The 54,820-nt window shown below is 64.1% G+C and carries 56 protein-coding genes (1 of these 56 cut by a window edge); 34 read left to right on the top strand and 22 right to left on the bottom strand.

Annotated elements, in window-relative coordinates:
- The 4 genes from ACKLLE_RS21370 to ACKLLE_RS21355 form a co-directional block, all read right to left on the bottom strand.
- Positions 1 to 640 carry the 5' portion of a collagen-like protein gene (locus ACKLLE_RS21370; RefSeq protein WP_420059010.1) on the bottom strand. 119 nt of this gene lie to the left of the window's left edge, so only the first 640 of its 759 coding nucleotides appear in the window; it begins with the start codon at positions 638 to 640; its stop codon lies off the left edge, out of view.
- Complete coding sequence (locus ACKLLE_RS21365; RefSeq protein WP_009398581.1) at positions 633 to 905, bottom strand: DUF1145 domain-containing protein; 273 nt, start codon at positions 903 to 905, stop codon at positions 633 to 635. The genes ACKLLE_RS21370 and ACKLLE_RS21365 overlap by 8 nt, the downstream gene beginning before the upstream one ends.
- Positions 906 to 964: 59 nt before the next feature.
- Positions 965 to 1,687 (bottom strand): PA1041 family peptidoglycan-binding anchor lipoprotein, encoded by a 723-nt coding sequence (locus tag ACKLLE_RS21360; protein ID WP_064303723.1) that lies wholly within the window; start codon positions 1,685 to 1,687, stop codon positions 965 to 967.
- Positions 1,688 to 1,777: 90 nt separating this feature from the next.
- Positions 1,778 to 2,476 carry a PA1041 family peptidoglycan-binding anchor lipoprotein gene (locus ACKLLE_RS21355; protein WP_420059009.1) on the bottom strand — a complete coding sequence of 233 codons (699 nt, stop codon included), beginning with the start codon at positions 2,474 to 2,476 and terminating at the stop codon, positions 1,778 to 1,780.
- Positions 2,477 to 2,616: 140 nt separating this feature from the next.
- Here ACKLLE_RS21355 and ACKLLE_RS21350 point away from each other — a divergent pair, with 140 nt between their 5' ends.
- The 8 genes from ACKLLE_RS21350 (at position 2,617) to ACKLLE_RS21315 (ending at position 10,404) form a co-directional block, all read left to right on the top strand.
- Positions 2,617 to 3,111, top strand: coding sequence for a DUF6231 family protein (locus ACKLLE_RS21350; protein ID WP_064303722.1), 495 nt, complete (start codon positions 2,617 to 2,619; stop codon positions 3,109 to 3,111).
- A gap of 4 nt (positions 3,112 to 3,115) precedes the next feature.
- A complete protein-coding gene (locus ACKLLE_RS21345) occupies positions 3,116 to 3,592 on the top strand; it encodes a YchJ family protein (protein WP_009398572.1) in 477 nt (158 codons plus the stop codon).
- A gap of 2 nt (positions 3,593 to 3,594) precedes the next feature.
- Positions 3,595 to 4,068: an LEA/WHy family protein gene (locus ACKLLE_RS21340; protein WP_420059008.1), complete on the top strand. Its 474-nt coding sequence runs from the start codon at positions 3,595 to 3,597 to the stop codon at positions 4,066 to 4,068.
- 6 nt (positions 4,069 to 4,074) lie between these two features.
- Positions 4,075 to 4,272, top strand: a complete 198-nt coding sequence (locus tag ACKLLE_RS21335; protein ID WP_064303720.1) for an SEC-C metal-binding domain-containing protein — start codon at positions 4,075 to 4,077, stop codon at positions 4,270 to 4,272.
- 88 nt (positions 4,273 to 4,360) lie between these two features.
- Positions 4,361 to 5,002: a glutathione binding-like protein gene (locus ACKLLE_RS21330; protein ID WP_009394438.1), complete on the top strand. Its 642-nt coding sequence runs from the start codon at positions 4,361 to 4,363 to the stop codon at positions 5,000 to 5,002.
- Positions 5,003 to 5,125: 123 nt separating this feature from the next.
- Positions 5,126 to 7,555, top strand: coding sequence for a penicillin acylase family protein (locus ACKLLE_RS21325; RefSeq protein ID WP_420059007.1), 2,430 nt, complete (start codon positions 5,126 to 5,128; stop codon positions 7,553 to 7,555).
- A 174-nt stretch (positions 7,556 to 7,729) separates the two neighbouring features.
- Positions 7,730 to 8,749, top strand: a complete 1,020-nt coding sequence (locus tag ACKLLE_RS21320; RefSeq protein WP_420059006.1) for a ligase-associated DNA damage response exonuclease — start codon at positions 7,730 to 7,732, stop codon at positions 8,747 to 8,749.
- Positions 8,746 to 10,404 (top strand): ATP-dependent DNA ligase, encoded by a 1,659-nt coding sequence (locus ACKLLE_RS21315; RefSeq protein WP_420059005.1) that lies wholly within the window; start codon positions 8,746 to 8,748, stop codon positions 10,402 to 10,404. Before ACKLLE_RS21320 ends, ACKLLE_RS21315 begins: the two co-directional genes overlap by 4 nt.
- 109 nt (positions 10,405 to 10,513) lie before the next feature.
- Here the strand turns inward: ACKLLE_RS21315 and ACKLLE_RS21310 are convergent, their stop codons facing one another.
- The 8 genes from ACKLLE_RS21310 to ACKLLE_RS21275 form a co-directional block, all read right to left on the bottom strand.
- Complete coding sequence (locus ACKLLE_RS21310) at positions 10,514 to 11,971, bottom strand: MFS transporter (protein ID WP_420059004.1); 1,458 nt, start codon at positions 11,969 to 11,971, stop codon at positions 10,514 to 10,516.
- Positions 11,868 to 12,857, bottom strand: a complete 990-nt coding sequence (locus ACKLLE_RS21305; RefSeq protein WP_420059003.1) for a prephenate dehydrogenase dimerization domain-containing protein — start codon at positions 12,855 to 12,857, stop codon at positions 11,868 to 11,870. Before ACKLLE_RS21305 ends, ACKLLE_RS21310 begins: the two co-directional genes overlap by 104 nt.
- Before the next feature lie 3 nt (positions 12,858 to 12,860).
- Positions 12,861 to 14,870, bottom strand: coding sequence for an aminodeoxychorismate synthase component I (gene pabB, locus ACKLLE_RS21300; RefSeq protein WP_420059002.1), 2,010 nt, complete (start codon positions 14,868 to 14,870; stop codon positions 12,861 to 12,863).
- A complete protein-coding gene (locus tag ACKLLE_RS21295; RefSeq protein ID WP_420059001.1) occupies positions 14,858 to 15,196 on the bottom strand; it encodes a chorismate mutase in 339 nt (112 codons plus the stop codon). Before ACKLLE_RS21295 ends, pabB begins: the two co-directional genes overlap by 13 nt.
- 17 nt (positions 15,197 to 15,213) lie before the next feature.
- Positions 15,214 to 16,482 carry an aminotransferase class I/II-fold pyridoxal phosphate-dependent enzyme gene (locus ACKLLE_RS21290; RefSeq protein WP_420059000.1) on the bottom strand — a complete coding sequence of 423 codons (1,269 nt, stop codon included), beginning with the start codon at positions 16,480 to 16,482 and terminating at the stop codon, positions 15,214 to 15,216.
- Positions 16,479 to 17,324: a N5-glutamine methyltransferase family protein gene (locus ACKLLE_RS21285; protein WP_420058999.1), complete on the bottom strand. Its 846-nt coding sequence runs from the start codon at positions 17,322 to 17,324 to the stop codon at positions 16,479 to 16,481. The genes ACKLLE_RS21290 and ACKLLE_RS21285 overlap by 4 nt, the downstream gene beginning before the upstream one ends.
- Positions 17,321 to 18,751, bottom strand: coding sequence for an NAD(P)/FAD-dependent oxidoreductase (locus ACKLLE_RS21280; protein ID WP_420058998.1), 1,431 nt, complete (start codon positions 18,749 to 18,751; stop codon positions 17,321 to 17,323). The genes ACKLLE_RS21285 and ACKLLE_RS21280 overlap by 4 nt, the downstream gene beginning before the upstream one ends.
- 371 nt (positions 18,752 to 19,122) lie before the next feature.
- A complete protein-coding gene (locus ACKLLE_RS21275) occupies positions 19,123 to 19,785 on the bottom strand; it encodes a LuxR C-terminal-related transcriptional regulator (protein WP_420058997.1) in 663 nt (220 codons plus the stop codon).
- A gap of 337 nt (positions 19,786 to 20,122) precedes the next feature.
- Here ACKLLE_RS21275 and ACKLLE_RS21270 point away from each other — a divergent pair, with 337 nt between their 5' ends.
- The 7 genes from ACKLLE_RS21270 (at position 20,123) to pdeM (ending at position 27,471) form a co-directional block, all read left to right on the top strand.
- Entirely contained in the window at positions 20,123 to 20,905 is a 783-nt protein-coding gene (locus ACKLLE_RS21270) for a transporter substrate-binding domain-containing protein (protein WP_420058996.1), read from the top strand.
- Between the two features lie 64 nt (positions 20,906 to 20,969).
- Positions 20,970 to 21,698, top strand: coding sequence for an ABC transporter permease (locus ACKLLE_RS21265; protein ID WP_009396468.1), 729 nt, complete (start codon positions 20,970 to 20,972; stop codon positions 21,696 to 21,698).
- Positions 21,695 to 22,405, top strand: a complete 711-nt coding sequence (locus tag ACKLLE_RS21260) for an ABC transporter permease (RefSeq protein WP_420058995.1) — start codon at positions 21,695 to 21,697, stop codon at positions 22,403 to 22,405. The genes ACKLLE_RS21265 and ACKLLE_RS21260 overlap by 4 nt, the downstream gene beginning before the upstream one ends.
- Before the next feature lie 12 nt (positions 22,406 to 22,417).
- Positions 22,418 to 23,533 carry a succinylglutamate desuccinylase/aspartoacylase family protein gene (locus ACKLLE_RS21255; protein ID WP_420058994.1) on the top strand — a complete coding sequence of 372 codons (1,116 nt, stop codon included), beginning with the start codon at positions 22,418 to 22,420 and terminating at the stop codon, positions 23,531 to 23,533.
- Positions 23,534 to 23,543: 10 nt separating this feature from the next.
- A complete protein-coding gene (locus tag ACKLLE_RS21250) occupies positions 23,544 to 24,308 on the top strand; it encodes an ABC transporter ATP-binding protein (protein WP_420058993.1) in 765 nt (254 codons plus the stop codon).
- Between the two features lie 54 nt (positions 24,309 to 24,362).
- Entirely contained in the window at positions 24,363 to 26,828 is a 2,466-nt protein-coding gene (locus ACKLLE_RS21245; RefSeq protein ID WP_420058992.1) for a ligase-associated DNA damage response DEXH box helicase, read from the top strand.
- On the top strand, positions 26,812 to 27,471 hold the full coding sequence (pdeM, locus tag ACKLLE_RS21240) for a ligase-associated DNA damage response endonuclease PdeM (protein ID WP_420058991.1): 660 nt from the start codon (positions 26,812 to 26,814) through the stop codon (positions 27,469 to 27,471). The genes ACKLLE_RS21245 and pdeM overlap by 17 nt, the downstream gene beginning before the upstream one ends.
- Positions 27,472 to 27,473: 2 nt before the next feature.
- On the opposite strand, the gene ACKLLE_RS21235 is transcribed toward pdeM, so the two are convergent.
- Together ACKLLE_RS21235 and dcd are read right to left on the bottom strand one after the other, a co-directional pair.
- The gene (locus ACKLLE_RS21235; protein WP_009396477.1) at positions 27,474 to 27,698 is read right to left on the bottom strand and encodes a hypothetical protein; all 225 of its coding nucleotides are present in this window, start codon (positions 27,696 to 27,698) and stop codon (positions 27,474 to 27,476) included.
- Positions 27,699 to 27,783: 85 nt separating this feature from the next.
- The gene (gene dcd / locus ACKLLE_RS21230) at positions 27,784 to 28,350 is read right to left on the bottom strand and encodes a dCTP deaminase (protein WP_009396478.1); all 567 of its coding nucleotides are present in this window, start codon (positions 28,348 to 28,350) and stop codon (positions 27,784 to 27,786) included.
- Positions 28,351 to 28,685: 335 nt separating this feature from the next.
- Between dcd and ACKLLE_RS21225 the strand changes: the two genes are divergently transcribed.
- Positions 28,686 to 28,895: a cold-shock protein gene (locus tag ACKLLE_RS21225; protein ID WP_009396490.1), complete on the top strand. Its 210-nt coding sequence runs from the start codon at positions 28,686 to 28,688 to the stop codon at positions 28,893 to 28,895.
- 155 nt (positions 28,896 to 29,050) lie between these two features.
- Here ACKLLE_RS21225 and apbC read toward each other — a convergent pair whose 3' ends face one another.
- Positions 29,051 to 30,145: an iron-sulfur cluster carrier protein ApbC gene (gene apbC, locus ACKLLE_RS21220; protein ID WP_009396492.1), complete on the bottom strand. Its 1,095-nt coding sequence runs from the start codon at positions 30,143 to 30,145 to the stop codon at positions 29,051 to 29,053.
- A 154-nt stretch (positions 30,146 to 30,299) separates the two neighbouring features.
- On the opposite strand from apbC, the gene metG reads away from it, so the two are divergent.
- From metG to ACKLLE_RS21185, 7 genes are all read left to right on the top strand, one after another.
- The gene (gene metG, locus ACKLLE_RS21215; RefSeq protein WP_420058990.1) at positions 30,300 to 32,342 is read left to right on the top strand and encodes a methionine--tRNA ligase; all 2,043 of its coding nucleotides are present in this window, start codon (positions 30,300 to 30,302) and stop codon (positions 32,340 to 32,342) included.
- Positions 32,343 to 32,401: 59 nt separating this feature from the next.
- Entirely contained in the window at positions 32,402 to 33,064 is a 663-nt protein-coding gene (locus tag ACKLLE_RS21210; RefSeq protein WP_064303664.1) for an Rnf-Nqr domain containing protein, read from the top strand.
- A complete protein-coding gene (locus ACKLLE_RS21205; RefSeq protein WP_420058989.1) occupies positions 33,061 to 34,032 on the top strand; it encodes an RnfABCDGE type electron transport complex subunit D in 972 nt (323 codons plus the stop codon). Before ACKLLE_RS21210 ends, ACKLLE_RS21205 begins: the two co-directional genes overlap by 4 nt.
- Positions 34,029 to 34,637, top strand: coding sequence for an RnfABCDGE type electron transport complex subunit G (locus tag ACKLLE_RS21200; protein WP_420058988.1), 609 nt, complete (start codon positions 34,029 to 34,031; stop codon positions 34,635 to 34,637). The genes ACKLLE_RS21205 and ACKLLE_RS21200 overlap by 4 nt, the downstream gene beginning before the upstream one ends.
- Positions 34,634 to 35,173 carry an Rnf-Nqr domain containing protein gene (locus ACKLLE_RS21195; protein WP_420058987.1) on the top strand — a complete coding sequence of 180 codons (540 nt, stop codon included), beginning with the start codon at positions 34,634 to 34,636 and terminating at the stop codon, positions 35,171 to 35,173. The genes ACKLLE_RS21200 and ACKLLE_RS21195 overlap by 4 nt, the downstream gene beginning before the upstream one ends.
- Positions 35,170 to 35,808 carry an endonuclease III gene (nth, locus tag ACKLLE_RS21190; protein ID WP_064303660.1) on the top strand — a complete coding sequence of 213 codons (639 nt, stop codon included), beginning with the start codon at positions 35,170 to 35,172 and terminating at the stop codon, positions 35,806 to 35,808. The genes ACKLLE_RS21195 and nth overlap by 4 nt, the downstream gene beginning before the upstream one ends.
- 104 nt (positions 35,809 to 35,912) lie before the next feature.
- On the top strand, positions 35,913 to 36,092 hold the full coding sequence (locus ACKLLE_RS21185; RefSeq protein ID WP_009396510.1) for a PA3496 family putative envelope integrity protein: 180 nt from the start codon (positions 35,913 to 35,915) through the stop codon (positions 36,090 to 36,092).
- Positions 36,093 to 36,159: 67 nt separating this feature from the next.
- Here the strand turns inward: ACKLLE_RS21185 and ACKLLE_RS21180 are convergent, their stop codons facing one another.
- Positions 36,160 to 36,786, bottom strand: coding sequence for a response regulator transcription factor (locus ACKLLE_RS21180; protein WP_009396511.1), 627 nt, complete (start codon positions 36,784 to 36,786; stop codon positions 36,160 to 36,162).
- 463 nt (positions 36,787 to 37,249) lie between these two features.
- Here ACKLLE_RS21180 and ACKLLE_RS21175 point away from each other — a divergent pair, with 463 nt between their 5' ends.
- On the top strand, positions 37,250 to 37,768 hold the full coding sequence (locus ACKLLE_RS21175; protein WP_420058986.1) for a hypothetical protein: 519 nt from the start codon (positions 37,250 to 37,252) through the stop codon (positions 37,766 to 37,768).
- Positions 37,769 to 37,798: 30 nt separating this feature from the next.
- Here ACKLLE_RS21175 and ACKLLE_RS21170 read toward each other — a convergent pair whose 3' ends face one another.
- Both ACKLLE_RS21170 and ACKLLE_RS21165 read right to left on the bottom strand, forming a co-directional pair.
- Positions 37,799 to 39,016, bottom strand: coding sequence for an argininosuccinate synthase (locus ACKLLE_RS21170; protein WP_009396513.1), 1,218 nt, complete (start codon positions 39,014 to 39,016; stop codon positions 37,799 to 37,801).
- A gap of 128 nt (positions 39,017 to 39,144) precedes the next feature.
- Entirely contained in the window at positions 39,145 to 40,140 is a 996-nt protein-coding gene (locus ACKLLE_RS21165) for a flagellar protein MotY (RefSeq protein ID WP_420058985.1), read from the bottom strand.
- Between the two features lie 130 nt (positions 40,141 to 40,270).
- Between ACKLLE_RS21165 and pyrC the strand changes: the two genes are divergently transcribed.
- Together pyrC and rnt are read left to right on the top strand one after the other, a co-directional pair.
- A complete protein-coding gene (pyrC, locus tag ACKLLE_RS21160; RefSeq protein ID WP_009395308.1) occupies positions 40,271 to 41,317 on the top strand; it encodes a dihydroorotase in 1,047 nt (348 codons plus the stop codon).
- A complete protein-coding gene (gene rnt, locus ACKLLE_RS21155; RefSeq protein WP_064303657.1) occupies positions 41,314 to 41,988 on the top strand; it encodes a ribonuclease T in 675 nt (224 codons plus the stop codon). Before pyrC ends, rnt begins: the two co-directional genes overlap by 4 nt.
- 63 nt (positions 41,989 to 42,051) lie before the next feature.
- Here the strand turns inward: rnt and ACKLLE_RS21150 are convergent, their stop codons facing one another.
- Positions 42,052 to 42,654, bottom strand: a complete 603-nt coding sequence (locus tag ACKLLE_RS21150; RefSeq protein ID WP_009399747.1) for a peroxiredoxin — start codon at positions 42,652 to 42,654, stop codon at positions 42,052 to 42,054.
- Between the two features lie 230 nt (positions 42,655 to 42,884).
- Between ACKLLE_RS21150 and ACKLLE_RS21145 the strand changes: the two genes are divergently transcribed.
- A complete protein-coding gene (locus tag ACKLLE_RS21145) occupies positions 42,885 to 43,106 on the top strand; it encodes a bacterioferritin-associated ferredoxin (protein WP_009399750.1) in 222 nt (73 codons plus the stop codon).
- A gap of 208 nt (positions 43,107 to 43,314) precedes the next feature.
- Positions 43,315 to 43,785 (top strand): bacterioferritin, encoded by a 471-nt coding sequence (bfr, locus tag ACKLLE_RS21140; RefSeq protein WP_064303656.1) that lies wholly within the window; start codon positions 43,315 to 43,317, stop codon positions 43,783 to 43,785.
- Between the two features lie 190 nt (positions 43,786 to 43,975).
- Here bfr and grxD read toward each other — a convergent pair whose 3' ends face one another.
- Together grxD and ACKLLE_RS21130 are read right to left on the bottom strand one after the other, a co-directional pair.
- On the bottom strand, positions 43,976 to 44,311 hold the full coding sequence (gene grxD, locus ACKLLE_RS21135) for a Grx4 family monothiol glutaredoxin (RefSeq protein WP_009399752.1): 336 nt from the start codon (positions 44,309 to 44,311) through the stop codon (positions 43,976 to 43,978).
- Between the two features lie 92 nt (positions 44,312 to 44,403).
- Positions 44,404 to 46,512 (bottom strand): molybdopterin oxidoreductase family protein, encoded by a 2,109-nt coding sequence (locus ACKLLE_RS21130; RefSeq protein WP_420058984.1) that lies wholly within the window; start codon positions 46,510 to 46,512, stop codon positions 44,404 to 44,406.
- Between the two features lie 393 nt (positions 46,513 to 46,905).
- Between ACKLLE_RS21130 and argF the strand changes: the two genes are divergently transcribed.
- Positions 46,906 to 47,826: an ornithine carbamoyltransferase gene (gene argF, locus ACKLLE_RS21125; RefSeq protein WP_009399755.1), complete on the top strand. Its 921-nt coding sequence runs from the start codon at positions 46,906 to 46,908 to the stop codon at positions 47,824 to 47,826.
- Complete coding sequence (locus tag ACKLLE_RS21120) at positions 47,823 to 48,929, top strand: ABC transporter ATP-binding protein (protein WP_420058983.1); 1,107 nt, start codon at positions 47,823 to 47,825, stop codon at positions 48,927 to 48,929. The genes argF and ACKLLE_RS21120 overlap by 4 nt, the downstream gene beginning before the upstream one ends.
- A 119-nt stretch (positions 48,930 to 49,048) precedes the next feature.
- Here the strand turns inward: ACKLLE_RS21120 and ybaK are convergent, their stop codons facing one another.
- Positions 49,049 to 49,519: a Cys-tRNA(Pro) deacylase gene (gene ybaK, locus ACKLLE_RS21115; RefSeq protein ID WP_009399764.1), complete on the bottom strand. Its 471-nt coding sequence runs from the start codon at positions 49,517 to 49,519 to the stop codon at positions 49,049 to 49,051.
- A 302-nt stretch (positions 49,520 to 49,821) separates the two neighbouring features.
- Here ybaK and ACKLLE_RS21110 point away from each other — a divergent pair, with 302 nt between their 5' ends.
- The 4 genes from ACKLLE_RS21110 (at position 49,822) to glpD (ending at position 54,816) form a co-directional block, all read left to right on the top strand.
- Positions 49,822 to 50,673, top strand: coding sequence for an MIP/aquaporin family protein (locus ACKLLE_RS21110; protein WP_064303653.1), 852 nt, complete (start codon positions 49,822 to 49,824; stop codon positions 50,671 to 50,673).
- Between the two features lie 57 nt (positions 50,674 to 50,730).
- Positions 50,731 to 52,230, top strand: coding sequence for a glycerol kinase GlpK (gene glpK / locus ACKLLE_RS21105; RefSeq protein WP_064303652.1), 1,500 nt, complete (start codon positions 50,731 to 50,733; stop codon positions 52,228 to 52,230).
- Positions 52,231 to 52,354: 124 nt separating this feature from the next.
- Positions 52,355 to 53,110 (top strand): DeoR/GlpR family transcriptional regulator, encoded by a 756-nt coding sequence (locus ACKLLE_RS21100; RefSeq protein ID WP_009399774.1) that lies wholly within the window; start codon positions 52,355 to 52,357, stop codon positions 53,108 to 53,110.
- Positions 53,111 to 53,295: 185 nt separating this feature from the next.
- Positions 53,296 to 54,816, top strand: a complete 1,521-nt coding sequence (gene glpD, locus ACKLLE_RS21095; protein ID WP_420058982.1) for a glycerol-3-phosphate dehydrogenase — start codon at positions 53,296 to 53,298, stop codon at positions 54,814 to 54,816.
- The last annotated feature ends 4 nt before the right edge of the window (positions 54,817 to 54,820 follow it).

The raw sequence follows: 54,820 nt of genomic DNA, 5'->3' as shown, positions 1-54,820 counted from the left end.
CACCCTGCCCGGCTTTGCCCGCTGCACCGGCCTTGCCCGGCGCCCCACCTTCAAGCCGCACCTTGATCTGTTCGACCGGGTAATCCGCCGGCAACGCCAGGCGCACCCGGCCACCGGCCGAGCCGTCGTGGCCGTCGCCACCGTTGTCGCCATTCGCCCCGCGACTGGCCGAACCCCAGGTGCAGCCGCCGGCCTTGCCATTGGCGCCATCCAGCCCGACATACCCCGGCGCTCCGGCGCCGCCCCGGGCGTCGATGGCCAGTACGGGCGCCTGCAACTGCTGCAAGCGCAGGTCGAGGTTGCGCCCCGGCCTGGCGGCGCGCTCATAGGTACCGGCCATGCCGGTGGCGGTAATCAGGCTGCCTTCATCCAGTTGCGCCCGTTGCACCGCGATGCGCAAGGTTTCATCGGCCGGCACCACGGAAATCCGCGCGTCACGCCCCAGGTGCAACTGGTCGACCTTGAGCTCCACCAGGCTGGCCGGCAAAACCAGGGTGGCCGAGTCCGCCACCTCGAGCCGCTCCAGGTGCACCACGCCGGCCTTGCCCGCCAGGCGCAACACCGAGTGGGGCTCGACGTTCAGGGAACCGGCCAGGGCCAGCGGGCTGAACATCGCAGTCAACAGCAACAGCTTACGCATGCGGTACTTCCTTGGGTGCGGGAATGGAGAGGATATGGAAGATGCCCACCAGGAGGATCTGCAAGCGGTCGAACCAACGGTGGCTGCGCTCGCGCAGGCGACCGTTATAGAACAGCACTTCCAGCAGGTGCAAGCCCAGCAGGGCGGCGCCCGCCAGGTTGATCAACTGATGGAAGGGTTTCTCCGCCGGCATCAGCAGATTGGCCAGCACCACCCACCAGAACAGCACGGTCAGGACCTTGAACAGGCCCAGCAGTGTTTTCATCCGTCGTTCTCCTCAAACCGTGGCGGCCCGTGCGCAAACGAACCGCCAGCGTTGCCGGATCAATTCAGATGCAGCTCGACCCGGCGATTCTGCGCACGCCCTTCGTCGGTTTCGTTGTCGGCCACCGGCTCGCTTTCGCCACGGCCCATGCTGGTGACTTTCTGCGGCGCGATGCCCTCGTTGATCAGCCAGGTCGCCACCGCCCCGGCACGCCGTTCGGAGAGCGCCTGGTTGTAGGCATCGGTGCCCTTGCTGTCGGTATGCCCGACCACCCGGATACTCAGGACCTGCGCACCGCTCAATCTTTCCACCAGCCCTTGCAGTTGCTGCCGGGCCGCCGGGGTCAGTTCGGCGGAATCGAAGGCGAACAGCACGTTGCCCTGGTCGCTCAGGGTAATCACCTCGGGCTGCGCCGGTTCAGGCTCGGCGACCTTCTGCGCAGGCGGGTACTGCGGCAACGGGCAGCCGTTGTGGCTGACGGGGGTGTTGGCCGGCGTATCCGGGCAACGGTCGCGGCGGTCGAAGACCCCGTCACCGTCCTGGTCGCCATCCTGGACGAAACAGATCAAGCCACCGGCAATGGCACCGGCCGCCGCGCCACCACCGGCCCAGGCCGAACTTTCGATGGCGCCGAGACCGCCACCGACCAGCCCGCCCAGCAGGCTGCAGATCGGCCAGGTACGTTGATTGAGCGGAGCGCTGCCGTCGCTGTGGGTTGCACAACCTGAAAGCAGGCCGGCTGCCAGTAACACCGGAAGCGCGGCCTTGGTGAGTGCGTTCATGGGGAAATGCCTCCTGTGTTACCGGCCATTACCGGCACACAGGAGTAAAGACCGGCCCGTGGCAGTTCTCAAGCCACGGGCCGCGGGACATCAACGCTGGATCTTGATCTCGGTACGGCGGTTCATGGCCCGGCCTTCCGCGGTTTTGTTATCGGCGACCGGCTGGCTTTCACCTGCGCCGCTGACGCGGCCGAAGTAGCCCCGTGGCACGCCGCTCTCGATCAAATATTCAACGACCGAGTGCGCACGCCTGTCGGACAGCTTCTGGTTGTAAGCGTCGGAGCCGACACTGTCGGTATGTCCGGTCACGGTCAGTTGCACACCCTCTTTCTCTGCCCGCAGGCGTTCGGCGATGGTGTTCAGGCGCGACTTGTCGGCGGCGGTCAGCTTGTCGGAGTCGAAGGCGAAGTGCACATCACGGATGACGATGGTTTCCTCCTTCACCACCACCACTTCCTCGACCACAGGCGGTGCGGGCGGAGCCAGCGGGCAACCGGTGGCATCCACCGGAGTGCCACGCGGCGTGCCCGGGCACTTGTCGCGGCTGTCCGGTACGCCATCGCCGTCTTCATCGCCATCACCATGCACCCAGCAATAGGCAGCCGCCATCGAGCCGCCCACCAGCGCGCCCCAACCCGCCCAACTGCTGCTTTCAATGGCGCCCAACGCGGCACCGCCGACACCCCCGACCGCCGCGCATTTCGGCCAGTCGGTCTTTTGCAGACCTGCACAACCAGTCAGTACGCTGGTTAGCAGAACCAGAGGTAAAGCTGTGCGAACTATGCTCATCTGTTGCTTCTCCATGGGAAATGTGCCTTGCGGTACCGCTGCTCTGGGAGTAAAGACCGCCGATTCCATCTCCGCCAGCAATAAGCCATGACGCGAAAGCCTTTGCCCGCTAGGCTTGGCGGAACAGACGAGGATCTTCGATGACCGAGAGTTTTTCTTCGCGCACGCCACAACAGGCCCTGGCGGCGCTGCTGGATCACTACGCCCCGCATAGCGTGCTGCTGGTGGGTGCGTCCTTCCCTGCACTCGACGCCTTCGCCGCAGCGCATCCGCAAGCCACCATCGATATCGCCAGCCCCGGCCCGCTGCCGGCGGAACTGGCCGGCAAGCGCTACGACCTGGCGTTGCTGGTGGATTGCCTGGAGCACCTGGAGAAACGCGACGGCCTGCAACTGCTGGGCGGCATACGCAATCTCAATGCCAGCCGTATCGCCGTGCTCGCCGACAAGGGCGCCAGCCAATGGCAAGACCGCGACTTCTACTCCCTGGCCTTGCAGGCCAGCGAGCGTTTCCGCCGCGACGAGCAGGTGCTCGACCTGTTCACCTACGACGTGCGCGACTACAAGCAGGTCCCGGACTGGCTCAACGCCAAGTTCTGGGCCAACCCGCAAAATTTCGGCAAGTACTGGTGGTGACACGATGAGCGTTTCGGTTTGTCCCTGCGGCAGCGGCAACCTGCTGGACGCCTGCTGCGGGCATTATCACGCCGGGCATCCGGCTCCCGACGCCCAGGCCCTGATGCGCTCGCGCTACAGCGCCTATGTGCTGGGCCTGGTCGATTACCTGGTGGCGACCACCCTGCCGGTGCAGCAGGCCGGGCTCGACCGCGCAGCCATTGCCGCGTGGAGCGCCCAAAGCACCTGGCTGGGACTGGAGGTTGAATCGGCCGAGGTGTTCGGCGGCCAGCCCGAGCATGCCTTCGTGACCTTCACTGCGCGCTGGCACGACCTGGACGGTGAACACAGCCACCGTGAGCGCTCGGCCTTCGTGCAGAACCAGGGCCGCTGGTATTTCATCGACCCGACCGTGGGCCTCAAGGCCGGGCGCAACGACGCCTGCCCCTGCGCCAGCGGGCAGAAGTTCAAGAAATGCTGTTCGAGCTACGTCGGTAACTGAGCATGGCGACGCTGGCGCGGCTGCTGCTGTTCAGCCTGTTGCTGGGCCTGGGCGGTTGTGCCAGCTGGTTCGACAGCGACTGGCGCGAACCGCAAGTGCACCTGGTCAGGATCGAAACGGTGAAGGCGCGCCTGCTGCAGCAGCACTTCATCCTTCACCTGCGTATCGATAACCCCAACGACAGCACCCTGCAGGTTCGCGGCCTGAGCTATGCCGTACGCCTCAACGACATGCTGCTGGCCGAAGGCGACGACGGCCAGTGGTTGCGGGTCGATGCCCATGGCAGCCGGATCTTCAGGGTCGAGGTGCGCACCAACCTGTGGAAGCACGCCAGGCCGGTGGCGAAGATGCTACGCCAGCACACGCCCCTGCATTACCGCCTCGAGGGCACGCTGCGCACCGGATTATTCTTCGCCCGCGACCTGCACTTGGCGCGCAGTGGTGAGATAATCCCCAGCGATTTTTTCCCGGAGTAACCTGCAATGAACCAGCAACCCCACGTCCACGGCCCAGACTGCAACCACGACCACGATCATCACCACGACCACGGCCATGTGCATGGCCCGCACTGCAACCACGGCCACCAGGAGCCGGTGCGCAACGCCCTGAAGGACGTCGGTCGCAACGATCCTTGCCCGTGCGGCAGCGAGAAGAAATTCAAGAAGTGCCACGGCGCCTGAGTATTTCAGTCTGTAACAGCGGTCGGGCTTTGTGGTATCCATGACGCCCACCGCTGCGCTGGAGCGCAGCAGACTGACGGAGCGCCTCATGATCGATCTGTACTACTGGACCACCCCCAACGGCCACAAGATCAGCCTGTTCCTTGAGGAGACCGGCCTTCCCTACCGGATCCACCCGATCAACATCGGCAAAGGCGAGCAATTCGCCGCCGACTTCCTGAAAATCGCCCCCAACAACCGCATCCCGGCCATTGTCGACCACGACACGGCGGACGGCCAGCCATTGTCGCTGTTCGAATCCGGGGCCATCCTGCTCTACCTCGCCGAGAAAACCGGAAAATTCATTCCCCAGGACCTGCGCGGCCGCCAGGAAGTCCTGCAATGGCTGTTCTGGCAGATGGGCGGTCTCGGCCCGATGGCCGGGCAGAACCACCATTTCAACCGCTTCGCGCCGGAAAAGATTCCCTACGCGATCAAACGCTACGTCGACGAGACCGCGCGCCTGTACGGCGTGTTGAACAAGCGCCTGGCCGACCGACCGTTCGTCGCCGGAGAGGCCTACAGCATCGCCGATATGGCGATCTATCCGTGGATCGTTTCGCACAAGTGGCAGGAGCAGAATCTTGACGATTTCCCTCACCTGAAGGCCTGGTTCGAAGGTATTCAGGCGCGTCCGGCGACCCAGCGCGCCTACGCCCTGGTGGAGAAGATCAACCCGCCGCAGAAATAAGCGCCCATGGCCAGCGCGCGGCTTTGCAAATAAAGCCCGCGCCCCTGCTTGCATGGCGCTGGCGCGCTCACTAACGTAGCGCCTTTCGCCGCCAGCCTTCCCCTTGCATGCAGGAGCTTCGCCATGGCCTCGCCAGCCTTTCCCCTTTCACGTCTGCGCTTCGGCGTCGCTGCGGCCGCGCTCGGCCTGCTAAGCCTCGGCGGTTGCCAGATGGGCAATGTCCGCGACAGCGTGCCGCCCAGCGTCGGCGTGCAACCGCTCAAGGGCCTGGCGAACAACGTGTCGGTACGGCGCAGCGCCCAAGGCCTGCCGCTGATCGAAAGCAGCTCCTTCCATGACGCCCTGTTCAGCCTCGGCTACGTGCATGCCTCGGACCGCATCGGGCAGATGCTGGCCATGCGCCTGCTGGCCCAGGGACGCCTGGCCGAGATGGCCGGCGCCGACGCCCTGGATGCCGATCGCTTCATGCGCGCGGCCAACCTGCGGCAGAGCGCCAGCCAGCTCTACGCCGACGCCTCGCCACGGGTGAAGCGCTTCTTCGAGGTGTATGCCCGGGGCGTCAACGCCTACCTGTTCCGTTACCGCGAAAAACTGCCTTCGCCGATTGCCGGCTATCGCCCGGAATACTGGAAGGCCGAGGACTCGGCGCTGGTCTTCGCCCTGTACAGCTTCAGCCAGTCGGTGAACCTGCAGGAAGAACTGGCGGCCCTGACCCTGGCGCAGAAAGTCGGCGCCGACAAACTGGCATGGCTACTGCCGACCTACCCGGACGAACCGCTGGCCGAGGCCGAGGCAGACAAGCTCAAGGGCCTCAACCTCGCCAGCCAGTTGCCCGGCCTGGCCTCGGTGAGCGCCGTCAGTGCGCAACTGGCTGCCTTCAATGTGCTCGGCAGCGGCAATTCAGCCAACTGGGCCATCGCCCCGCAGCGCAGCCGCAGCGGCAAGAGCCTGCTGGCCGCCGACAGCCAGGGCGCCTGGGTGCTGAGCCCTGTGCAGATTCGCACCGGCAAGTACCAGGCCGCCGGCTTCACCCTGCCGGGCCTGCCGTTCGTGCTCTCCGGTTTCAACGGCGCGCTGGCCTGGAGCAGCAGCGCGGTAATGGGCGACAACCAGGACCTGTACCTGGAGAAACTGCGTCGCAGCGGCAACCAATTGAGCTACGAAGTGGACGGCCGCTGGCAGCCGGCGCGCGCGCGCAACGAGACCTACATCATCAAGGGCCGCAGCCCGCTGCGCGAGGTCATCTACGAAACCGGCCACGGCACGCTGCTCACGGGCGCCCAGGGCGGCCTTGGCCTGGCCCTGAAAATGCCCGATCTCAAGGGCGATCGCAGCCTCGATGCGCTGTTCGACCTGAGCCGCGCGCGCAATGTCGAGCGGGCCTCCGAAGCCAGCCGCGAGATCGGTGCGGCAGCATTGAACATGATCTTCGCCGACGCCAGCAACATTGGCTGGCAGGTCACCGGACGCTATCCGAACCGTCGCGAAGGCCAGGGCCTGGTACCGTCGCCGGGCTGGGAAAGCCGCTACGACTGGGACGGTTACGCCGACCCGATGTTGCACCCCTACGACCAGGACCCGATGCAGGGCTGGCTCGGTACCGCCAACCAGCGCAGCGCCCCCAAGGGCTACGGCATGCAGTTGTCCAGCAGTTGGTCCTATCCGGAGCGGGCCGAGCGCCTGGCGCAACTGGCCGGCAATGGCAAGCATGACGGTCGCAGCCTGATCGCCATGCAGAACGACCAGACCACGCTGTTCGCCGCCAGGCTCAAGGCGATGTTCGAAGCCCCGGGCATGGCCCAGCCGCTGAAAAAGGCCATCGAGGCCCTGCCGCCGGAGCACAAGGCCAGGGCCCGCGAGGCCTATACCCGGTTGATGGCTTTCGATGGACGTCTTAGCCAGACCTCTACCGATGCCGCGATCTACGAGCTGTTCCTGCAGGAAAGCACCAAGGCCATCTTCCTCGACGAACTGGGCCCGGAGTCGGGCCCGGCCTGGCAGGCGTTCGTCAGCACCGCGCGATCCTCCTACTCGGCTCAGGCCGACCACCTGCTGGGCCGGGACGACAGCCCGTTCTGGGATGACCGCAACACCCCGGCAAAAGAAGACAAACCGACGATCCTGGCCCGCAGCCTTGCCGCGGCGATCAGCGAAGGCGAGCGGCAGATGGGCGCGGACCGCCGTACCTGGCAATGGGGACGCCTGCACCAGTACCAATGGCCGGCGGCGAACCTGTTCGGCATTGGCGACAACGTCGAGCGTCGGGCCCAGGCAACCGGTGGCGACCACAGCACGCTGAATCCATCGGGCTATGCCTGGGGCCAGGATTTCAAGGCCTCGTTGCCTTCGTCGATACGCATGGTGGTGGACTTCGGCCAGGCCGAGCCGTTGCAGGTGCTGACCAGCGCCGGGCAATCGGGGAACCCGGCAAGCCCGCAATTCAACGGGCTGGACGGCTGGTTCCGCGGGCAGTACCAGAGCGTGCCGTTGCAGGGACAGAACCATGAGCGGGTGTTCGGCAGCAAGCGGCTGACCCTGGTGCCTGGCAAGTAAGTGCACATTCGGTCCCTTGTGGGAGCGGGTTTACCCGCGATGACGGTGGTGAATTCACCGGCGTAATCGCGGGTGAACCCGCTCCCACAGGGTCCGCAGTGCGCCAGACAAATCGAACCACCAGACCAACCATTGCTCTATCGATACAAGCCCACCCACTCCGGCCCCACGCCCATGGACCTTGTCATCGCCCGCCCCGAAGGCCTGTACTGCCCACCCGGCGACTTCTACATCGACCCCTGGCGTCCGGTAGACCGCGCGGTCATCACCCATGGCCACGGCGACCATTCCCGCCCCGGCAACCAGCATTACCTCTGCGCCGAGCCCGGTGCGGGCATCCTGCGCAGCCGGCTCGGCGCAGACATTAACCTGCAGACTCTGCCCTACGGCCAGACGCTGCTGCACCATGGCGTCACCCTCAGCTTCCACCCTGCCGGCCATGTCCTCGGCTCGGCCCAGGTGCGCCTGGAATACCAGGGCGAGGTCTGGGTCGCGTCGGGCGACTACAAGGTCGAGCCCGACGGCACCTGCGCGCCGTTCGAGCCGGTGCGCTGCCATACCTTCATCACCGAATCCACCTTCGGCCTGCCTATCTACCGCTGGCAACCCCAGCAGGAGATCTTCGAACAGATCAACGCCTGGTGGCGCGACAACCAGGCCAAGGGCAAGGCCAGCGTGCTGTTTTCCTACGCGTTCGGCAAAGCACAGCGCATTCTTCACGGGATCGATGCCAGTATTGGCCCGATCCTCGCCCATGGCTCGGTGGAGCCGCTGAACCGCGTCTACCGCGAGGCCGGGGTGTACATCCCGGAAACCCGCTACGCCGGCGATATCCCACGCAACGACCCGTTGCTGCGCCAGGCCCTGATCATCGCCCCGCCGTCCGCCGGCGGAAGCAGCTGGATGCGCCGCTTCGGCGACTACAGCGATGCCTTCGCCAGCGGCTGGATGCGCTTGCGCGGCACGCGGCGGCGGCGCGGGGTGGATCGCGGCTTCGTGCTTTCGGACCATGCCGACTGGCCCGGCCTGCTCTGGGCCATCGGGCAGACCGGCGCCGAACGGGTGATGGTCACCCACGGTTCGGTGCAGGTGCTGGTGCGCTACCTCAAGGAGCAGGGCCTCGATGCCCGGGGCTTCGTCACCGAGTACGGTGAGGAAGACGATGCCAACACTAGTGGCGAGGCCGAAGCATGAAGGCCTTCGCCGAGCTGTACCTGCGCCTCGACGCCACGACCTCCAGCAACGCCAAGCTGCAGGCCTTGCAGGACTACTTCGCTCAGGCCCCGGCCGAGGATGCCGCCTGGGCGGTGTACTTCCTTTCCGGGGGACGCCCTCGGCAACTGGTGCCGACCCGCCTGCTGCGCGAGCTGGCCGTGCGCCTGTCGGGCCTGCCCGAGTGGTTGTTCGAAGAGAGCTACCAGGCGGTGGGTGACCTGGCCGAGACCTTCTCCCTGCTGCTGCCGGAGACCGAGCACAGCAGCGATGCCGGGCTGGCGTACTGGGTCGAGGAACAACTGCTGCCCCTGCGTGGGCTGGCGCCCACTGACCTGGCCGAACGCCTGCCGCCCCTGTGGGCGCAACTGGACCGCAACAGCCTGCTGGTGTGCATGAAACTGATCACCGGCAGCTTCCGGGTGGGCGTATCGAAACTGCTGGTGACCCGCGCCCTGGCACAACTGGCCGACCTTGATGCCAAGCAGGTCGCCCAGCGCCTGGTCGGCTATACCGACCTGCGCCACAGCCCCACACCCGAGGGCTACCTGGCCCTCATCGCCCCGCCCAGCGCCGAGGAACATGCGCAGCGCGGTGGCCAGCCCTACCCGTTCTTCCTGGCCCATGCCCTGCAACAGCCGGTGGAGCAGTTCGACGCCCTGCTCGGCCCGGTCGGCGACTGGCAAGCGGAATGGAAGTGGGACGGTATTCGCGCGCAACTGGTCAAGCGCGACGGGCAACTGTGGATCTGGTCGCGCGGCGAGGAACTGGTCACCGAGCGCTTTCCCGAACTCCATGCCGTCGCCGCCTGCCTGGCGGACGGCACGGTGCTCGATGGCGAGATCGTGGTGTGGAAGCCCGACACGCGCACCGATGCCATCGCCGTACAGCCCTTCGCCCTGTTGCAGCAGCGTATCGGACGCAAAACCCTGGGCAAGAAACTGCTGGCCGATGCACCGGTGGCCTTGCTGGCCTACGACCTGCTGGAGTGGCAGGGCGAGGACTGGCGCAACCGGCCGCAGTACCAGCGGCGCCAGCAACTGGAACAGGTGGTCGGCAATTGCGCGGCATCGGTACTGCAACTGTCGCCGGTACTGACCGCCAGTGACTGGAATGATCTGGCCCGACAGCGCGAAGCGTCGCGCAGCCTGGGAGTCGAAGGGCTGATGCTCAAGGCCCGGGAATCGCTCTACGGCGTGGGACGGACCAAGGACATGGGCGTGTGGTGGAAGTGGAAGATCGATCCGTTCACCGTGGATGCAGTGCTGATCTATGCGCAGCGCGGACATGGCCGGCGCGCCAGCCTGTACAGCGACTACACCTTTGCCGTCTGGGATGCGCCGGCGGGCTCGCCGGAACGCAGCCTGGTGCCCTTTGCAAAGGCCTATTCCGGGCTGAGCGATGCCGAAATGCGCAGCGTCGATGCACTGATCCGCAAGACCACCATCGAAACCTTCGGCCCGGTACGCAGCGTGACGCCGAGCATGGTCTTCGAACTGGCCTTCGAAGGCATTGCCCTGTCGAAACGGCACAAGAGCGGGATCGCGGTACGCTTCCCGCGAATGCTGCGCTGGCGGCAGGACAAGCCGGTGGAGGAAGCGGATGACCTGGCGACGTTGCAGGGGTTGCTCAGTTGACCAGGGCCTTGTGGTGCTGCTGATGGCCTCTCGCTGGCAAGCCAGCTCCCACAGAGGCCCTGTGGGAGCTGGCTTGCCAGCGAGAGGCCATCAGCATCGACAACAACCCTTACCTGACCCGCAACCCCCGCATCACCACCAACGCAAAAGCCACGACCACCACCGCCACCACCCCGCTGGTCACCATCACCCCTTCCCGGAACGCCAGCCCCGCCGCCGGCGCCAGCCCGTCCACGGCATAAGCCTCGGCCAGCGTTGCCGCAGAAATCCCATCAGGCACCACCAGCGACAGTCGATACACCGCCGCCACCGCCCCGCCAATCAAGGTGGTCCCCAGTACCACCCCGACCTCGTACGCCGTCTCGCTCACCGACGAAGCACTCCCTGCGCGATCCGCCGGCACGCTACCCAGCACCAGGTCATTGGACACGCTGGTGATCGCCGCCACGCTGACATTCAGCAAAAGGAAGGCGATGCCCAGGCTCAGCACCGTGGCCTCCACCAGCGCCATCAGCGCAAAGGCCGCCGCCGCGCCAAGCAGGCACAAGGCAATCAGGCGATTCGGCGCCACCCGCTGCGCGACCGGCACCACGGCCATCCCGGCCATGATCGCCAGCGCCTGCCCCGGCACCAGCACCAGGCAGGCCGCCAGCGGCGACAAGCCGAACACCAGTTGCAGCAACTGGGTAGCAAAGAAGATGAAACCGATCAGCAAGCCGAGGCTGACCAGGTTGACCAGGATCGACACGCTGAACGTCGGTCGGCGGAACAACCGCAGATCGAGCAGCGGCTGGTCCAGTCGCAGTTGCCGGCGCACGAACAGCAGCCCCCAGGCTGCGCCCGCGAGCAGGCAGAGCACCGCCTGGGCATCGAGGCCCGTAGTCGCGGCATGCTTGAGGCCGAGCATGACCCCGGTCATCGCGGCGAGGCTGAGCAGGATGCTGGCCAGGTCGATGCCGCCCCCGGCCTGCCGCTCGGTCTCCGTGATTGAGGGCGCCAGCAGCAAAACCGGCAACAGGAACGGCAAGGTCACCAGGAAGACCGAGGGCCAGTCGAAGAACTGCAACAGCACCCCGCCCAGCAGCGGCCCCAGCGCCGAGCCGAGGGTCAGGCAGGTGGCCCAGACCGCCACAGCGACCCGCCGCTCCTCACGGTCGGGAAAGGCGCTGCTGATCAGTGCCAGGGTCGCCGGCAGGATCATCGCCCCGAAGACGCCAAGCAGCGCTCGACCGGCGATCAGTTGCCAGGGCTGCTGGGACAGCGCCAGCAGCAAGGAAACCACGGCGAAACCGCCGCAGCCGATGAACAGCAGGCGCCGGTGACCAAGCCGGTCGCCGCTGCTGCCCATGGTGACCAGCAATCCGGCCAGCACCAGCGAATAGGCGTCGATCATCCACAGTTGCGCGGCGGCGCCAGGGTTCAGGTCTGCTGCAATCCGTGGCAGGGCAAAGTTGAGGATGGTGTTATCGATGGTAACCAGCAGGACCGGCAGCATGATCACCAGCAGTGCCGCTCCCTTGGCGCGATCCCGCATCATCGAGAACAGAGGGCTTGACGCTTCGTGCATCGGGTAAATCTCCTTGGTACAGGTTCAACAGATTGAAAAGCCGCGTGCAGGTCCGGCTGTATCCGGCGGCCCCCGGACCGAACCAATGGCGCACCGCATCAAGCTCGGCGGCGAAGGCATCCGCCGAGTCCTGGCGGCAAAACTGGTGCAGCAGATCCAGCCCGCCGGCGAGGTGCTCGCGCTGGCGGGCGCCATGGCGGTTGTGGCGCTGGATATCCCAGTAGGTCTGCGGCGGGTTGTGCAGGATGCGCGCGGCCAGCGCGAGCAGCGCCTGCATCGGCGGCGGTGCCAGTTCGGCCAGCAGCCCGGGATCGCACTCGCTGCGTTGCAGGGCAAAGGCAAAGGCCATGACCGCCGCATGGGGCAGTGTCTGGCACACCGCCATGGTCCGGTCATGCGCCTCGGGGCCCAGATGCCGCACGCGCATGCCCTGCCCGGCGAGCAAGGTGGCGAAGCGCGCCCCCGCCGCGCCGGGTTCGCGTTCGCACAACACCACCGGGCGGCCGCGGCAATCCAGGGTCGGCGAGAACATCGGGTTGATCCCCAGCGACGGCACACCCGGCAGCAACCTTCCGGCACATTCCTGGAACGGTTGCTGCACCGAACAGGTATTGACCAGCAGGCGCAGCGCCGGCATCGCCCCCGCACAGCGCTCCAGCACCTGCAAGGCGACCTCCTCGGGCAGGGCCAGGACCAGGGCCGTGGTGGTTTCGAGCAGCTCGGGCGCCTGCGCCGGCAGGTCGAGGGCGTCCATCACCCGCTGGTCGAAGGCGCGCCCGGCAGGCTCCCGGTCGATGATCAATGGTGCATGGCCGGCATCGGCCAGCAGCCCGGCAATAAAGCGTCCGACGATGCCGGCGCCGCCGACGACCAGATAGTTGTCCAAGGTTCACCTCCTGAGGCTGTGGAACGGCACGCTCGCCTTGACCAGCGTCTCGCGCATTTCTTCGGCCGGGTCCGAGGCGGCAACTATGGCGCCGCCGATACCGAAGCTGGCGGTGCCATCCTTGAGCACCGCAGTGCGAATGACAATGCTCAGGTCGGTGTAGCCGTCCATGCCGATCCAGCCCAGGGCGCCGGAGTACACGCCGCGCGCCGAGGACTCCAGGCGATCGATGATCTGCATGGTCCGGCGTTTCGGCGCACCGGTCATGGAGCCTCCGGGAAAGCAGGCACGAATGGCCGCGAACGGCGCGATACCGGCGCGCAACTGGCCTTCGACGGTGGACACCAATTGATGCACCGACGAGTAGCTCTCGATGGCGAAAGCCCGCGGTACCTTGACCGAACCGGGTACACAGATGCTGTTGAGGTCGTGCCGGACCAGATCGACGATCATCAGGTTTTCCGCGCGATCCTTGGCCGAGTCGGCCAGCTCCTGGCGCAGCGACTGGTCGACCTCGGTATTGCAGCCCCGCGGCCGGGTGCCCTTGATCGGCCTTGAAACGATGCGCCCGCTGCTGTCGATGCGCAGGAAGGTTTCCGGCGAGGCACTGAGGATGGCGAAGTCACCGGTATCGATGAAGGCCCCATAGGGCACCGGGCTGATCGCCCGCATGCGCTGGTAGGCCTTGAGCGGCGCGTCATCGCAAGGCATGCGTGCGCGGTTGGTCAGGCAGATCTCGTAGGACTCGCCGTCAACGATTTCACGCAGGCAGCGGTCGACCTTTTCCTGGTAAGTGGCGGCGCAGTCGGCCAGTCCCAGGGACGATTCGCACACCGGGCCGGGAAAGAACTGCGGAATGCGCGCCCGGCTGGTCTTGCCCGGCGGTTTCAGGGCCAGGCGTTCCCCCCAGAGATGACAGAGCCAGGCCTTGTTGCGCAGATGGTCGAACACCAGCAGGTTGCGCGGCAGATACAAGAGTGCGTCCGGCAGTTCGGAGACATGGATGTTGTCGGAACCGGTCAAGGCCTTGAGTTCGTAACCCAGGTAGCCCACCAGCCCACCGGTGAAGGGAAAAGGCGCCTGGGGTCGCTCGGGCTGGCACAACCGAGCCATGACCTGCCCCATCAACTCGAAGAAGTCGCCCCGCAGCAGACTCTGCCCGTGCGGGCCTTGAATGCTCAGTTGACGGTTCTCCACGTCATAGCCGAACACCAGGGCCGAGCCCGGGTCGCAGGCGCCCATCAGCGAGTAGCGGGCCTGGCCGCGGTCAGCCAGCTCGCTGTCGAGCCAGAACGCCGCGCCCTGGTCGCCGAACTGGGCGGCGAAGGCGTCCAGGGGGTCCGGCACCCGTGCCAACGGCTGGAAATCGAACGCCAGGCGCTGCGGACCGCCCGCCTCACGCAAGGCCCTGGCGATGTCCGCCTCGCGACGGTGGGCACGGCCTGCTGTCACCATGCCCGCGAAATTGCGCAGGATCTGCCGGCCATGCTCGGAGTCGATGGACTCGGGATGGAACTGCACACCCCAGATCGGTCGCTCGCGATGGGCCAGGCCCATGACCAGGCCACAATCGGAACGGGCGGTGACCTCCAGGCACTCAGGCACCCGGGTACAGACCAGCGAGTGGTAGCGCACCACTTCGAAATCCTGGGCAAGCCCCGCGAACAGGCCCTGCCCGGTATGGCGGATGCGCGTGCGGTAGCCATGCACCGGCTGCGGCGCGTGCTCGACCTTGCCGCCAAAGTAGCAGTTGATGCCCTGGTGCCCGAGGCACACGCCCAGCAAGGGAATACGCGCCCTCTCCAGCACTTCGCGACACACCCCGAAGTCCGCCTCGCGGGTCGGGTGCCCCGGCCCGGGCGACAGCACCACGGCGTCGAAACGGGCCAGGTCGAGTTGCTCGAAGCCGCAGGTATTGGGCAGCACCACCGGCTGCTCGCCACAGACCTCATAGAGGTACTGGGCGATGTTGTTGGTGAAGGAGTCGAAGTTGTCGATGATCAGCGTGCGCATGGTTCACGCCCCTCCGGCGACGCTTCGAGTACGGCCATGACCCGCCGCTCCTCGTCGCAGGTTTCCTCGATGATCAGCCGGAACAGGCCATCCAGGTACTCCGGGCGCAACTTACGTGGACCAGACAGGGCGCGAACCTGATCGAGGGTCGAGTTCACGCGCAGCGGCTGCATTATCGCGATGCCGCGGGCTGACTTGACCCTGGCGATAAGCCGGCAGACCTGCATGCGTTCGGCGAGCAGGTCCACCAGCAGTTCGTTGATCCGGTCCAGTTGTTTGCGATAGGGCTGCAGCTCGGCATTGCCATTGCCAGTATCCAGGGACATGGGCGTTCCTCCGCGTTTCAGTGCTGGCTACTGGCCCGGCCGATCTGCAGGTTGAGCTGGCGCGCCAGGCAATCGATCTGCTCGCTGCCGTGGGCCGCCGACACCGCGCAGCGCAGCAGTGCGCGACCGGTCTCGACGATCGGATAGAACACCGGGAACACCACCAGCCCGGAGGCTCGCAAGGCCCTGGCGGCGAGGTTGCCCTGGCGCTCGTCGTCGAACAGCGCCCCGCGGATCGGCGCACGCAGGCCGGCATTGAGCAGGGTCGGCCCGACCTGTTCGTCGAGGCGGCGCACATTGCTCCACAACGCCTGCTGCAAGGTATGGATTTCCGATGACAGGTGGATCTGCGCGGCGGCGACGTTTGCCGCCTGCAGCGGCAGCGGGATGCTGTGCCCGAACACCAGCGGATTGGCCAGGGCGCGCAACTGTCCGGCATTCGCCCCGGGCTTGAGGACGATGAAGCCGCCGGCCCCGCCGAAGGCCTTGCTCAGCGAGCCGGCGATGAGGATGTTGCCGGGCAGGCGATGGCCGAGATGCTCGAAGGTGTAGCCGGCGCCATAGCAACCGCTGATGGAAATTCCGTGGGCGTCGTCGACGTAGAGGTAGCCGTGGTGACGCTGCAGGCGCTCGCCAAGTTCGGCCACCGGCAGCAGGCCGGACATCGAGCCGACGCCGTCGACGAGCATGACCGGGGTCAGGCGCTCGCGCGCGCACTGCACCAGGGCTTCTTCGAGCCCGTCGGGGTCGGCGCTGTCGACCCGGCGCACCGGCCCGAACTGGGCAAGCAGGCCGCGCAGCACCTGCATCGAGGCATGGGCGGTGCGGTCCACCAGCCACATTACCCCGCGCTCGCGGACCGGGTAGCCGTCCATGCCGCCGCTGCCGAGCAGTGGCAGCACGCCAAGGTGGGCGTTGCTGGTGGAACTGAACACGGTGACACTGCAACCGCCGTAGATATCGCCGAGCAGATGCTCCAGCTGGCGCAGATACAGCGGGCTCATCGCCGCGCGGCTGGCCGACAGGTGCACGCCGAAGCGCTCCAGCGCAACCTGGGCAGCCAGGACCAGGGCCGGATGGTTCTCCAGCCCGAGGTAGGAACAGGAGACGAACTCGGTGCAAACGCTGCCGTCCAGCAGGGTCAGTTGCTTGCCATTGCGCGCAATCACCTCGAAGCCGGTCAGACCGTCGGCCGTGGCGCTGTCGAGTGCATCGCTGGTGCGCTGGCGGCGAATGTTCATCCAGTTATCTTCGCTGCCGTGCGGCAGCGGGGCATGGTCGTTCATGGCGCTCTCCCTACGGTGAAAACGGAAGCTCCCGTCGCGTCGCTGAAATCGTCGTCCCGGCAATGGTGGATGGCCTGGAAACCATGGCGCTCCAGGGCAGCGGCGACCTGTTCCGACTGGGTTTCGCCGTGCTCGATCAGCACGACCCCGCCCGCACGCAACAGGCCGGCGGCACAGACGGCACTGGCGACGATCAGCTCCGCGCCCTGACGGCGGGCATAAATGGCGCCCGGCGGATGATGCTCGCCCCATTCCGGCAGCAGTTCGCTACCAGGCGGCACATAGGGCGGATTGCTCACCACCACGTCGACACGACCACGGGCCGTGGCGAAGGCCTCCGGGCGGGTGATATCGGCGGCCAGCACGCTGACTTCCCGCTGCGCATCGAGGCGACGGATGTTGCGTTGCAGGTAGGTCCGGGCGGTGCTGTCGTTATCGACGCAGACGGTCCGGGCAGCGGTCGCGGCCCAGATGGCCAGGCCGATGGCGCCGACACCGGCGCACAGGTCATAGACCGTGGACGCGCAGGTCAAAGCCAGGTTGCGCTCGATCCAGCGGACCATGGCCAGGCTCTGCCGGCGCGGCACGAAGGTACCGCTGCCGACCAGCAGGCGGCGCCCGTCGAAATCGGCGTAACCGAGGATATGCCCCAGCGGGATGCGCGAGCAGCGCTCGGCGATATCGTCGCGAAAAGCATCCAGGCGCTGCGGATCGAGGGCGCGGCCGCCCTTGAAATGCTTGTCGGTGATGGCCTGCAGATCGCCCTGCGGATCCCACAGGCCTGCCTCGCTCAACTCGCGCAGGGCCAGGGCCTGATAATGTTCGAACGCGCACAGGATCATGACCAGGCCTCGTAATAGGCGGCCAGGCGCTGGTACATCGAGTGGTACCGCCAGGAGAAGGCCACCAGTTCCGGTGGCGGGGTGAAACGCGGGTGCAGCGAGGTGATCAGGCGCGTGTAGTTTTCGCTCATGCCCTGGTCCAGCAGCGGCATCCAGTAGGGCTTGATGTTCCAGCGGTACTCGTAGCCGGTGGCGAACATCTGCCGTACCGTCTCGGCCACCGTCTCGTCCCGCGGCAGTCCGGCAAGGGGCTCGCGGATCGGCGTGAAGCGGGACAGGTCGAGGCTGTTGTCCAGGCCCTCGATGCGGTCGGCGATCCAGGTCGCCAGCAGCGGCGACTGGTGCAGGCCGTCGCGATAGGTGCCGGTGACCAGCCACAGGCCGTCGTAGTCGCAGGCGCCGATCAGCGGGAAGCCGTCGGCACTGACCGGGCGGTTGCCCACCTGGATATCGACGATCGCGGCATCGTGCAGGTCGAGGTTGAGCTGGTCGACGGCGCAATCGAGGAGGAACTGCACATCGGACACCTGGGCGTGGTTGCGCGGCTGCTCGGCAAGGATGTTGGTGGCGCCGATATAGAGCAGGTCGTGACCACGGGGAACGCAGTGCAGGCCGCAGGCGAAGGCGCGGTTGGGCGTGCGGATTACCGTTTGCGGTACCTTCCGCCCGGCAGGCGGGCGCAGAAGGATGGACACGCCGTAACCGGCGAACAGCGGCGGGATATGCCGGCGGATTTCCTCCAGGCCGTCGAACAGTTCCAGGGAGTGCACGCCGGCGGCAACCACCACGTGCCGGGCCGGCAGATGGCGGCCATCGTGCAGGGCCACACCCGTGGTGCTCCAGCCCTCGCTGAGGACCGCACGGGCATTGCTGTCGATGATTTCGCCGCCACAGCCGAGCAGCGCGGCGTCGAGTTTTTCCAGAAGCAGGTGGGCGTCGATGGCGTTTTCGTCGGGGATCAGCAGGGCCTGCATCGGCCGTACCAGGTCGTTGGCCTTGATCCAGTCCAGCTCACCGGGAAGCACCGGGGTGTAGAAGGTCTGGTAGTCGCGCAGCGCCTGTTCGATGGCGCCGAAGTTGACACTGTCGATCTCGGCCATGCCGGCCGAGTTGAGGATCACCTGGGTACCGCAGGCGCTGAGCAGGCCCGCCGGGTTGCCGCTGGCCCGGGCCAGGCGTTCGCACCAATCGGCCCAGAGGCCCTTGGCCTGGATATCCATGGCCAGTTTCAGGCGACCATGGTCACTGGCCAGAAGACCGCGGGTGACTTCGCCGAAACAGCCGTTCATGGCCCCGGCCGCCCGCGAAGCGGCAGTGCGCCGGGCAGTCTCGCCGACCCGGCAGACGCTGAGTCCGCGGCTGGCCAGTTCGAAGGCGATGGACGCGCCGACAGCACCGCTGCCGACCACAACAACGTCGTGGATCATGGGTGTCTCCCGCGATGTAGTGAAAGCGATAAAACAGGACGGCTGGCACTGTAGGAGTGCAGCGCCAGGAGACAGGCTGCCGGCTTGTCTCGAACCCGTCCGAATGTCCAGGGCGAACAACGCGGACAAAGGGTGGGATTGTCCTTTCGCGTCGTTCACCGCTCGACAGCACGGCGAAGACACTAGGGGCATCGACGCGGGGGGACAACTACCGGAACAGGCAGGTGAAATCGTGTAGGAAAAGTCCCGCCAAATGGCGCCACCGCGCAGGTCTGCTCACTTTTTCATCGGGTCGGAACTGCGTTTTGCACCTGCGCATCCGCTTTAAACACTCGCCGGCACGACAGGTTGCCGGGCGACCGATGGCAGCCTCAGATCAGCCCGAGCGCGGCCGCCTGCGCCGCTGCCTGTACACGGTTGGGCGAGTCGAACTTGCGCAGGATGCTCTTGATATGGAAGTTCACCGTGTGCTCGGAAAGCTCGAGGATCGCGGCGATGCCCTTGGAGCATTTACCATCGGCGATCCAGCGCAATATCTGGGTTTCCCGCTCGCTGAGCTGGATCGCGCAAGTGCGGCCTTCGACCCGTTCGAGGTGTTCGTCGAGCAGTTCCAGCAGGCTGCGCAGGTACAGCTTCAGGGGTACCAGCTCGGCGGACTTGAGCGGGCCTTTCTGCCGGGCCACGCAGAGCATGTGCCAGCCACTGTCGCGGCAGCGCTGGGTGAAGGTGGCTCCGCTGGCGAAGCCGAAGTCGCGCAGGCTGCCGGGGGCGTCGGCCTTATGGTCCCAGAGCAGCAGGCCGGGAGGCGGGAACTGATCCTGGTCGGCCAGCCAGGCGGCGGGATAGCTGCCGGTGAACTGCGCACGCGCCTGGCTGAACGGCACGGCGCGGCGCCGGCCCCAGGCGAAGCGCTGGAAATCCAGGGCGCGGGTCAGGCGCGCGGTTTCCTCGAACAGTTCGTCCGGGGTGTGGCAGTCGTCGAAGCAGGCATTGGCTTCGAGCCACCAGTGCATGAAGTCGGGGGTGGGCCTCATTGGCGGGGGTCCTGTCCTTGATGTAGTGCACTCAAGGGCCTCATCGCTGGCAAGCCAGCTCCCACAGGCTCAGCGGACACTGTGGGAGCTGGCTTGCCAGCGATGAGGCCAGCAGCAGCACCATAGCACCCAGCCCCCATGCACCGACAAACAGCCCCCTGCCCCACCCCCAGCGCCAAAACAGGGCGGCGCTACGCATCCCCTGAATCCCCCAACCCCAACCCGGACAGCACTTTTGGAACGATGGTGCGGAAATTGCTATCACTGTGATGTCGGGCCGCGACCGGTAACGGTGCACGGCCATACCCAATATCCGCCGTTTCACAAGGACTACATGATGAAAAAAGCATGGCTGACGCTTTCCGCTGTTGCTCTGTGCCTGGCTGCCGGCAGTACCTTCGCCAAGGAATACAAAGAGCTGCGCTTCGGCGTCGATCCTTCCTATGCCCCATTCGAGTCCAAGGCCGCCGACGGCAGCCTGGTGGGCTTCGATATCGACTTGGGCAACGCCATCTGCAAGGAACTCAAGGTCACCTGCAAATGGGTCGAGAGTGATTTCGACGGCATGATTCCGGGGCTGAAGGCCAACAAGTTCGATGGCGTGATTTCGTCGATGACCGTCACCCCGGCACGGGAGAAAGCCATCGACTTCTCCGATGAACTGTTCAGCGGCCCTACCGCGCTGGTCTACAAGAAAGGTTCCGGGCTGAGCGCCGATATCGCCTCGCTCAAGGGCAAGACCGTCGGCTACGAGCAAGGCACCATCCAGGAAGCCTACGCCAAGGCCGTGCTGGACAAGGCCGAGGTCAAGACCCAGGCCTACCAGAACCAGGACCAGGTCTACGCCGACCTGCTTTCCGGCCGCCTCGACGCCTCGATCCAGGACATGCTGCAAGCCGAGCTGGGCTTCCTCAAGTCAGAGAAGGGTGCCGGCTATGAAGTGAGCAAACCGGTGGACAGCGAGCTGCTGCCGTCCAAGACCGCTATCGGCATCCGCAAAGGTAACACCGAGCTGAAGGCACTCCTGAACAAAGGTATCAAAGCGTTACACGATGACGGCACCTACGCCGAAATCCAGAAGAAGCACTTCGGTGACCTGAACCTCTACAGCGGCAAGTAACCGCTGAACCAGTGCCCGCCCCACAAGGGTGGGCACTTTTATTTCTGCCTCGGGGTTCGCCTCCATGCTCGACCAACTGCTCGCCCTTCTCGGGCTTTCCGCTTTCAGTCTGAAAGGTTTCGGCCCGCTGCTCTGGCAAGGCACCCTGATGACCGTGGAGCTGGCCTTCATGTCCCTCCTGGTGGCGGTGGGCATCGGCCTGGTCGGCGCCAGCGCCAAGCTGTCGCCGATCCGCATGCTGCGCCTGCCGGCCCAGCTCTACACCACGCTGATCCGCGGCGTACCGGACCTGGTGCTGATGCTGCTGATCTTCTACAGCCTGCAAACCTGGCTCACCAGCCTCACCGACTACCTGGAATGGGAGTACATCGAGATCGACCCGTTCGCCGCCGGGGTCATCACCCTGGGCTTCATCTACGGCGCCTATTTCACCGAGACATTCCGCGGCGCCATCCTTGCCGTGCCACGTGGCCAGGTCGAGGCCGCCACGGCCTATGGCCTCAAGCGCATGCAGCGCTTTCGCTTCGTGGTCTTCCCGCAAATGATGCGCTTCGCCCTGCCGGGCATCGGCAACAACTGGATGGTGATGCTCAAGGCCACCGCGCTGGTCTCGATCATCGGCCTCGCCGACCTGGTCAAGGCCGCCCAGGACGCCGGCAAGAGCACCTACCAACTGTTCTTCTTCCTGGTCGTGGCAGCGCTCATCTACCTTGCCATCACCAGCGCTTCGAACCTGATCCTGCGCTGGCTGGAACGGCGCTATAACGTCGGCACCCGGGAGGCGCTGCGATGATCGAACTGCTCCAGGAATACTGGCGGGCCTTCCTCTATACCGACGGCACCCATGTCACCGGGCTGGCCATGACCATGTGGCTGCTCAGCGCCTCGCTGGCCATCGGCTTCCTCGTCTCCATCCCGCTATCCATCGCCCGGGTTTCACGCAAGCTATGGATACGCTGGCCGGTGCAGTTCTACACCTGGCTATTCCGCGGCACACCGCTCTATATCCAGTTGCTGATCTGCTATACCGGGATCTACAGCATCGCCGCAGTGCGCGAGCAACCGCTGCTGGATGCGTTTTTTCGCGACGCGATGAACTGCACCATCCTCGCCTTCGCCCTGAACACCTGCGCCTACACCACGGAAATCTTCGCCGGGGCGATCCGCAGCATGCACCATGGTGAAATCGAAGCCGCTCGCGCCTACGGCCTGCACGGTTGGAAACTCTATGCTTACATCATCATGCCGTCGGCGCTGCGCCGGTCGCTGCCGTTCTACAGCAACGAGGTGATCCTGATGCTGCATTCGACCACGGTGGCCTTTACCGCGACCGTGCCGGATATCCTCAAGGTGGCGCGGGACGCCAACTCGGCGACCTTCATGACCTTCCAGTCGTTCGGCATCGCGGCGCTGATCTACCTGGGCGTCACCTTTACCCTGGTCGGCCTGTTCCGCCTCGCCGAACGGCGCTGGCTGGCCTTCCTCGGCCCTGCTCACTAGGACTGATTTTCCATGCACCACAAGACCCACGACCTGCTGGCCCCGGTTCCCGGCATCGCCCGGCAGATCCACAGCTTTCACTTCGGCCCCCGGGCCGGCGGCAAGATCTACATCCAGGCCTCGCTGCATGCCGACGAACTGCCCGGCATGCTGGTGGCCTGGCACCTCAAGCAGCGCCTGGCCGAGCTCGAGGCGCGCGGCGTGCTGCGCAAGGAGATCGTCCTGGTCCCGGTAGCCAACCCGGTGGGCCTGGAGCAGGTGCTGATGGACGTCCCGCTGGGACGCTACGAACTGCAAAGCGGCGAGAACTTCAATCGGCGCTTCGTCGACCTCAGCGACCAGATCGGCGACCAGATCGAAGGCCACCTGAGCCAGGATCCGCAGCACAACATCGAACTGATCCGCGAATACCTGCGCCGCGGCCTCGACGCCCATCCGGCCAACACGCCGCTGCAATCCCAGCGCCTGACCCTGCAACGCCTGGCCTGCGATGCCGACATGGTCCTCGACCTGCATTGCGACTTCGAGGCGGTGGAACACCTCTACACCACGCCGGAAGCCTGGGCCCAGGTCGAGCCGCTGTCGCGCTACCTGGGGGTGCAGGCCAGCCTGCTGGCTACCGATTCCGGCGGGCAGTCCTTCGACGAGTGCTTCACCCTGGTCTGGTGGCAATTGCAGCAGCGCTTCGGCAAGCAGTTCCCGATCCCGATGGGCAGTTTTTCGGTGACCGTCGAGTTGCGCGGCCAGGGCGATGTCAGCCATCCGCTGGCCGAGGCCGACTGCACGGCGATCCTCGACTACCTGACCCGCTTCGGCGCCATCGAAGGCGAGCCGACGCCACTGCCGCCGCTGCTCTACCCGGCCACGCCCCTGGCGGCGGTGGAACCGGTGGCGACGCCACTGGGTGGCCTGCTGGTGTTCCACGTGACGCCAGGCCAGTACCTGGAAGCCGGGCAATTGGTGGCCGAGGTGATCGATCCCCTCAACGACCGGGTGACCCCGGTACGCAACACCCAGGCCGGCCTGCTCTATGCCCGTTCGCTGCGACGCATGGCCACCGCCGGGATGGTCATCGCCCATGTCGCCGGCCGCGAGGCCTACCGCAGCGGCTACCTGCTGTCGCCTTGAGGAATCATCCGTGTACAAACTGACCATCGAAGACCTGCACAAGAGTTACGGCGAGCACAAGGTGCTCAAGGGCGTGTCCCTGAAGGCGAAGACCGGCGACGTGATCAGCCTGATCGGCGCCAGCGGCTCGGGCAAGAGCACCTTCCTGCGCTGCATCAACTTCCTCGAACAGCCCGACGACGGGCGCATGACCCTGGACGGCAAGGACATCCGCATGGTCCACGACCGCCATGGCATGCACGTGGCCGATGCCGACGAGCTGCAACGGCTGCGTACCCGGCTGGCCATGGTGTTCCAGCATTTCAACCTGTGGAGCCACCTCAGCGTGCTGGAAAACATCTGCATGGCCCCGCGCCGGGTACTGGGGATCGGCAAGCAGGAAGCCGAGGAACGGGCGCGGCGCTACCTGGACAAGGTCGGCCTGGCGCCACGGGTGGCCGACCAGTACCCGGCCTTCCTTTCCGGCGGCCAGCAACAGCGCGTGGCCATCGCCCGCGCCCTGGCGATGGAGCCGGAGGTGCTGCTGTTCGACGAGCCCACCTCGGCGCTCGACCCGGAATTGGTAGGCGAAGTGCTCAAGGTGATCCAGGGCCTGGCCGAGGAAGGCCGGACCATGATCATGGTTACCCACGAGATGGCCTTTGCCCGCCAGGTGTCCAGCCAGGTCATGTTCCTCCACCAGGGCCTGGTCGAGGAGCAAGGCGCACCGGCCGATGTGCTCGGCCAGCCGAAGAGCGAACGCCTGCAGCAGTTCCTGCGCGGCAACCTGAAATAAAACCAACCGGGGCTGCCGATGGTCTGTGAAGACATAGCCCTTGCCGAGCCGCCCATGCCCGCCACTCCTAACCTCGCCGATGCCTGGTTCGCTAGCCGCGACTGGACCCCGTTCACCTTTCAGCGGCAGGTCTGGGCGGCAGTGGGACGTGGCGAATCCGGCCTGCTGCATGCCAGCACCGGCGCGGGCAAGACCTATGCGGTATGGCTCGCGGCGCTGCGCGCCTTCGCGGGCCAGGGTTCGTCGGTCGCGCCCTTGCAGGTGCTGTGGATCACACCGATGCGTGCCCTCGCCGCCGACACGGCGCGAGCCCTGCAAGCGCCGCTGGACGACCTCGGACTGCCCTGGACCGTCGGCGTACGCAGCGGCGATACCGGCAGCGCAGAGCGTGCCCGCCAGGCCCGACGCCTGCCCTCGGCCCTGATCACCACCCCGGAAAGCCTGACGCTGCTCCTGACCCGGGCCTCGGCGCAACGCGACTTCGCCAGCCTGCGCATGGTGGTCGTGGACGAATGGCACGAATTGCTCGGCAACAAGCGCGGCGTGCAACTGCAACTGGCACTGGCCCGCCTGCGCACCTGGCAGCCGGGTCTGGTGGTGTGGGGATTGTCGGCAACCCTGGGTAATCTGCAGCATGCCCTCGAGGTCTTGCTGCCCCAGGGCGGTCGCCTGGTCGAGGGGCGCCAGGACAAGCGCCTGCTAGTGGACAGCCTGCTGCCCAAGGCGATCGAACGCTTTCCCTGGGCCGGGCATATGGGCCTGAGCCAGTTGCAGCAGGTCGCCGGCGAGATCGACGGCTGCCAGAGCTGCCTGGTCTTCACCAATACCCGGGCCCAGGCCGAACGCTGGTACCAGGGCCTGCTGGAAGTACGGCCGGAATGGGCGGGGTTGATCGCCCTGCACCATGCTTCGCTGGCCCGCAGCACCCGTGACTGGGTCGAGCGCAGTCTCAAGGACGGCGGGCTGAAGGCGGTGGTCTGCACCTCCAGCCTCGATCTGGGGGTGGATTTCCTGCCGGTGGAGCGAGTGCTGCAAATTGGCTCGGCGAAGGGCGTGGCGCGGCTGATGCAGCGCGCCGGACGCTCCGGGCATGCTCCGGGACGGGCTTCGCGGATCACCCTGGTGCCGACCCACAGCCTGGAACTGGTGGAAGCCGCGGCCGCGCGCCAGGCCCTGGCGGCCGGGCAGGTCGAGGCGCGGCAATCGCCACGCCTGTGCCTGGATGTGCTGGTCCAGCATCTGGTCAGCATGGCACTGGGCGCCGGCTTTCGCCCCGAGGCGTTGCTGGAGGAGGTGCGCAGCACCTGGGCCTTTCGCGACCTGCGCGACAGCCAATGGCAGTGGGCACTGGATTTCGTCCGGCATGGCGGCAGCTCGCTGAGTGCCTATCCCGATTATCAGCGGGTCGAGCCCGGCGAGGACGGCGTCTGGCGGGTGGTCAGCGAGCGCCTGGCGCGGCGCCATCGCATGGGCATCGGCACCATCGTCAGCGACGCCAGCATCCAGCTCAGGTTCTGGAGCAAGGGCGGTGGCGGTGCCAGTCTGGGCAGCGTCGAGGAAGCCTTCATCGCCCGGCTGCGACCGGACGAAGCCTTTGTCTTCGCCGGCCGGGTGCTGGAACTGGTGCGGGTGGAGAACATGACCGCCTATGTTCGCCGCAGTAATTCGCGCAAGGCCGCGCTGGCGCGCTGGAATGGCGGGCGCATGCCGTTGTCCAGCGAGCTGGCCGATGCCCTGGTAGCGCAACTGGATGCCGCAGCCCATGGGCGCTTCATCGGTGCGGAAATGCAGGCGGTGCGCCCGCTGCTGGAGCTGCAACGCGAATGGTCGGCGCTGCCTACACGTGGCAGCCTGCTGGCCGAGACCTGGCATTCGCGGCAGGGCTGGCACCTGTTTCTTTACCCCTTCGCCGGGCGCATGGCCAATCTGGGCCTGGCCAGCCTGATCGCCTGGCGCGCCAGCAAGGAAACACCGCTGAGCGTATCGATCGCAGTGAATGACTACGGTTTCGAACTGCTTACGCCCACCGTCGTGGACTGGGCAGCGCTGCTGCCGTCGGCGCTGAGCCCGGACAACCTGCTGGAAGACGTGCTCGCCAGCCTCAATGCCGGGGAAATGGCCCAGCGGCGTTTTCGCGAGATCGCGCAGATTTCCGGGCTGGTGTTCGGCGGATATCCGGCAGCGCAGAAGAGCACGCGCCAGATCCAGGCCTCCAGCGGGCTGTTCTTCGAAGTGTTCCGCCGTCATGACGCCGGCAACCTGCTGCTGGGCCAGGCACGCGACGAGGTGCTGCGCGAGGAGCTGGAGATCGAACGCCTGCAACGCCAGTTGGTGAAGATGAACGAACTGCACCTGGACCTGCGCGACCTGCGGCGCCCCGGCCCGCTGGCCTTTGCCCTGGTGGTCGAAGGCATGCGCGAGACCATGAGTACGGAAAAGCTGGCCGACCGCATCGCGCGCATGGTCGCCGACTTGGAACAGGCTGCCGACGGGAGGCCGCGCCGTGCCCGCTCACGTTGAGATCGAACTGCGTGGCGAACGCCTGTGGCTGCTGGCCGACCGCGCCTTGTACTGGCCGGCGCGCAAGGCATTGCTGGTGGCGGACGTGCATATCGGCAAGGCTGCCAGCTATCGCGCGCTGCACCAACCGGTGCCGCGAGGCACCACCGCAGCGACGCTGGAGCGCCTGGACGGGCTGCTCGACGCTTACGCCTGTGAACGGATGATAGTCCTGGGCGATTTCATCCATGCCCGCTCCGGGCGCGCACCGGCAACCCTCGCCCTGCTTAGGGCCTGGCGCGAGCGTCATTCGCAATTGCATATCCATCTGGTACGCGGCAACCACGACCGCCACGCTGGCGATCCGCCAGCAGCACTGGGTGTGGAGGTGATCGATGAACCTTGGCTGGTAGGCCCGTTCGCCCTGCAACATGAACCGCTGGCACACCCGACACACACCGTGCTGGCCGGCCACGTGCACCCGGTGTGGATATTGCGCGGTCGTGCGCGGCAGCGACTGCGCCTGCACTGCTTCGTGATCGATGAGCAGGTCAGCCTGCTGCCAGCCTTCGGCGAGTTCACCGGCGGCTGGGAAGTAGACCTGCGCCCGCCAGCACGGCTGTATCTGGCGGGTGACGGCCAGGTCTGGGCGCTGGCGCGCTAAACTCAGGCTACCGGGGCGGGAGGCGGTTCATCGGGCAGGGTCGGTTCGCCAGGTTCCATGGGCGGCGTGTCACCTGGCTGCGGCGGTTGCGGGGTGTCCGGGTCGGGTTGCCCGGGCACACCACCGGCTTGCAGTGGCGGATGGGCGAGCAATGACCAGGCCAGCAGTCCGATCTGGTTGGGCTGCAGCAAGGCCAGCTTGGCGCTGATGGTCGGGTCGAGTTTCATTGGCTGCTCCTGACGAGACTATTCACCTCGTTGGAGTGCCGAAAGCCGGGGGAATTCCCCCGGTTCGTCGGATAACAGCCTGCGATCAGGTACGGGGCAGGGTCACACCGCGCTGGCCCTGGTACTTGCCGCCACGGTCTTTGTAGGACACTTCGCACTCTTCATCGGATTCGAGGAAAAGCATCTGCGCCACGCCCTCGTTGGCGTAGATCTTCGCCGGCAGGGTGGTGGTATTGGAGAACTCCAGGGTCACGTGGCCTTCCCACTCCGGTTCCAGCGGGGTGACGTTGACGATGATGCCGCAGCGCGCATAGGTGCTCTTGCCCAGGCAGATGGTCAGGACGTTGCGCGGAATGCGGAAATACTCGACGGTACGGGCCAGGGCGAAGGAGTTCGGCGGGATGATGCAGACATCGCTCTTGATATCGACGAAGCTGCCGGCGTCGAAGTTCTTCGGATCGACAGTGGCCGAGTTGATGTTGGTGAACACCTTGAATTCGTCGGCGCAGCGCACATCGTAGCCATAGCTGGAGACACCGAAGGAGATCAGCTTGTCATTGCCGTCGTTGCGCACCTGGCGCTCGACGAACGGCTCGATCATGCCGTGTTCCTGCGCCATGCGGCGAATCCACTTGTCCGATTTGATGCTCATGGCGGGGTTCCTGAAATAGCGGGGTGAAAAAGGTGACGCGCATCTTACCGGGACGCGCGCGCGCTTCAAAGATTTAGCCTGCATCCGGTTACCGGACGGAGCCCGGCAGGCCACGAACGGCGCCGTCAGTCACGAATTGCGCAAAAGGCCCACGAGACCATTGGCACCTCGTGGAAAAAGGGTTATGGTGCCGCCACTGTGCTGCACGTTGTCACTGAGAATCTCTACTTGATGCAAGATTTCGATCGCCCATCCATGAATTTTCTGTCTTTTTGCACTCAGTCCCGGCCAGGGCGTTCCTGAGCCGTAATCAACTTTGTCCAAGGAGACAGACCATGTCCAATCGCCAAACCGGTACCGTCAAGTGGTTCAACGATGAGAAAGGCTTCGGCTTCATCACCCCACAATCCGGTGACGACCTGTTCGTACACTTCAAAGCCATCAAGGCTGACGGCTTCAAGAGCCTGAAAGAAGGCCAGCAGGTTTCCTTCGTCGCTACCCGCGGCCAGAAAGGCATGCAAGCTGAAGAAGTCGAAGTTATCTAACTTCTGCTGATTCGCTTTCATAGCGTTCAAAAAAACCCGCCTTCCGGCGGGTTTTTTTATGCCTGGGTTTTGTGGTGCGGCTACTGGCCCTATCGCTGGCAAGCCAGCTCCCACACGTGTGGGAGCTGGCTTGCCAGCGATAGGGCCCGAACGGCTCAGTCGTCGCTGATGGTGATATTCGGCATCGCCGGCGCCGCCGCCTCTTGCAGCACCAACCGCGCGCCCACCGAGCGGGCCAGTTCCTGGTAGACCATGGCGATCTGGCTCTCGGGCTCGGCAATCGCGGTCGGCTTGCCATTGTCGGCCTGCTCGCGGATCAGCATCGACAGCGGCAGCGAGGCCAGCAGTTCGACCCCGTATTGCGCCGCCAGCTTCTCGCCCCCCCCTTCGCCGAACAGATGCTCGGCGTGCCCGCAGTTCGAGCAGATATGCACGGCCATGTTCTCGACGACGCCCAGCACCGGGATATTCACCTTGCGGAACATCTCCACGCCTTTCCTGGCGTCGAGCAGCGCCAGGTCCTGGGGCGTGGTGACGATCACCGAGCCGGCCACCGGGACCTTCTGCGCCAGGGTCAGCTGGATATCGCCGGTACCTGGCGGCATGTCGATCACCAGGTAATCGAGGTCGTCCCAGGCGGTCTGGGTCACCAGTTGCAACAATGCGCCGGAGACCATGGGGCCGCGCCAGACCATCGGCGTGTTGTCATCGGTGAGAAACGCCATGGACATGACTTCCACGCCATGGGCCTTGATCGGCACGAACCACTTCTGTTCCTTGACCTGCGGCCGGGTGCCCTCGGGGATGCCGAACATGATCCCCTGGCTCGGGCCGTAGATATCCGCGTCGAGAATGCCGACCCGCGCGCCTTCGCGGGCCAGGGCCAGGGCCAGGTTGGCAGCGGTGGTGGATTTGCCCACGCCGCCCTTGCCGGAGGCCACGGCGATGATGTTCTTCACATTGGCGAGGCCGGGAATCTGCGCCTGGGCCTTGTGCGGCTCGATCACGCAGTCGATGGTCACCTTGGCGGCGCCAACGCCGTCCAGCCCTTCGATGGCGGTCTGCAGGACCTGCGCCCAGCCATTCTTGAACAGACCGGCGGCGTAGCCCAGTTGCAACAGCACGCCAACCCGGTCGCCCTCGATCACGATGGCGCGAACGCAGCCGGCGCTGACCGGGTCCTGGTTCAGGTAAGGGTCGGTGTATTGACGAAGGACGGCTTCAACCGCTGCGCGAGTGACGGCGCTCATGGAGACTCCCGATAAAAGACTGATCGAAACAGGCGGCTATGCTAACCCGTGTGTCCGCCCCGGGACGCCCACGGGGTGAAATATATTTCCCGGCGCTTTATAGTTGCCGATCACCGTTTTTCCCCTGATAGCCGAATTAAGTAGCCGAGCCCCCATGTCCGAGCCACGCCAGATCCTCGTTACCAGTGCCCTGCCCTATGCCAATGGTTCCATCCACCTTGGCCATATGCTCGAGTACATCCAGACCGACATGTGGGTGCGTTTCCAGAAGCACCGTGGCAACCAGTGCATCTACGTCTGCGCTGACGATGCACACGGCTCGGCGATCATGCTGCGCGCGGAAAAGGAAGGCATCACTCCGGAACAGCTGATCGATGGTGTGCAGAAGGAACATGCTGGCGATTTCGCCGATTTCCTCGTCGATTTCGACAATTTCCATTCCACCCACGCCGAAGAAAACCGCGAGCTGTCCAGCCAGATCTACCTGGCACTGCGCGACGCCGGCCACATCGCCACCCGCTCGGTCACCCAGTATTTCGATCCGGACAAGAAAATGTTCCTGGCCGACCGCTTCATCAAGGGCACCTGCCCGAAATGCGCGGCCGAGGACCAGTACGGCGACAACTGCGAGAAATGTGGCGCCACCTACGCGCCGACCGAGCTGAAGAACCCCAAGTCGGCGATTTCCGGCGCTACCCCGGTGCTCAAGGACTCCCAGCACTTCTTCTTCAAGCTGCCTGACTTCCAGGCCATGCTCCAGGAGTGGACCCGCAGCGGCACCCTGCAGGACGCCGTGGCCAACAAGCTCGCCGAATGGCTGGATTCCGGCCTGCAGGAGTGGGACATTTCCCGCGATGCGCCGTACTTCGGCTTCGAGATCCCGGACGAGCCAGGCAAGTATTTCTACGTCTGGCTGGACGCACCGATCGGCTACATGGCCAGCTTCAAGAACCTCTGCGCGCGGCGCCCGGAACTGGACTTCGATGCCTTCTGGAACAAGGATTCCACCGCCGAGCTGTACCACTTCATCGGCAAGGACATCGTCAACTTCCACGCACTGTTCTGGCCAGCCATGCTCCAGGGCGCCGGCTACCGCAAACCGACCGCGATCAACGTGCACGGCTACCTGACGGTCAACGGCCAGAAAATGTCCAAGTCCCGCGGGACCTTCATCAAGGCGCGCACCTACCTGGATCATCTGTCGCCGGAGTACCTGCGTTACTACTACGCCTCCAAGCTCGGCCGTGGTGTCGACGACCTCGACCTGAACCTCGAGGACTTCGTGCAGAAGGTCAACTCCGACCTGGTCGGCAAGGTGGTCAACATCGCCAGCCGCTGCGCCGGCTTCATCCACAAGGGCAACGACGGCGTGATGGTTGCCGGCGACGCCGCGCCGGAGCTGACCGAGGCCTTCCTCGCCGCCGCCCCGGGGATCGCCGACGCGTATGAAGCCCGTGACTTCTCCCGCGCCATGCGTGAGATCATGGCCCTGGCCGACCGTGCCAACGCCTGGATCGCCGACAAGGCGCCGTGGTCGCTGAACAAGCAGGAAGGCAAGCAGGACGAAGTCCAGGCCATCTGCGCCCAGGGCATCAACCTGTTCCGCCAGCTGGTGATCTTCCTCAAGCCGGTCCTGCCGGTGCTGGCCGCCGAGGCCGAGGCGTTCCTGAACGTCGCCCCGCTGACATGGAACGACCACCTCACCCGCCTGGAAAACCACAAGCTGAACCCGTTCAAGGCGCTGATGACCCGCATCGAGATGGCCAAGGTCGAAGCCATGGTCGAAGCCTCGAAGGAAGATCTCGCCGCCAGCCAGGCCCCTGCGGCGCAAGCCGGCAACGGCGAGCTGGCCAAGGACCCGCTGTCCCCGGAGATCGATTTCGATACCTTCGCCGCAGTGGACCTGCGCGTCGCCCTGATCGTCAAGGCCGAGGCCGTGGAGGGCGCCGACAAGCTGCTGCGCCTGACTCTGGACATCGGTGACGAACAGCGCAACGTCTTCTCCGGGATCAAGTCGGCCTATCCGGACCCGGCCAGCCTGGAAGGCCGCCTGACCATGATGATCGCCAACCTGAAACCGCGGAAAATGCGTTTCGGCGTCTCCGAAGGCATGGTCATGGCCGCCGGCCCTGGCGGTGAAGAGATCTACCTGCTGAGCCCTGACAGCGGTGCCAAGCCAGGTCAGCGCATCAAGTAACCCCGTCGCCCCGGCCTCACCGCCGGGGCGTTTTCATTGCATGGTCGGTGCCGGATGCCATGACCGAACTGATCCTCGCCCTGATCGGCGCCGCGCTGGTCAATAACGTTGCCTTGCAGCACCTGCTGGCGATCGATCCCCTGCTGCGCAAGGAACGCGGCCCATGTGGGAGCGGGTTCACCCGCGATTGCGGTAGTGGATTCAAAACCGTAATCGCGGGTGAACCCGCTCCCACAAGGTCCGCGTTTCGCGTCAAGGTGCATGCACTTGGCCTGGCGACGCTGGTAGCGATGTTGCTGGTCAGCGTTTCAGGCCAGTTACTCTACCGCTACGCCCTGCAACCCCTGCAACTCGATTACCTGCGCCTGTTCGTCTTCCTTCCGCTTTGCGTGCTCGGCCCTGCGCCGATTCTCGCTGGCCTGCAACGCTGGCTGAAGGGCTGGCCGTTCACCAACCTTCAGCCGCTATTGACCGGCAACGCCGCATTGCTTGGCCTGTGCCTGCAACTGAGCGGCGAGCATCAAGGCGTGCTGCACGCCGCCATGGTCGGCCTCGGCAGCGGCCTGGGGTTCTGGCTGGTGCTGGCCCTGTTCGACGATCTGCGTCAGCGCAGCCAGCATGAAGATGTTCCCAGGGCCTTTCGCGGACTGCCCATCGAGCTGATGGGCGCCGGGATCATGGCCATGGCGTTTCTTGGCTTCAACGGACTGTTCGCCTCATGAACACCGACCCGCGACTGCGCGATGCCATGCAACAGGTGCTGCTGGCCTGCCTGCCCGGCGTGCTGGTGCTGTTCTGGGTATATGGCTGGGGCGTGCTGTGCAATCTGCTGTTGTGCGCCGCCTCCGCCTTGCTGACCGAGGCCGCACTGCTGCGCCTGCGCGGACGCCTTGTGCTGCCCGCGCTGAACGATGGCAGTGCGCTGGTCAGCGCCTGCCTGCTGGCCGTCGCCCTGCCCGCCTATGCGCCCTGGTGGATACCGGTGATCGCGGCGGGCAGCGCCATAGCCCTGGGCAAGCAACTGTATGGCGGGGTCGGGCGCAATCCATTCAACCCGGCAATGCTTGGCTACGCCGTGGTGTTGCTGTCGTTTCCCGTACCGATGACCCATTGGCCTGCACCCCAGGCGCTGGACCTCGGTCATGCCTTGCAGGCACTGTCGGGGGTTGCCGAACGGCCGGATGCCTGGGCCCAGGCCACGGTGCTGGACGGCCTGCGGCAGAACCGCAGCCTGACCATCGACGAGTTGTTCGCCAGCCATCCCGGCTTCGGCCACCTGGCCGGGCGCGGCAGCGAATGGGCCAGCCTGGCGTTTCTCGCCGGTGGGCTGTTCCTGCTGCAACGCAAGGTGATCAGTTGGCAGGCGCCCGTGGCGATGCTCGGCAGCCTGTTCCTCATTAGCCTGCTGTGCTGGAACGGTTCAGGGTCGGACTCCAACGGTTCGCCACTTTTGCACCTGCTGGCAGGTTCGACCATGCTCAGCGCGTTCTTCATCGTTACCGAGCCGGTCAGCGGGCCGAAAACCCCGTGGGGCCGGCTGGTGTTCGGCGCAATGGTGGGTGTGTTGACCTACCTGATCCGCACCTGGGGCAACTACCCCGATGGCGCAGCGTTCGCGGTGCTGCTGATGAACCTCTGCGTGCCGGCGCTGGATCGCTGGGCACAACAGCGACGTCCGGAGACGGCATGAACCTGCGCGGACCGCTTGTCGTGGGCCTGCTGGCGCTGATCAGCGCAGGCGCCAGCATCGCCTGGCAGCACTACTGCGCGCCGCTGATTGCCGCTGCCGAAAAGGATCGACAGGCCCGGGCCTGGCTCGCGGTATTGCCAGATACGAGCTATGACAACCAGCCACTGCAGCAGCCGATCGCCCTGCCGGATCCGGACCTGGCCCATAGCCGCATTCAGGCCGGCTACCTTGCCACCTTGCATGGCCGCTCCAGCGCGGTGCTGCTGCTCAGCCGATTCCCGGGCTACGCCGGGCCGGTCGACCTGCTGATCGCCATCGACCGCGACGGCCGGGTGATCGCCAGTCGCGTGCTGCAACAGCAGGAAACCCCAGGCCTGGGCGCCCGCATCGCAGAGCCGGGCAATACCTGGCTGCAGGGCTTCAACGGCCACGGCCAGGGCAATACACCGGACAGCGCCTGGGCGCTGAAACGCGATAATGGCCAGTTCGATCAGTTGGCCGGCGCGAGCATCACCTCCCGCGCCGTTATCCACGCGATCCAGGACGCCTTGCGCTACTTCGACCAGCATGCGCCGCAATGGCTGAAAGGAGACCCAGCCCCATGAATAGCCCCATGAATGGATTCTCGCTGGCCGCCCTGAGCCTGGCACCACTGCTGGGTGCAAGCCAGACGCTACTGCAGGCCGCGACCATGGCAGCGCTGAGCGTCGTGGCCATTGTCGTGCACCGGGCCCTGATGACGCCGCTGCGTCGGCAACTGGATGCAACCTGCGCGGTGATCGCCAGCATACTGCTCGCCGCCGCCGTGGTGACCTGCCAGACCCTGGCCCTGCACGCCTGGGCGCTGGAACTGCGCCAGGCCTTGGGTATCTATCCGGAATTGATCGCCGTGTCCTGCCTGCTGGTCGAGCAGAGCCTCGGTTCGCCTGGCCAGTGGCGTCGCCTGGCGCTGCTGCTGGCCGGCTACGGCAGCCTTTTTCTGCTGCTCGGTGCCTGCCGCGAGTTGCTCGCCAGCGGCGCCCTGCACCTCGCCAGCCTGGCACCGGGAGCGCTGTTGCTGCTCGGCTTGCTGCTGGCCTTGATCAAACGAGCCTGTCCAAAACAGGCCGCTCCGACCGTGAAGGAAACCGCTGACAGATGAATGCCACCAAACGCCTGGAGATTTTTCGCAGGCTGCACGAAGACAACCCCGAACCGAAAACGGAACTGGCCTACAGTTCGCCGTTCGAGCTGCTAATTGCCGTGATTCTCTCGGCCCAGGCCACCGACGTCGGGGTCAACAAGGCCACGGCAAAACTCTTCCCCGTGGCCAATACCCCAGCGGCCATTCATGCCCTCGGTGTGGAAGGGCTGTCGGAATACATAAAGACCATCGGCCTGTACAACAGCAAGGCAAAGAACGTTATCGAAACCTGTCGCATCCTCGTCGAACAGCACGGTGGCGAGGTACCACAAACCCGCGAGGCGCTGGAAGCGCTCCCGGGCGTAGGACGCAAAACCGCCAACGTGGTGCTCAATACCGCCTTCCGCCAACTGGCCATGGCGGTGGACACCCACATCTTCCGTGTCAGCAATCGCACCGGTATCGCCCCGGGCAAGAACGTGGTGGAAGTGGAAAAAGCGCTTCTCAAGTTCGTGCCCAAGGCCTATCTGCTGGATGCCCATCATTGGCTGATACTGCACGGACGCTATGTTTGCCAGGCGCGCAAGCCCCGTTGTGGCAGTTGTCGAATCGAAGACTTGTGCGAGTACAAGCACAAGACCTGCGACGATTGAAGAAATAGGAAAAACCAGCCGTTCCGATTGAAAAAATCTTTTTTACCAGTCTCTGGAATATCGATATAAGGGGCGCCAACGGCCCTCTTGGAACGGAGTGACACATGAGCACTGATAAAGAAGACCTGGATATCGACGACGACGCCCCGGTAGCCGAAGAGTTCGTTGCGGAAAACCCGGCGCTTGTCGCCAAGACCAACCTGAGCAAGCGCCGCACCATCGATAACCTGCTTGAAGAACGCCGCCTGCAAAGACAACTGGCTGATTACGACTTCGATCTTTGAAACGCCATGGTCCGAAAACACGAAAGCCTCCTGTGAAAGCGGAGGCTTTTTGCATTGCGGGCCGGAATCAGACCAGGCCGTTGCGCTGTGCCAGTTCGATCAGGTCGACGAGGGAGCGGGCATTGAGCTTGAGTAACAGTCGGGTCTTGTAGGTACTGACGGTCTTGTTGCTGAGGAACATGCCGTCGGCGATTTCCTTGTTGGACTTTCCTTTCGCCAGTTGTTGCAGAACCATCATTTCCCGCCCCGACAGGCGTCCGACCATATCCGCCTCGCTGGAACCGCCAAGGTTGGTCCGCACCGAGTGCAATGCCTGGTTGGGGAAGTAGCTGTACCCGGACAGCACGGCCTTGATGGCGCTGAGCAGTTCGGTCAGGTCCTGTTGCTTGCAGACGTATCCGGCAGCGCCGGCCTGCATGCAGCGCATGGAAAAATGCCCGGGTGCCTGGGAGGTGAGGACCAGCACCTTGATCACGATACCGTTGGCCGTCAGCCGGCCTATGACCTCCAGGCCGTCGAGCTTGGGAATCCCTATGTCGAGAATGACGATATCCGGAAGATGCTCCCGGGCCAGTTGCAACGCATCGACGCCGTTGTCCGTTTCCCCAATCACTTCATAACCATGCCGGTCCATCAGCATGCGCACGGCCAAGCGAATGACAGGATGGTCATCGACGATCAGCACTTTATTCATGGGCAAGATCCGTTCTTAAACTATTCGACTTATTAGAAGCCCGCACAATAGCCCAGTCGGTAGAAGCAATGCATGATCACTGCGACACGCATGTGCACGCTCAGAAAGGGACTACCCGAATAAAGGAAAAACCCTACGGATATTTCCTACAGGCAATGTATTTGAAAACAACTTCGCGCCTTATTTGCATTAAATAGGCATATAACGATGCTAGCCGGGGAGGTCGAAAATATCGCTAAGAATAGTGGCTGATCATATGAAGGAAATGTCCTTAATACCCCTGAAATAAGTCTGAATGCCTTTGCATCATTCATGCGCCTCGCGGCCGTCACCCATGGAAGCAATGCTCCATCCAGAGCCTTCACCCCCTGATGCATGGATCCATTGCGTTGCACACTGCGTGCACCCTTCCCATTTCCCGCGCCGATACGCAGCTGAAGACCGCGAAACAGAGACCAGGCCCATGAGCAGTCCAGAACCGAAGAGCCCCCTGACCATCATCGCCATCTTCGCCGGAATCATCGAAGCATCGGCCCTGGCGTCCTTACCGTTTCTGGATGAAAGCAGCCAAGGTATCTACACCTGGTTCCTCGTGGGTTTTCCACCGTTTCTGACAGTGCTGTTCTTCCTGACCCTGAACTTCAATACCAAAAGTCTCTACGGCCCCGAGGACGCCGGCAGCGAAAGTCATTATGCGGAAAGCGACATGCTGGCAGCGGACTTGTCGGAAAAAACTTCTCCGCCTCAAACTTCTCCGACACTTGCACTTGCGTTTTCACACAGCCGGGAATACTCCACCGTTGTGCTTTCCGGCCCGGATGCACAGGCCTTGCTGGAAGTCGTCGCCCGCCACGTCCTGCGCAAACCCCGCGCCGGCGGCGTAATCATGCATAACGTAGAACGGGGTACCCGGGTCAGCATCGTCACCGAACGTTCGCCGAAATCTTCCCCGGCGGCCGGACATAAAAAAACCCGGCAATGAATGCCGGGTTCTTCGTATCGCAGTGGCAAATCAGAGCGGCGAACGGCCCTTGCTCGCAGCAATGCGCATACGCAGGGCGTTGAGCTTGATGAAGCCGGCTGCGTCAGCCTGGTTGTACGCTCCGCCGTCTTCTTCGAAGGTGGCGATATTGGCGTCGAACAGCGAGTCGTCGGACTTGCGGCCGGTGACGATGACGTTGCCCTTGTACAGCTTCAGGCGAACCACGCCGTTCACATTGACCTGGGAGGCGTCGATCATCTGTTGCAGCATCAGGCGCTCAGGGCTCCACCAGTAGCCGGTGTAGATCAGGCTGGCGTACTTTGGCATCAGCTCATCTTTCAGGTGAGCGACTTCGCGGTCCAGGGTGATCGACTCGATGGCGCGGTGAGCCTTGAGCATGATGGTGCCGCCGGGCGTCTCGTAGCAGCCGCGGGACTTCATGCCGACGTAGCGGTTCTCGACGATGTCCAGGCGACCGATGCCGTTGGCGCCGCCGATGCGGTTCAGCTCGGCGAGTACGGTGGCCGGGGTCATCTCGACGCCGTCGATGGCAACGATGTCGCCGTTGCGGTAGGTCAGTTCAAGGTAGGTAGCCTGGTCCGGGGCGTTTTCCGGGGAAACGCTCCAGCGCCACATGTCTTCCTCGTGCTCGGTCCAGGTATCTTCCAGGACACCGCCTTCGTAGGAGATGTGCAGCAGGTTGGCGTCCATCGAGTACGGCGACTTCTTCTTGCCGTGGCGCTCGATCGGGATGCCGTGCTTCTCGGCGTAGTCCATCAGCTTCTCGCGGGACAGCAGGTCCCACTCGCGCCACGGCGCGATGACCTTGACGCCCGGCTTCAGCGCGTAGGCGCCCAGCTCGAAGCGGACCTGGTCGTTGCCCTTGCCGGTAGCACCGTGGGAAATGGCGTCGGCGCCGGTTTCGTTGGCGATTTCGATCAGGCGCTTGGCGATCAGCGGACGGGCGATGGAGGTACCGAGCAGGTACTCGCCTTCGTAGACGGTGTTGGCGCGGAACATCGGGAACACGAAGTCTCGGACGAACTCTTCGCGCAGGTCATCGATGTAGATCTCTTTCACGCCCATGGCCTGTGCCTTGGCACGGGCCGGCTCGACCTCCTCGCCCTGCCCCAGGTCAGCGGTGAACGTCACCACCTCACAGTTGTAGGTATCCTGCAGCCACTTGAGAATCACCGAAGTATCAAGGCCGCCGGAATACGCCAGTACGACCTTTTTTACGTCCGCCATGCCATCACTCCACGGGGTTGTACGGAAAACCCCGGATTCTACCGCTCTCCGGCTTGAATTTACAGTGGGGCGACAGCTTGTGACGACAAAGCGACAGGAACTGTCGTGGGCGCGACGGGCGGTCGCGCTCAGGACTTCGGCGCAGGTTTGCCGGGCTGTGCCTGGGCCGCCGGACTCGTCGGCGCCGCAGGAGTCGCCGGCGCGGCGGCCGGCGTCGAAGCCGCGGGAATCAGCGGATCCGCCGGCTTTTCCGCGACCGGTTTTTCGACTGGTGCAACGCGGTCGAGCTGGATGTTCACGCGCCGGTTGCGCGCACGGTTGGCTGCGGAGTTGTTGGCCGCCAGCGGATAACGCTCGCCGTGGAAACGCACCACGATGTGCTCTTCCGGCACGCCGTGGGCCTTGAGGTATTCCTGCACCGCCAGGGCACGCCGGCGCGACAGGTCGCGGTTGGTCAGGCGGTTACCGCTGTTGTCGGAATGTCCGTCCAGTTCGATATGGTTGACGGTCGGGTCGGCCTTGAGGAAATCGAGGATCACGTCGAGGCGCGCACGGGCGTCGGCATCCAGGTCGATGCCGTTGCCCGGGAAACCGATTCGCGCCTGGCGGATCTGGTCGAAGTTCATCGGCAGCAGCTTGGCCGAACAGGCCTGGTAATCGGCGTAGGCCTTGGTGAACCGGACCGGCAACAGATGCACTTCCATGACCTGCCCGCCTTCGCCGGCATAGTTGCGGATCACCGTGCTGCGCCCGTCCATCAGGCCATTGATCAGGCGGCTGGCCTGGCCCTGGGAGCTGTTGAACAGCACGCCGCTGCGGGCCATGCGGATCGAGCCGAGGTTGATGTCACCGCGCCCCGGCTGCCAGGGTGCGGCGGCGGCCAGCAAGGTCGCCGAGCCGCTGCCGAGCATGTTGTTGCCCGAGCGCAGGCGGAAGGTCGCCTGTTCACCGGCGCGGCGCACGAACTCGCCCGTGCCGAAATCGGCAATGGGCTGGATCAGGCGGCACTCGAACTGATCGCCTTCGACCTTCCATTCGATATTTTCCACTCGCGTCTGGAACGTGAGGGCGGCCACCGGAAAGCTGGCGAACAGACTGAGCAGGGCTATATAACGCTGGCGCACGGGCGGCTCCACAAAATTCCATCACTTACCAGCAGGCTATCGGACGCCTGCGGCAAAACTTGATAGCGAGTGCTCGGGGAAGGCTTTTCCGGTAGCATTCGCCCAGAGTTCGAACCGCCTGGAAACCCCAATGTCCGATCGCCTGACCCTCCTGCGTCCCGACGACTGGCACATCCATCTTCGCGATGGAGCCGTGCTGCCTCATACCGTCCGGGACGTGGCGCGCACCTTCGCCCGCGCCATCATCATGCCCAACCTGGTGCCGCCGGTGCGCAATGCCGACGAAGCCGGTGCCTATCGCCAGCGCATCCTCGATGCGCGCCCGGCGGGTAGCCCGTTCGAGCCGTTGATGGTCCTGTACCTCACCGACCGTACCCAGCCGGAAGATATCCGTGCGGCCAAGGCCAGCGGTTTCGTCTACGCCGCCAAGCTGTATCCGGCCGGCGCGACCACCAACTCCGATTCCGGTGTCACCAGCATCGACAAGATCTTCCCGGCACTGGAAGCCATGGCCGAAGTCGGCATGCTCCTGCTGGTCCACGGTGAAGTGACCCGTGGCGAGATCGACGTGTTCGACCGCGAGAAGCTGTTCATCGACGAGCACCTGCGTCGTGTGGTCGAGCGTTTCCCGACCCTGAAAGTGGTGTTCGAACATATCACCACCGCCGAGGCCGCGCAGTTCGTCAAGGAAGCGCCGGCCAACGTCGGCGCGACCATCACCGCACAGCACCTGCTGTACAACCGCAACCACATGCTGGTCGGCGGTATCCGCCCGCACTTCTATTGCCTGCCGATCCTCAAGCGCAACACCCACCAGATCGCCCTTCTGGACGCGGCCACCAGCGGCAACCCGAAGTTCTTCCTCGGCACCGACTCGGCGCCCCACGCCCGTCATGCCAAGGAAGCGGCCTGCGGCTGCGCCGGTTGCTACACCGCCTTTGCTGCGATCGAGCTGTACGCCGAAGCGTTCGAGCAACGCAATGCCCTGGACAAGCTGGAAGGCTTCGCCAGCCTGCACGGCCCGGCGTTCTATGGCCTGCCTGCCAACACCGAGACCATTACCCTGGTCCGCGAGGACTGGACCGCCCCGGACAGCCTGCCATTCGGCGACAACACCGTGGTTCCGCTGCGCGCCGGTGAGCAACTGCGCTGGCGCCTGCTGGAGGAAAGCAAGTGAGCGACGATCAGTTCGACGACGACCAGGAAGGTCTGGGCGGCGGTGGTTCGCGCCACCCGATGGCGCAGCGTTTCCGCGGCTATCTGCCGGTAGTGGTGGACGTCGAGACCGGTGGCTTCAATGCTGCCACCGACGCACTGCTGGAAATCGCCGCCGTTACCATCGGCATGGATGAAAAGGGCTTTCTGTTCCCGGAACACACCTATTTCTTCCGCGTCGAGCCGTTCGAGGGTGCCAACATCGAGCAGGCGGCCCTCGAGTTCACCGGGATCAAGCTCGACCATCCGCTGCGCATGGCAGTCAGCGAGGAATCGGCACTGACCGATATCTTCCGCGGCGTGCGCAAGGCGCTGAAGGCCAACGGCTGCAAGCGGGCGATCCTGGTCGGCCACAACAGCAGCTTCGACCTCGGGTTCCTGAACGCCGCAGTGGCGCGCAACGATCTCAAGCGCAATCCGTTCCACCCCTTCTCCAGCTTCGACACCGCCACCCTGGCCGGCCTCGCCTATGGCCAGACTGTGCTGGCGCGGGCCTGCCAGAGCGCCGACATCGACTTCGACGGCCGTGAGGCGCATTCCGCCCGCTACGACACGGAGAAGACCGCCGAGCTGTTCTGCGGCATCGTCAACCGCTGGAAGGAAATGGGCGGCTGGCACGATTTCCACGATTGAGTGGAATGTGCAGGCACAAAAAAACCGGCCGATGAAAGGCCGGTTTTTTTGTGTCTGGCGAAATTACAGCTTGCCAGCGTTCTCGCTCAGGTAGGCAGCAACGCCTTCTGGCGAAGCGGTCATGCCCTTGTCGCCTTTTTTCCAGTTGGCAGGGCAGACTTCGCCGTGCTCTTCATGGAATTGCAGGGCATCGACCAGGCGCAGCAGTTCGTCCATGTTGCGGCCCAGCGGCAGGTCGTTGACGATCTGCGAGCGAACCACGCCATTGGTGTCGATCAGGAAGGCGCCACGGAAGGCTACGCCACCTTCGGATTCAACGTCGTAGGCCTTGCAGATCTCGTGGGAGATGTCGGCGGCCAGAGTGTACTTGACCGGGCCGATACCGCCGTTGTTGACCGGGGTGTTGCGCCAGGCGTTGTGGGTGAAGTGCGAGTCGATCGAAACGCCGATGACTTCGACGTTGCGCGCCTGGAACTCAGGAATGCGGTGGTCCAGGGCGATCAGCTCGGACGGGCAGACGAAGGTGAAGTCCAGTGGGTAGAAGAACACCAGGCCGTACTTGCCCTTGATAGCGGAAGCCAGGTTGAAGCTGTCGACGATTTCGCCATTGCCCAGTACGGCGGCAACGGTGAAGTCCGGGGCTTTTTTGCCAACGAGCACGCTCATTCGATATCTCCTGATGGTGTTTGGAAACTGACTACGCAGAAGGCCGCAACCTTCTGACACGGGTTGAGCATCATACACGGCCTCGGGCGGCACGCCGAGTCATGGCCAATGGACTGATTTCCTACCGGCGGTCGCTCTGCCCTGCATCTTTGAGAAAGAGTTTTGACAAGCATTCTCATTACCATTAGGCTTCACTGCATTCGAGCCTAACGCCTGATGGTCTTCTTTCTATGTATGTGTGTCTTTGTGTTGGTGTAACCGACGGACAGATCCGCGATGCGATCTATGAAGGATGCTGTAGCTACAAGGAAGTACGCGCCGCCACCAACGTGGCAAGCCAGTGCGGCAAATGCGCATGCGTTGCCAAGCAGGTGGTACGCGAGACCCTGACCGAAATCCAGGTCAGCCAGGCGGCCGCCCTGCCCTACCCGGTGGAATTCACCGCAGCATGAAAATTTGTTTTTCCCCGTTTATAAAGAACCGGACCTCGTGTCCGGTTTTTTTATGCCCGAAATTCAATTAGTTAGCGTTAAAACGAGGAATACAAACATTCTTATTCCTATTAAATTTCACTTATTATTCAATAGCTTAGGTTTGACATGCATACCTGCCCGGCTCACACTCGCGGTTATTGGCACATAGACAGGGCGGGACCCCACCATGAAAGGCGACGTAAGCGTCATCCAGCATCTCAACAAGATCCTCGGAAACGAGCTGGTCGCGATCAACCAATATTTCCTGCATGCGCGCATGTATGAAGACTGGGGTCTGGATAAGCTCGGCAAGCACGAATACAAAGAATCCATCGACGAGATGAAGCACGCCGACAAGCTGATCAAGCGGATTCTTTTCCTCGAAGGCATCCCCAATGTCCAGGACCTGGGCAAGCTGCTCATCGGCGAGCACACCCGTGAGATGCTGGAATGCGACCTGAAGATCGAGCAGAAAGGCCTGATCGACCTGAAAGCGGCAATCGCCCACTGCGAGACCGTTGGCGACTTCGGCAGCCGTGAGCTGCTGGAAGACATCCTCGAATCCGAGGAAGAGCATATCGACTGGCTGGAAACCCAACTGGGCCTGATCGACAAGGTCGGGCTGGAGAACTACCTGCAGTCGCAGATGGGTGAGTGAGGGGCTGCACGCTTTTTCTTGCCCATTCGTTGTGCTCATGCAGCCCTGTGGGAGCGGGTTCACCCGCGATTGCGTCGGGGAATTCACCACCGCAATCGCGGGTGAACCCGCTCCCACAAGGTATGTGGTGAACCGCCATTTGAAATGAAAAAGCCCCGCATTCGCGGGGCTTTTTGCTATCGGCAGGCTATCAGGCTTCGGAAGCCTTGGCCTTGGCAGCTGCGTCCTTGATCAAGGTCTGCAGCTCACCCTTCTCGAACATTTCGGCCATGATGTCACTGCCGCCGACCAGCTCACCCGCCACCCACAGTTGCGGGAAGGTCGGCCAGTTGGCGTACTTCGGCAGGTTGGCACGGATTTCCGGGTTCTGCAGGATGTCGACGTAGGCGAACTTCTCGCCGCAACCCATCACGGCTTGCGCCGCCTTTGCCGAGAAACCGCACTGCGGCGCATTCGGCGAGCCTTTCATGTACAGCAGAATGGTGTTGTTAGCGATCTGCTCTTTGATTGTTTCGATGATATCCATGAAGCACCTCGGCTGGACTTTCCGACCTGGTTTGTCGGCACGGTGGCGCATTGTATCGGAAAGCCGTGCACGACGCTCGGCATTGCCGACGATCAAGCGGCAACCACTTCCACCGGCACGCCATTGAGCACCGCGTTGCCCGAAAGCGCATCGATCAATCGATCATCCGTCAGGTCGTTGGCGCTGGCGCCGAGCTGGGTACTGGCGATATCGAGCAGTACCCCCGGACGGGCATGACCGAAACCATGGGGAAGACTGACCACCCCGGGCATCATGTCGCTGCTGGCCATGACCTCCACCTCGATGCTGCCGACCCGCGAGGTTACACGCACACGCTGGCCATCCTGCAATTGACGTCCAGCGAGATCCTGAGGGTGCATCAGCAATTGATGACGCGGCTTGCCTTTGACCAGCCGATGGAAGTTGTGCATCCAGGAGTTGTTGCTGCGCACATGCCGGCGTCCGATGAGCAGCAGTTGCGCAGCACTTGGCGGCTGTTGTGCGGCGAAGCGCTGGAGGTCGGCCAGTAGCGCAGCAGGCGCCGCTTCGATGGCCTTGCTCTCGGTCTTGAGCCGCGACGCCAGGTTTGGCTGCAACGGCCCGAGATCGATGCCGTGTGGATGCTGGTCAAGGGTTTTCAACGACAGGTCGTATGGCGAGCCTTCACCATAGCGCCCACCACGCAGCCCCATGTCGATCATGTGCGCCGGAGGGATGGTCGGTTTCAGCGGTTTGCCGGCGATACGCGCAAAGGCCTCGGCCAGGCCAACGAAGATTTCCCAATCGTGCAGCGCCCCTTGCGGCTTGGGCAGGATGGCCCGGTTGAAGCGAGTGACGTTACGCACCGCGAACAGGTTGAAGGTGGTGTCGTAGTGATCGTTTTCCAGTGCCGAGGTGGATGGCAGGATGAGATCGGCATAACGCGTTGTCTCGTTGATATACAGATCGACGCTGAGCATGAACTCCAGCCCGTCCAGCGCCTGCTCCAGTTGTCGGCCATTGGGCGTCGACAGCACCGGGTTGCCGGCCACCGTGACCAGGGCACGCACCTGCCCCTCGCCTTCGGTGAGCATTTCCTCGGCCAGGGCTGCAACCGGCAACTCGCCGCCGTATTCCGGCAGTCCGGATACCCGGCTTTGCCAGACATTGAAATGCCCGCCGCCGGTGGATGCCACCAGGTCCACCGCAGGCTCGGTGCACAGCGCGCCGCCGACCCTGTCGAGATTGCCGCTGACCAGATTGATCAGTTGCACCAACCACTGGCACAGCGTGCCGAAGGCCTGGGTGGACACGCCCATGCGTCCGTAGCAGACCGCCTTGTCGGCTGCGGCGAAATCCCGCGCGAGCTGGCGTATCAGGCTCGCGTCGATACCGCACAGCAGGCTCATCACTTCCGGGGTAAACGGTTGCAACGCAGCCCGTACCTCATCAAGGCCGCTGACCGGCAGATGGCTGGCACGGGCCAGCCCTTCTTCGAACAGCGTATTGAGCAGCCCGCAAAGCAACGCCGCATCACCGCCCGGACGGACGAACAGGTGCTGGTCGGCCATGGCCGCCGTCTCGCTGCGCCGCGGGTCGACGACTACCAGCTTGCCGCCACGGGCCTGCAAGGCTTTCAGACGCTTCTCGACATCCGGCACGGTCATGATGCTGCCATTGGACGCCAGCGGGTTGCCGCCGAGGATCAGCATGAAGTCGGTGTGGTCGATATCCGGGATGGGCAGCAGCAGGCCGTGGCCGTACATCAGGTAGCTGGTCAGGTGATGGGGCAACTGGTCGACGGAGGTCGCGGAAAAGCGGTTGCGGGTTTTCAGCAGGCCGAGAAAGTAGTTGCTGTGGGTCATCAACCCATAGTTGTGCACGCTGGGATTGCCCTGGTACACCGCCACGGCGTTCTGTCCGTGGCGCAGCTGGATTTCGTGAAGCTTGCGCGCAGCCAGCTCGAAGGCTTCGTCCCAAGGGATTGGAATCCATTGCTCGCCAACCCGTACGACCGGGCCGCGCAGGCGGTTGGGATCATTCTGGATATCCTGCAGGGCCACCGCCTTGGGGCAGATATGCCCGCGGCTGAAACCGTCCTGGGGATCGCCCTTGATCGAGGCGATGCGCGGCGCGCCGCTGTCGTCGGTGTCGAGTTCGAAGGTCAGGCCGCAGATGGCCTCGCACAGGTGACAGGCTCGGTGGTGCACGGTCTTGGTCATGGCCGCCTCTTGTTCTGGATCGGGGGGAGTGCCGTCCCCGACTATGGCCCCGGTCCCATCACGCCGCCAGCGATCTTCGCCCGGTGAATTCTCCGCCATCAGCCTGGACGATGGTCCCAGGAGGCCGACAAAGCCCCGTCCTTGCGTTGCAAAGTCCTTCCGGGGCAGTGTAAAAAGCTCCCTTGCTCTTGAAAAAGGAGCAGACAGACGGCACGCGTTGTATTCGACCAAGACCGTCGAGGCAGCCCCCACTTGGTAAGACGCGACATTTAATTATAGTATTGCGCCTTCCCCTATTTCGTCGCCCCGTGCGGCTTACGCCGCAGGTCTCATCCGTGTTTCCGAAAACCGGTATTGGCTGATCTGCGGTCTGTTGCAAAAAGGTAGTCAATGATGAGCGCTAGGCACTTTCTCTCCCTGATGGATTTCACCGCCGATGAACTGGTCAGTGTGATCCGCCGAGGGATCGAGCTGAAAGACCTGCGTAACCGCGGCGTACTCTTCGAGCCCCTGAAAAACCGCGTGCTGGGCATGATCTTCGAGAAGTCCTCGACGCGTACCCGGCTGTCCTTCGAGGCCGGCATGATCCAGCTTGGCGGCCAGGCGATCTTCCTCTCCCCGCGCGACACCCAGCTGGGCCGCGGCGAGCCGATCGGCGACTGCGCCATCGTCATGTCGCGCATGCTCGATGCCGTGATGATCCGCACCTTTGCCCACAGCACCCTGACCGAATTCGCCGCCAACTCCCGCGTGCCGGTGATCAACGGCCTGTCCGACGACCTGCACCCGTGCCAGTTGCTGGCCGACATGCAGACCTTCCTCGAGCACCGCGGCTCGATCCAGGGCAAGACCGTGGCCTGGATCGGCGACGGCAACAACATGTGCAACAGCTATATAGAAGCGGCCATCCAGTTCGACTTCCAGTTGCGCGTTGCCTGCCCGGAAGGCTACGAGCCGGATCCGCGCTTCGTCGCCCAGGCCGGTGACCGCGTGCAGATCGTCCGCGATCCGAAAGACGCCGTGCGCGGCGCCCACCTGGTCAGCACCGACGTCTGGACCTCCATGGGCCAGGAAGACGAAACCGCCCGCCGCCTGGAGCATTTCGCGCCGTACCAGGTAACCCGCGAACTGCTCGACCTGGCCGCTGCCGACGTACTGTTCATGCACTGCCTGCCCGCCCACCGCGGCGAGGAGATCAGCATGGACGTGCTCGACGACCCGCGTGCCGTTGCCTGGGACCAGGCCGAAAACCGCCTGCATGCCCAGAAGGCACTTCTCGAATTTCTTGTCGAACCGGCCTATCACCACGCATGAGTCAGCCTCTGTTGCTCAACCTGCGCAACCTCGCCTGCGGCTATGGCGAGGCGCGCATCGTCCAGAACCTCAACCTTCACCTCAATGCCGGCGACATCGGTTGCCTGCTGGGCTCCTCGGGGTGCGGCAAGACCACCACCCTGCGCGCCATCGCCGGCTTCGAGCCGGTGCATGACGGCGAAATCAGCCTGGCAGGCGAAGTGATTTCCAGGGCAGGGTTCACCCTGGCCCCGGAAAAGCGCCGGATCGGCATGGTGTTCCAGGACTACGCCCTGTTTCCGCACCTGACCGTGGCGCAGAATGTCGCCTTCGGCATCGGCAAGCACCCGCGCCAGCAGGACGTGGTCAAGGAGATGCTGGAACTGGTCAAGCTCGGCGGCCTTGGCGAGCGCTACCCCCATGAACTGTCCGGCGGCCAGCAGCAACGGGTCGCCCTGGCTCGCGCCCTGGCGCCAGAGCCGCAGTTGCTGCTCCTCGACGAACCCTTCTCCAACCTCGACGTCGAACTGCGCCGGCGCCTCAGCCATGAGGTTCGCGACATCCTCAAGAGCCGCGGCACCAGCGCGATCCTGGTCACCCATGACCAGGAGGAGGCCTTTGCCGTCAGCGACCATGTCGGCGTGTTCAAGGAAGGCCGGCTGGAGCAATGGGATACGCCCTACAACCTTTATCACGAGCCGGCCACGCCGTTCGTGGCCAGCTTCATCGGCCAGGGTTACTTCATCCGCGGCCAGTTGCTCAGCCCGGAAACCGTGCAGACCGAACTGGGTGAGTTGCGTGGCAATCGCGCCTATACCCTGCCGGTGGGTAGCGCGGTGGATGTGCTGCTGCGGCCTGACGATATCGTGCATGCCCCCGGGAACGCGCTGAACGCGCAGGTCATCGGCAAGAGTTTCCAGGGGGCTTCGACCCTGTACCGGCTGCAACTGGCTACCGGCACGCAGCTGGAGGCGATCTTCCCGAGCCATCTGGATTACCAGATTGGCCAGGAGGTGGGGATCTCGGTGGCGGCGGATCACCTAGTGCTGTTTGCGGCGTCGGGTAGCGTCGAGGCCAGGCTGCCTGCCGGCGAGAACGGCGTTCGCCGGTACAGTTCAAGCTGACTCGGTCCCTGTGGGAGCTGGCTTGCCAGCGATGAGGCCGGCCTGAACAATGATGTTGTCAGGTCTGGCCAAATCGCTGGCAAGCCAGCTCCCACAGGGATAGCACAACGCTCACGCTTCTATTCTTTCCCGATCGCCGCAAACTTCCCTTGGGTATGCTCCGCCAGCACCCCCGCCGCCAGTTCCACTTCTAACCCCCTACGCCCGGCACTGACGTGGATGGTCGGAAAATCCTCTGCGGATTTATCGATAAAAGTCCTCAGACGTTTCTTCTGACCAAGTGGGCTGATTCCCCCAACCAGGTAGCCGGTTGAACGCTGCGCCGCCGCCGGATCCGCCATTTCGCACTTCTTCGCCCCGGCAGCCTGTGCCAGGGCCTTCAGGTCCAGCGTCCCCACCACCGGTACCACCGCCACCAGCAATTCGCCCTTCTCGGTTGCCGCCAGCAGCGTCTTGAACACCTGCTGCGGATTCAAATTCAGCTTTTCAGCCGCCTCCAGGCCGTAGGAGGCGGCTTTGGGGTCGTGTTCGTAACTGTGAATGCGATGTTCGGCGCGCACCTTCTTCAACAGATCCAGGGCAGGGGTCATGCAGGGCTCCAACAGCGATGTTCGGTTTCGATTCGCTGGCTACTGTAGGACAAATCCCTACATACAACCATCGGCTTGTAGGACAAGGCCCGGACGACCAGTGGGCCGCCAGTCAGTTTATGAATCATGGTTCGCTTTCGACCTTTGACATCAGCGTTTCTTGTCTATATTTTTTCGTTTCTGAATATAGTTGCCCTTATAAGGTGCATGTCCACCCCCCGCCTGACCGGAAATGGGGATTTCCGCCGGGCTTTCCGTCGAGCGCTCACTGCGCCTCACAACAACAAGAACCGAGGTATCGAATGACGACTGCTCTACAACAACCGACGTTATCCAGCCAATGCCTGGCGGAATTCTTCGGCACCGCGCTGCTGATCTTCTTCGGCACCGGCTGCGTGGCCGCGCTCAAAGTCGCGGGTGCCAGCTTCGGCCTCTGGGAAATCAGCATCATCTGGGGGATCGGCGTGAGCATGGCGATCTACCTGACCGCCGGGATTTCCGGCGCGCACCTGAACCCGGCGGTGAGCATTGCCCTGTGCCTGTTCGCCGGTTTCGAAAAAGGCAAACTGCCGTTCTATATCCTCGCCCAGGTCGCCGGCGCCTTCTGCGGCGCGGCGCTCGTATACGCGCTTTACAGCAACCTGTTCTTCGATTACGAACAGACCCATGCCATGGTCCGCGGCAGCCAGGCCAGCCTCGAGCTGGCCTCGGTGTTTTCCACCTACCCGCATCCGGCCCTGTCCACCGGCCAGGCCTTCCTCGTCGAGGTGGTGATCACCGCGATCCTCATGGCCGTGATCATGGCCCTGACCGACGACAACAATGGCCTGCCCCGCGGCCCGCTGGCCCCGCTGCTGATCGGCTTGCTGATCGCCGTGATCGGTAGCGCCATGGGCCCGCTGACCGGCTTCGCGATGAACCCGGCGCGTGATTTCGGGCCCAAGCTGATGACTTTCCTCGCCGGGTGGGGCGAAGTCGCCTTTACCGGCGGTCGCGAGATTCCCTACTTCCTCGTTCCGGTTTTCGCGCCGATCATGGGAGCCAGTCTTGGTGCCGCGCTGTACCGCGGCGTGTTTTCCCGCAGCCTGCCAACTGCCGCTGCGACCACCGCCCCGAGCGACGACACCGCTCAAGGCAAGACCCAGGCGTCCTGATCCGCGCAGCGATCAGCGACCCCTGACTCCAACCCTATTCACTGCAAGGCCAACGACATGACCGACCTTCAGAACAAGAACTACATCATTGCCCTCGACCAGGGCACGACCAGTTCGCGGGCCATCATCTTCGACCGTGACGCCAACGTCGTCGGGACCTCCCAGCGCGAGTTCGCCCAGCACTATCCGCAAGCCGGCTGGGTCGAGCACGATCCGATGGAAATCTTCGCCACCCAGAGCGCCACCATGGTCGAGGCCCTGGCCCAGGCCGGCATCAGCCATGACCAGGTAGCCGCCATCGGTATCACCAACCAGCGCGAAACCACCGTGGTCTGGGACAAGGAAACCGGGCGTCCGGTGTACAACGCCATCGTCTGGCAGTGCCGGCGCAGCACCGAGATCTGCGAGCAGCTCAAGCGCGACGGCCTGCAGGACTACATCCGCGAAACCACCGGCCTGGTCACCGACCCGTACTTCTCCGGAACCAAGCTGAAGTGGATCCTCGACAATGTCGAGGGCGTGCGCGAGCGTGCCGAGCGCGGTGAGCTGCTGTTCGGCACCGTCGATACCTGGCTGATCTGGAAATTCTCCGGCGGCAAGGTGCATGTGACCGACTACACCAACGCCTCGCGGACCATGCTGTTCAACATCCATACCCTGCAATGGGATGAAAGGATGCTCGAAGTGCTGGGCATCCCGAAGCAGATGCTGCCGCCGGTACGTCCCTCTTCGGAAATCTACGGCTACACCAAGAGCAACATCGCCATCGCCGGTATCGCCGGCGACCAGCAGGCCGCGCTGTTCGGCCAGATGTGCGTGGAGCCCGGCCAGGCCAAGAACACCTACGGCACTGGCTGCTTCCTGCTGATGAACACCGGCGAGAAGGCCGTGCAGTCGTCCCACGGCCTGTTGACCACCATCGCCTGCGGCCCGCGCGGCGAAGTGGCCTACGCGCTGGAAGGCGCAGTGTTCAACGGCGGCTCCACCGTGCAATGGCTGCGCGACGAACTCAAGATCGTCAACGACGCCCATGACACCGAGTACTTCGCCAGCAAGGTCAAGGACAGCAACGGCGTGTACCTGGTGCCGGCCTTCACCGGCCTTGGCGCGCCCTACTGGGATCCGTATGCGCGCGGCGCGCTGTTCGGCCTGACCCGCGGGGTAAAGGTCGATCACATCATCCGCGCCGCCCTGGAATCCATCGCCTACCAGACCCGCGACGTTCTCGACGCCATGCAGCAAGACTGCGGCCAGCGTCTCAGCGCCCTGCGCGTGGACGGTGGCGCGGTGGCCAACAACTTCCTGATGCAATTCCAGGCAGACATCCTCGGCACCTGCGTCGAGCGCCCGCAAATGCGCGAAACCACTGCCCTCGGTGCCGCCTACCTGGCAGGCCTGGCCTGCGGTTTCTGGAGCGGCCTGGACGAGTTGCGCGGCAAGGCGCTGATCGAGCGGGAGTTCACCCCGCAACTGGACGAAGCGGCGAAAGAAAAGCTCTACAGCGGCTGGCTCAAGGCGGTCGATCGTACCCGTGACTGGGAGCCGCACGAGGAATAACGTTTCAGCACTGCGGCGCGGTTTCGACTGCGCCGCAGACTACGCCGTGGCCGCCTTCAGACTGGTCCCCGGCACCTTCCTCCGGCATCATTGCAGAATTTTTCGGCTGCCCCAAAGGACGCCCATGAATCTGCCTCCACGCCAACAGCAAATTCTCGAACTGGTCCGTGAACGCGGCTACGTCAGCATCGAGGAAATGGCGCAGTTGTTCGTCGTCACTCCGCAAACCATCCGCCGCGATATCAACCAGCTGGCGGAGGTCAATCTGCTACGCCGTTATCACGGTGGCGCGGCCTACGACTCCAGTATCGAGAACACCGCCTATGCCATGCGGGCCGACCAGATGCGCGACGAGAAGCAGCGCATCGCCGAAGCCGTGGCGCGGCAGATTCCCGACCATGCCTCGCTGTTCATCAATATCGGCACCACTACCGAATCCATCGCCCGTGCGCTGCTCAACCACAGCCACCTGAAGATCATCACCAACAACCTGCATGTAGCGTCGATCCTCAGCGCCAAGGACGATTTCGAGGTGCAACTGGCCGGCGGCAACGTGCGCCGCGACGGTGGCGTGGTCGGCCAGGCCAGTGTCGATTTCATCAATCAGTTCAAGGTGGACTTCGCCCTGGTCGGCATCAGCGGCATCGACGAGGACGGCAGCCTGCTGGACTTCGATTACCAGGAAGTACGCGTGTCCCAGGCGATCATCGCCAACGCGCGCCAAGTAATCCTCGCTGCCGACTCCAGCAAGTTCGGGCGCAACGCCATGGTACGCCTGGGCCCGATCAGCCTGATCGACTGCCTGGTGACCGACCAGGCACCGGTCAGTGCCCTCACCCAATTGCTCAACCAGCACAAGATCCGCCTCGAAGTCGTCTGATCCCGCCTCGATCCGCCACTGCACCCAGTGGCGGCGTCAATGTTCGAAATTTTTCACTTGCTTGTTATCCGATCAGTATTTTCTATGAAAAGACACTGGTAGCGGCCTTTTTGTTCGGCTAACATTTTCGAATGTGAACATTAATGTTCAGAAAAGATATCAAACGACTTTCGAGAGGCCGTGCCGTGTCCCAGTCCAATGCTCCCACTCTTGCCGAAATCTATGATGTCGTCGTCATCGGTGGCGGCATCAATGGCGTCGGCATCGCCGCCGACGCGGCCGGACGCGGCCTGTCGGTGTTCCTTTGCGAAAAGGATGACCTTGCCAGCCACACCTCCTCGGCCAGCAGCAAGCTGATCCATGGTGGCTTGCGCTATCTCGAACATTACGAATTCCGCCTGGTCCGCGAAGCACTGGCCGAGCGCGAAGTGCTGCTGGCCAAGGCGCCGCATATCGTCAAGCCGATGCGCTTCGTTCTGCCGCACCGGCCGCACCTGCGCCCGGCCTGGATGATCCGCGCCGGCCTGTTCCTCTACGACAACCTCGGCAAGCGCAAGAAGCTTGGCGCTTCGCGCAGCCTGCGCTTCGGCCCGGAAAACCCGCTGAAGGCGGAGATCACCCGCGGTTTCGAATACGCCGACTGCGCCGTGGACGATGCCCGCCTGGTGACCCTCAACGCCATGGCCGCCCGCGAGCGCGGTGCGCATATCCTCACCCGCACCCGCTGCGTCAGCGCCAGCCGCCGCGGCAAGCTGTGGAACGTGCAGATCGAACACGCCGATGGCAGCCTGCAAAGCATCCAGGCCCGTTCGCTGGTGAATGCCGCCGGCCCTTGGGTGGCGAAGTTCATCAAGGACGACCTGCAACTCGACGCTCCCTATGGCATCCGCCTGATCCAGGGCAGCCACTTGATCGTGCCGAAATTCTACGAGGGCGAGCACGCCTACATCCTGCAGAACGAAGACCAGCGCATCGTCTTCTGCATTCCCTACCTGGAGCGCTTCACCCTGATCGGCACCACCGATCGCGAGTACAGCGGCGATCCGGCCCAGGTGAACATCAGCGAAGAGGAAACCGGCTACCTGCTCAAGGTAGTCAACCAGCACTTCAAGCAGCGCCTCAGCCGCGACGACATCCTCCACACCTATTCCGGCGTACGCCCGCTGTGCAACGACGAATCGGACAACCCGTCGGCGGTGACCCGCGACTACACCCTGGCGCTGTCCTCCCAGGACGGCCAGGCGCCCCTGTTGTCGGTGTTCGGCGGCAAGCTGACCACCTACCGCAAGCTGGCCGAATCGGCCATGGCAGAACTGGCACCGTGGTTCCCCCGGATGACCGCAAGCTGGACCGCCACTGCACCGCTGCCAGGGGGCGAAGGCATGAGCACACCGCAGGCGCTGTGCGACGAGATCCTCGCCCGCTTCGGCTGGCTGCCGGCGGCACTGGCCCGGCGCTGGGCGCTGACCTATGGCAGCCGCACCTGGCAGTTGCTGGATGGCGCCAAGGGGCCGGAAGACCTCGGTGAAGCCATGGGTGGCGGGTTGTTCGCGCGGGAAGTGGATTATCTGTGCCGGGAAGAGTGGGCGGTGTCGGCCGAGGACATCCTGTGGCGGCGCAGCAAGCTGGGGCTGTTCATGACCGAGGCTGAGCAGCAGAACCTGGCGGGTTATCTGCAGCGCCGGGAGTTGAGCCAGGCCGCATGACTCG

Source organism: Pseudomonas bharatica (assembly GCF_048586865.1).
In the GTDB taxonomy this organism is placed as follows: Bacteria; Pseudomonadota; Gammaproteobacteria; order Pseudomonadales; family Pseudomonadaceae; genus Aquipseudomonas; species Aquipseudomonas bharatica.
Note: the sequence above shows the minus strand (reverse complement) of the source record. Positions and strands in the feature narration are given on the sequence as shown.

Bases quoted from the DNA above. Each gene is read 5' to 3' on its own strand.
- ACKLLE_RS21200 (WP_420058988.1), top strand. From the start codon at position 34,029: ATGAACCTGCGCGGACCGCTTGTCGTGGGCCTGCTGGCGCTGATCAGC.
- ACKLLE_RS21320 (WP_420059006.1), top strand. From the start codon at position 7,730: ATGGACCTTGTCATCGCCCGCCCCGAAGGCCTGTACTGCCCACCCGGC.
- ACKLLE_RS21110 (WP_064303653.1), top strand. From the start codon at position 49,822: ATGACGACTGCTCTACAACAACCGACGTTATCCAGCCAATGCCTGGCG.
- ACKLLE_RS21180 (WP_009396511.1), bottom strand. From the start codon at position 36,786: ATGAATAAAGTGCTGATCGTCGATGACCATCCTGTCATTCGCTTGGCC.
- ACKLLE_RS21310 (WP_420059004.1), bottom strand. From the start codon at position 11,971: ATGCACGAAGCGTCAAGCCCTCTGTTCTCGATGATGCGGGATCGCGCC.
- ACKLLE_RS21205 (WP_420058989.1), top strand. From the start codon at position 33,061: ATGAACACCGACCCGCGACTGCGCGATGCCATGCAACAGGTGCTGCTG.
- ACKLLE_RS21350 (WP_064303722.1), top strand. From the start codon at position 2,617: ATGACCGAGAGTTTTTCTTCGCGCACGCCACAACAGGCCCTGGCGGCG.
- ACKLLE_RS21225 (WP_009396490.1), top strand. From the start codon at position 28,686: ATGTCCAATCGCCAAACCGGTACCGTCAAGTGGTTCAACGATGAGAAA.
- ACKLLE_RS21290 (WP_420059000.1), bottom strand. From the start codon at position 16,482: ATGAACGACCATGCCCCGCTGCCGCACGGCAGCGAAGATAACTGGATG.
- ACKLLE_RS21235 (WP_009396477.1), bottom strand. From the start codon at position 27,698: ATGAAACTCGACCCGACCATCAGCGCCAAGCTGGCCTTGCTGCAGCCC.
- ACKLLE_RS21315 (WP_420059005.1), top strand. From the start codon at position 8,746: ATGAAGGCCTTCGCCGAGCTGTACCTGCGCCTCGACGCCACGACCTCC.
- ACKLLE_RS21145 (WP_009399750.1), top strand. From the start codon at position 42,885: ATGTATGTGTGTCTTTGTGTTGGTGTAACCGACGGACAGATCCGCGAT.
- ACKLLE_RS21345 (WP_009398572.1), top strand. From the start codon at position 3,116: ATGAGCGTTTCGGTTTGTCCCTGCGGCAGCGGCAACCTGCTGGACGCC.
- ACKLLE_RS21100 (WP_009399774.1), top strand. From the start codon at position 52,355: ATGAATCTGCCTCCACGCCAACAGCAAATTCTCGAACTGGTCCGTGAA.
- ACKLLE_RS21295 (WP_420059001.1), bottom strand. From the start codon at position 15,196: ATGTCCCTGGATACTGGCAATGGCAATGCCGAGCTGCAGCCCTATCGC.
- pabB (WP_420059002.1), bottom strand. From the start codon at position 14,870: ATGCGCACGCTGATCATCGACAACTTCGACTCCTTCACCAACAACATC.
- glpK (WP_064303652.1), top strand. From the start codon at position 50,731: ATGACCGACCTTCAGAACAAGAACTACATCATTGCCCTCGACCAGGGC.
- ACKLLE_RS21335 (WP_064303720.1), top strand. From the start codon at position 4,075: ATGAACCAGCAACCCCACGTCCACGGCCCAGACTGCAACCACGACCAC.
- ACKLLE_RS21210 (WP_064303664.1), top strand. From the start codon at position 32,402: ATGACCGAACTGATCCTCGCCCTGATCGGCGCCGCGCTGGTCAATAAC.
- ACKLLE_RS21270 (WP_420058996.1), top strand. From the start codon at position 20,123: ATGAAAAAAGCATGGCTGACGCTTTCCGCTGTTGCTCTGTGCCTGGCT.
- ACKLLE_RS21170 (WP_009396513.1), bottom strand. From the start codon at position 39,016: ATGGCGGACGTAAAAAAGGTCGTACTGGCGTATTCCGGCGGCCTTGAT.
- ACKLLE_RS21325 (WP_420059007.1), top strand. From the start codon at position 5,126: ATGGCCTCGCCAGCCTTTCCCCTTTCACGTCTGCGCTTCGGCGTCGCT.
- ACKLLE_RS21275 (WP_420058997.1), bottom strand. From the start codon at position 19,785: ATGAGGCCCACCCCCGACTTCATGCACTGGTGGCTCGAAGCCAATGCC.
- ACKLLE_RS21120 (WP_420058983.1), top strand. From the start codon at position 47,823: ATGAGTCAGCCTCTGTTGCTCAACCTGCGCAACCTCGCCTGCGGCTAT.
- ACKLLE_RS21255 (WP_420058994.1), top strand. From the start codon at position 22,418: ATGCACCACAAGACCCACGACCTGCTGGCCCCGGTTCCCGGCATCGCC.
- ACKLLE_RS21265 (WP_009396468.1), top strand. From the start codon at position 20,970: ATGCTCGACCAACTGCTCGCCCTTCTCGGGCTTTCCGCTTTCAGTCTG.
- ACKLLE_RS21130 (WP_420058984.1), bottom strand. From the start codon at position 46,512: ATGACCAAGACCGTGCACCACCGAGCCTGTCACCTGTGCGAGGCCATC.
- ACKLLE_RS21285 (WP_420058999.1), bottom strand. From the start codon at position 17,324: ATGATCCTGTGCGCGTTCGAACATTATCAGGCCCTGGCCCTGCGCGAG.
- metG (WP_420058990.1), top strand. From the start codon at position 30,300: ATGTCCGAGCCACGCCAGATCCTCGTTACCAGTGCCCTGCCCTATGCC.
- argF (WP_009399755.1), top strand. From the start codon at position 46,906: ATGAGCGCTAGGCACTTTCTCTCCCTGATGGATTTCACCGCCGATGAA.
- ybaK (WP_009399764.1), bottom strand. From the start codon at position 49,519: ATGACCCCTGCCCTGGATCTGTTGAAGAAGGTGCGCGCCGAACATCGC.
- ACKLLE_RS21340 (WP_420059008.1), top strand. From the start codon at position 3,595: ATGGCGACGCTGGCGCGGCTGCTGCTGTTCAGCCTGTTGCTGGGCCTG.
- dcd (WP_009396478.1), bottom strand. From the start codon at position 28,350: ATGAGCATCAAATCGGACAAGTGGATTCGCCGCATGGCGCAGGAACAC.
- ACKLLE_RS21150 (WP_009399747.1), bottom strand. From the start codon at position 42,654: ATGAGCGTGCTCGTTGGCAAAAAAGCCCCGGACTTCACCGTTGCCGCC.
- ACKLLE_RS21245 (WP_420058992.1), top strand. From the start codon at position 24,363: ATGCCCGCCACTCCTAACCTCGCCGATGCCTGGTTCGCTAGCCGCGAC.
- bfr (WP_064303656.1), top strand. From the start codon at position 43,315: ATGAAAGGCGACGTAAGCGTCATCCAGCATCTCAACAAGATCCTCGGA.
- pyrC (WP_009395308.1), top strand. From the start codon at position 40,271: ATGTCCGATCGCCTGACCCTCCTGCGTCCCGACGACTGGCACATCCAT.
- ACKLLE_RS21260 (WP_420058995.1), top strand. From the start codon at position 21,695: ATGATCGAACTGCTCCAGGAATACTGGCGGGCCTTCCTCTATACCGAC.
- ACKLLE_RS21280 (WP_420058998.1), bottom strand. From the start codon at position 18,751: ATGATCCACGACGTTGTTGTGGTCGGCAGCGGTGCTGTCGGCGCGTCC.
- ACKLLE_RS21365 (WP_009398581.1), bottom strand. From the start codon at position 905: ATGAAAACACTGCTGGGCCTGTTCAAGGTCCTGACCGTGCTGTTCTGG.
- ACKLLE_RS21175 (WP_420058986.1), top strand. From the start codon at position 37,250: ATGAGCAGTCCAGAACCGAAGAGCCCCCTGACCATCATCGCCATCTTC.
- ACKLLE_RS21195 (WP_420058987.1), top strand. From the start codon at position 34,634: ATGAATAGCCCCATGAATGGATTCTCGCTGGCCGCCCTGAGCCTGGCA.
- ACKLLE_RS21330 (WP_009394438.1), top strand. From the start codon at position 4,361: ATGATCGATCTGTACTACTGGACCACCCCCAACGGCCACAAGATCAGC.
- grxD (WP_009399752.1), bottom strand. From the start codon at position 44,311: ATGGATATCATCGAAACAATCAAAGAGCAGATCGCTAACAACACCATT.
- nth (WP_064303660.1), top strand. From the start codon at position 35,170: ATGAATGCCACCAAACGCCTGGAGATTTTTCGCAGGCTGCACGAAGAC.
- ACKLLE_RS21355 (WP_420059009.1), bottom strand. From the start codon at position 2,476: ATGAGCATAGTTCGCACAGCTTTACCTCTGGTTCTGCTAACCAGCGTA.
- ACKLLE_RS21185 (WP_009396510.1), top strand. From the start codon at position 35,913: ATGAGCACTGATAAAGAAGACCTGGATATCGACGACGACGCCCCGGTA.
- apbC (WP_009396492.1), bottom strand. From the start codon at position 30,145: ATGAGCGCCGTCACTCGCGCAGCGGTTGAAGCCGTCCTTCGTCAATAC.
- ACKLLE_RS21360 (WP_064303723.1), bottom strand. From the start codon at position 1,687: ATGAACGCACTCACCAAGGCCGCGCTTCCGGTGTTACTGGCAGCCGGC.